The 55535-nt window shown below is 72.5% G+C and carries 54 protein-coding genes and 1 tRNA gene (2 of these 55 only partly in view); 32 read left to right on the top strand and 23 right to left on the bottom strand.

Annotation, left to right across the window (positions count from 1 at the left end):
* The 10 genes from pntB to J2X26_RS01225 all read left to right on the top strand — a co-directional run.
* Positions 1-224 carry the 3' portion of a Re/Si-specific NAD(P)(+) transhydrogenase subunit beta gene (gene pntB / locus J2X26_RS01270; RefSeq protein ID WP_307489137.1) on the top strand. Its footprint begins 1159 nt before the window's first position, so only the last 224 of its 1383 coding nucleotides appear in the window; the start codon falls outside the window, past its left edge; it ends in the stop codon at positions 222-224.
* A gap of 85 nt (positions 225-309) precedes the next feature.
* Positions 310-1590, top strand: a complete 1281-nt coding sequence (gene eno / locus J2X26_RS01265; RefSeq protein ID WP_307489135.1) for a phosphopyruvate hydratase — start codon at positions 310-312, stop codon at positions 1588-1590.
* Between the two features lie 124 nt (positions 1591-1714).
* Positions 1715-2449, top strand: a complete 735-nt coding sequence (locus J2X26_RS01260) for an FtsB family cell division protein (protein WP_307489134.1) — start codon at positions 1715-1717, stop codon at positions 2447-2449.
* Between the two features lie 28 nt (positions 2450-2477).
* Positions 2478-2978, top strand: a complete 501-nt coding sequence (locus J2X26_RS01255; RefSeq protein ID WP_307489131.1) for a DUF501 domain-containing protein — start codon at positions 2478-2480, stop codon at positions 2976-2978.
* A 274-nt stretch (positions 2979-3252) separates the two neighbouring features.
* Complete coding sequence (locus tag J2X26_RS01250; protein WP_307489129.1) at positions 3253-4206, top strand: Ppx/GppA phosphatase family protein; 954 nt, start codon at positions 3253-3255, stop codon at positions 4204-4206.
* 276 nt (positions 4207-4482) lie between these two features.
* Complete coding sequence (locus J2X26_RS01245) at positions 4483-4812, top strand: PadR family transcriptional regulator (protein ID WP_055917522.1); 330 nt, start codon at positions 4483-4485, stop codon at positions 4810-4812.
* Positions 4809-5924 carry an HAAS signaling domain-containing protein gene (locus J2X26_RS01240; protein ID WP_307489128.1) on the top strand — a complete coding sequence of 372 codons (1116 nt, stop codon included), beginning with the start codon at positions 4809-4811 and terminating at the stop codon, positions 5922-5924. The genes J2X26_RS01245 and J2X26_RS01240 overlap by 4 nt, the downstream gene beginning before the upstream one ends.
* A 96-nt stretch (positions 5925-6020) precedes the next feature.
* Positions 6021-7493, top strand: coding sequence for a GH1 family beta-glucosidase (locus J2X26_RS01235; RefSeq protein ID WP_307489126.1), 1473 nt, complete (start codon positions 6021-6023; stop codon positions 7491-7493).
* 70 nt (positions 7494-7563) lie between these two features.
* Positions 7564-9060 (top strand): NAD(P)/FAD-dependent oxidoreductase, encoded by a 1497-nt coding sequence (locus J2X26_RS01230; RefSeq protein WP_307489125.1) that lies wholly within the window; start codon positions 7564-7566, stop codon positions 9058-9060.
* A gap of 75 nt (positions 9061-9135) precedes the next feature.
* A tRNA-Leu gene (locus J2X26_RS01225) sits at positions 9136-9209 on the top strand.
* Between the two features lie 36 nt (positions 9210-9245).
* Here the strand turns inward: J2X26_RS01225 and J2X26_RS01220 are convergent.
* The 6 genes from J2X26_RS01220 to J2X26_RS01195 form a co-directional block, all read right to left on the bottom strand.
* Complete coding sequence (locus J2X26_RS01220) at positions 9246-10610, bottom strand: family 43 glycosylhydrolase (RefSeq protein WP_307489124.1); 1365 nt, start codon at positions 10608-10610, stop codon at positions 9246-9248.
* Positions 10611-10748: 138 nt separating this feature from the next.
* Positions 10749-11072, bottom strand: a complete 324-nt coding sequence (locus J2X26_RS01215; protein WP_307489122.1) for a hypothetical protein — start codon at positions 11070-11072, stop codon at positions 10749-10751.
* 107 nt (positions 11073-11179) lie between these two features.
* Positions 11180-11608, bottom strand: coding sequence for a VOC family protein (locus tag J2X26_RS01210; protein ID WP_307489120.1), 429 nt, complete (start codon positions 11606-11608; stop codon positions 11180-11182).
* A gap of 2 nt (positions 11609-11610) precedes the next feature.
* Positions 11611-12471, bottom strand: a complete 861-nt coding sequence (locus J2X26_RS01205) for a siderophore-interacting protein (RefSeq protein WP_307489118.1) — start codon at positions 12469-12471, stop codon at positions 11611-11613.
* A gap of 152 nt (positions 12472-12623) precedes the next feature.
* Entirely contained in the window at positions 12624-13496 is an 873-nt protein-coding gene (locus tag J2X26_RS01200; RefSeq protein ID WP_307489116.1) for an ABC transporter permease subunit, read from the bottom strand.
* Positions 13493-14470 carry an ABC transporter ATP-binding protein gene (locus tag J2X26_RS01195; protein ID WP_307489114.1) on the bottom strand — a complete coding sequence of 326 codons (978 nt, stop codon included), beginning with the start codon at positions 14468-14470 and terminating at the stop codon, positions 13493-13495. Before J2X26_RS01195 ends, J2X26_RS01200 begins: the two co-directional genes overlap by 4 nt.
* Positions 14471-14667: 197 nt before the next feature.
* On the opposite strand from J2X26_RS01195, the gene J2X26_RS01190 reads away from it, so the two are divergent.
* The 3 genes from J2X26_RS01190 (at position 14668) to J2X26_RS01180 (ending at position 18038) form a co-directional block, all read left to right on the top strand.
* Entirely contained in the window at positions 14668-15492 is an 825-nt protein-coding gene (locus J2X26_RS01190) for a Bax inhibitor-1/YccA family protein (protein WP_307489112.1), read from the top strand.
* A 105-nt stretch (positions 15493-15597) separates the two neighbouring features.
* Entirely contained in the window at positions 15598-16983 is a 1386-nt protein-coding gene (locus J2X26_RS01185) for a cystathionine beta-synthase (RefSeq protein WP_307489110.1), read from the top strand.
* 41 nt (positions 16984-17024) lie between these two features.
* Positions 17025-18038: an acetylxylan esterase gene (locus tag J2X26_RS01180; protein ID WP_307489108.1), complete on the top strand. Its 1014-nt coding sequence runs from the start codon at positions 17025-17027 to the stop codon at positions 18036-18038.
* Positions 18039-18045: 7 nt separating this feature from the next.
* Here the strand turns inward: J2X26_RS01180 and J2X26_RS01175 are convergent, their stop codons facing one another.
* Genes J2X26_RS01175 through J2X26_RS01165 form a run of 3 tightly spaced genes read right to left on the bottom strand, consistent with a single transcriptional unit; the run spans position 18046 to position 20147 of the window.
* Positions 18046-18651 carry a class I SAM-dependent methyltransferase gene (locus J2X26_RS01175; protein ID WP_307489106.1) on the bottom strand — a complete coding sequence of 202 codons (606 nt, stop codon included), beginning with the start codon at positions 18649-18651 and terminating at the stop codon, positions 18046-18048.
* A 52-nt stretch (positions 18652-18703) separates the two neighbouring features.
* Positions 18704-19291, bottom strand: coding sequence for a TetR/AcrR family transcriptional regulator (locus tag J2X26_RS01170; RefSeq protein WP_307489104.1), 588 nt, complete (start codon positions 19289-19291; stop codon positions 18704-18706).
* Positions 19284-20147 carry an alpha/beta fold hydrolase gene (locus J2X26_RS01165; protein WP_307489102.1) on the bottom strand — a complete coding sequence of 288 codons (864 nt, stop codon included), beginning with the start codon at positions 20145-20147 and terminating at the stop codon, positions 19284-19286. Before J2X26_RS01165 ends, J2X26_RS01170 begins: the two co-directional genes overlap by 8 nt.
* A 110-nt stretch (positions 20148-20257) precedes the next feature.
* Between J2X26_RS01165 and J2X26_RS01160 the strand changes: the two genes are divergently transcribed.
* Genes J2X26_RS01160 through J2X26_RS01150 form a run of 3 tightly spaced genes read left to right on the top strand, consistent with a single transcriptional unit; the run spans position 20258 to position 22496 of the window.
* Entirely contained in the window at positions 20258-20665 is a 408-nt protein-coding gene (locus J2X26_RS01160) for an FKBP-type peptidyl-prolyl cis-trans isomerase (RefSeq protein WP_307489101.1), read from the top strand.
* A 58-nt stretch (positions 20666-20723) separates the two neighbouring features.
* Positions 20724-21548 carry a MerR family transcriptional regulator gene (locus J2X26_RS01155; protein WP_307489099.1) on the top strand — a complete coding sequence of 275 codons (825 nt, stop codon included), beginning with the start codon at positions 20724-20726 and terminating at the stop codon, positions 21546-21548.
* Between the two features lie 33 nt (positions 21549-21581).
* Positions 21582-22496, top strand: coding sequence for a transglutaminase-like domain-containing protein (locus J2X26_RS01150; RefSeq protein ID WP_307489097.1), 915 nt, complete (start codon positions 21582-21584; stop codon positions 22494-22496).
* Here J2X26_RS01150 and J2X26_RS01145 read toward each other — a convergent pair.
* Together J2X26_RS01145 and J2X26_RS01140 are read right to left on the bottom strand one after the other, a co-directional pair.
* Positions 22493-23737: a D-arabinono-1,4-lactone oxidase gene (locus tag J2X26_RS01145; RefSeq protein ID WP_307489095.1), complete on the bottom strand. Its 1245-nt coding sequence runs from the start codon at positions 23735-23737 to the stop codon at positions 22493-22495. The two genes, J2X26_RS01150 and J2X26_RS01145, sit on opposite strands and share 4 nt — an antisense overlap.
* A 9-nt stretch (positions 23738-23746) precedes the next feature.
* Positions 23747-24598 (bottom strand): CPBP family intramembrane glutamic endopeptidase, encoded by an 852-nt coding sequence (locus J2X26_RS01140; RefSeq protein WP_307489094.1) that lies wholly within the window; start codon positions 24596-24598, stop codon positions 23747-23749.
* A 67-nt stretch (positions 24599-24665) separates the two neighbouring features.
* On the opposite strand from J2X26_RS01140, the gene J2X26_RS01135 reads away from it, so the two are divergent.
* Positions 24666-24953 carry a SelT/SelW/SelH family protein gene (locus tag J2X26_RS01135; RefSeq protein WP_307489093.1) on the top strand — a complete coding sequence of 96 codons (288 nt, stop codon included), beginning with the start codon at positions 24666-24668 and terminating at the stop codon, positions 24951-24953.
* Positions 24954-25250: 297 nt separating this feature from the next.
* Here J2X26_RS01135 and msrA read toward each other — a convergent pair whose 3' ends face one another.
* Positions 25251-25919 carry a peptide-methionine (S)-S-oxide reductase MsrA gene (gene msrA / locus J2X26_RS01130; protein WP_307489092.1) on the bottom strand — a complete coding sequence of 223 codons (669 nt, stop codon included), beginning with the start codon at positions 25917-25919 and terminating at the stop codon, positions 25251-25253.
* Positions 25920-26123: 204 nt separating this feature from the next.
* On the opposite strand from msrA, the gene J2X26_RS01125 reads away from it, so the two are divergent.
* The 3 genes from J2X26_RS01125 to ilvA are packed head-to-tail and all read left to right on the top strand — an operon-like array spanning position 26124 to position 29847.
* The gene (locus tag J2X26_RS01125; protein ID WP_307489091.1) at positions 26124-27356 is read left to right on the top strand and encodes a cystathionine gamma-synthase; all 1233 of its coding nucleotides are present in this window, start codon (positions 26124-26126) and stop codon (positions 27354-27356) included.
* Positions 27353-28657, top strand: a complete 1305-nt coding sequence (locus J2X26_RS01120) for an AI-2E family transporter (RefSeq protein ID WP_307489090.1) — start codon at positions 27353-27355, stop codon at positions 28655-28657. Before J2X26_RS01125 ends, J2X26_RS01120 begins: the two co-directional genes overlap by 4 nt.
* A complete protein-coding gene (ilvA, locus tag J2X26_RS01115; RefSeq protein WP_307489088.1) occupies positions 28654-29847 on the top strand; it encodes a threonine ammonia-lyase in 1194 nt (397 codons plus the stop codon). The genes J2X26_RS01120 and ilvA overlap by 4 nt, the downstream gene beginning before the upstream one ends.
* Before the next feature lie 61 nt (positions 29848-29908).
* Here the strand turns inward: ilvA and greA are convergent, their stop codons facing one another.
* Both greA and J2X26_RS01105 read right to left on the bottom strand, forming a co-directional pair.
* Positions 29909-30394: a transcription elongation factor GreA gene (greA, locus tag J2X26_RS01110; RefSeq protein WP_307489087.1), complete on the bottom strand. Its 486-nt coding sequence runs from the start codon at positions 30392-30394 to the stop codon at positions 29909-29911.
* Between the two features lie 276 nt (positions 30395-30670).
* Positions 30671-31084 carry a DUF4307 domain-containing protein gene (locus tag J2X26_RS01105; protein WP_307489086.1) on the bottom strand — a complete coding sequence of 138 codons (414 nt, stop codon included), beginning with the start codon at positions 31082-31084 and terminating at the stop codon, positions 30671-30673.
* Positions 31085-31218: 134 nt separating this feature from the next.
* Between J2X26_RS01105 and mca the strand changes: the two genes are divergently transcribed.
* From mca to J2X26_RS01090, 3 genes are read left to right on the top strand one after another with little or no spacing between them, the layout of a single operon-like run.
* Positions 31219-32103, top strand: a complete 885-nt coding sequence (gene mca, locus J2X26_RS01100) for a mycothiol conjugate amidase Mca (protein WP_307489085.1) — start codon at positions 31219-31221, stop codon at positions 32101-32103.
* A complete protein-coding gene (locus J2X26_RS01095; RefSeq protein ID WP_307489084.1) occupies positions 32100-32474 on the top strand; it encodes a hypothetical protein in 375 nt (124 codons plus the stop codon). Before mca ends, J2X26_RS01095 begins: the two co-directional genes overlap by 4 nt.
* The gene (locus J2X26_RS01090; protein WP_307489083.1) at positions 32471-33304 is read left to right on the top strand and encodes a carbon-nitrogen hydrolase family protein; all 834 of its coding nucleotides are present in this window, start codon (positions 32471-32473) and stop codon (positions 33302-33304) included. The genes J2X26_RS01095 and J2X26_RS01090 overlap by 4 nt, the downstream gene beginning before the upstream one ends.
* A 16-nt stretch (positions 33305-33320) precedes the next feature.
* Here the strand turns inward: J2X26_RS01090 and trhA are convergent, their stop codons facing one another.
* Positions 33321-34064 (bottom strand): PAQR family membrane homeostasis protein TrhA, encoded by a 744-nt coding sequence (trhA, locus tag J2X26_RS01085; RefSeq protein WP_307489081.1) that lies wholly within the window; start codon positions 34062-34064, stop codon positions 33321-33323.
* 262 nt (positions 34065-34326) lie between these two features.
* On the opposite strand from trhA, the gene J2X26_RS01080 reads away from it, so the two are divergent.
* On the top strand, positions 34327-35088 hold the full coding sequence (locus J2X26_RS01080) for an isoprenyl transferase (RefSeq protein WP_307489080.1): 762 nt from the start codon (positions 34327-34329) through the stop codon (positions 35086-35088).
* Positions 35089-35463: 375 nt separating this feature from the next.
* Positions 35464-36843 (top strand): PhoH family protein, encoded by a 1380-nt coding sequence (locus J2X26_RS01075; RefSeq protein ID WP_307489078.1) that lies wholly within the window; start codon positions 35464-35466, stop codon positions 36841-36843.
* A gap of 53 nt (positions 36844-36896) precedes the next feature.
* On the opposite strand, the gene J2X26_RS01070 is transcribed toward J2X26_RS01075, so the two are convergent.
* Complete coding sequence (locus J2X26_RS01070; RefSeq protein ID WP_307489076.1) at positions 36897-37367, bottom strand: MarR family winged helix-turn-helix transcriptional regulator; 471 nt, start codon at positions 37365-37367, stop codon at positions 36897-36899.
* Between the two features lie 59 nt (positions 37368-37426).
* Between J2X26_RS01070 and J2X26_RS01065 the strand changes: the two genes are divergently transcribed.
* Positions 37427-38053 carry a class I SAM-dependent methyltransferase gene (locus J2X26_RS01065; protein WP_307489074.1) on the top strand — a complete coding sequence of 209 codons (627 nt, stop codon included), beginning with the start codon at positions 37427-37429 and terminating at the stop codon, positions 38051-38053.
* A 6-nt stretch (positions 38054-38059) separates the two neighbouring features.
* Here J2X26_RS01065 and J2X26_RS01060 read toward each other — a convergent pair whose 3' ends face one another.
* Genes J2X26_RS01060 through J2X26_RS01045 form a run of 4 tightly spaced genes read right to left on the bottom strand, consistent with a single transcriptional unit; the run spans position 38060 to position 45957 of the window.
* Positions 38060-38782: an ABC transporter ATP-binding protein gene (locus tag J2X26_RS01060; RefSeq protein ID WP_307489072.1), complete on the bottom strand. Its 723-nt coding sequence runs from the start codon at positions 38780-38782 to the stop codon at positions 38060-38062.
* Positions 38779-39831, bottom strand: coding sequence for an ABC transporter ATP-binding protein (locus J2X26_RS01055; protein WP_439897817.1), 1053 nt, complete (start codon positions 39829-39831; stop codon positions 38779-38781). The genes J2X26_RS01060 and J2X26_RS01055 overlap by 4 nt, the downstream gene beginning before the upstream one ends.
* Positions 39832-39865: 34 nt before the next feature.
* A complete protein-coding gene (locus J2X26_RS01050; protein WP_307489069.1) occupies positions 39866-42664 on the bottom strand; it encodes an FtsX-like permease family protein in 2799 nt (932 codons plus the stop codon).
* A complete protein-coding gene (locus tag J2X26_RS01045; protein WP_307489068.1) occupies positions 42661-45957 on the bottom strand; it encodes an FtsX-like permease family protein in 3297 nt (1098 codons plus the stop codon). The genes J2X26_RS01050 and J2X26_RS01045 overlap by 4 nt, the downstream gene beginning before the upstream one ends.
* 186 nt (positions 45958-46143) lie before the next feature.
* Here J2X26_RS01045 and J2X26_RS01040 point away from each other — a divergent pair, with 186 nt between their 5' ends.
* Together J2X26_RS01040 and J2X26_RS01035 are read left to right on the top strand one after the other, a co-directional pair.
* Complete coding sequence (locus tag J2X26_RS01040) at positions 46144-46776, top strand: PadR family transcriptional regulator (protein WP_307489067.1); 633 nt, start codon at positions 46144-46146, stop codon at positions 46774-46776.
* Positions 46692-48398, top strand: a complete 1707-nt coding sequence (locus tag J2X26_RS01035; RefSeq protein ID WP_307490680.1) for a DHA2 family efflux MFS transporter permease subunit — start codon at positions 46692-46694, stop codon at positions 48396-48398. Before J2X26_RS01040 ends, J2X26_RS01035 begins: the two co-directional genes overlap by 85 nt.
* A 48-nt stretch (positions 48399-48446) precedes the next feature.
* Here J2X26_RS01035 and J2X26_RS01030 read toward each other — a convergent pair whose 3' ends face one another.
* Positions 48447-49844: a class II fumarate hydratase gene (locus tag J2X26_RS01030; RefSeq protein ID WP_307489065.1), complete on the bottom strand. Its 1398-nt coding sequence runs from the start codon at positions 49842-49844 to the stop codon at positions 48447-48449.
* 21 nt (positions 49845-49865) lie between these two features.
* Positions 49866-50501: a carbonic anhydrase gene (locus J2X26_RS01025; protein WP_307489064.1), complete on the bottom strand. Its 636-nt coding sequence runs from the start codon at positions 50499-50501 to the stop codon at positions 49866-49868.
* A 139-nt stretch (positions 50502-50640) separates the two neighbouring features.
* Between J2X26_RS01025 and J2X26_RS01020 the strand changes: the two genes are divergently transcribed.
* From J2X26_RS01020 to J2X26_RS01005, 4 genes are read left to right on the top strand one after another with little or no spacing between them, the layout of a single operon-like run.
* Positions 50641-51936, top strand: a complete 1296-nt coding sequence (locus J2X26_RS01020) for a sugar ABC transporter substrate-binding protein (RefSeq protein ID WP_307489063.1) — start codon at positions 50641-50643, stop codon at positions 51934-51936.
* Entirely contained in the window at positions 51933-52889 is a 957-nt protein-coding gene (locus J2X26_RS01015) for a carbohydrate ABC transporter permease (protein ID WP_307489061.1), read from the top strand. The genes J2X26_RS01020 and J2X26_RS01015 overlap by 4 nt, the downstream gene beginning before the upstream one ends.
* Entirely contained in the window at positions 52889-53737 is an 849-nt protein-coding gene (locus J2X26_RS01010) for a carbohydrate ABC transporter permease (RefSeq protein WP_307489060.1), read from the top strand. Before J2X26_RS01015 ends, J2X26_RS01010 begins: the two co-directional genes overlap by 1 nt.
* A 16-nt stretch (positions 53738-53753) precedes the next feature.
* Entirely contained in the window at positions 53754-55010 is a 1257-nt protein-coding gene (locus tag J2X26_RS01005) for an ABC transporter ATP-binding protein (protein ID WP_307489058.1), read from the top strand.
* A gap of 16 nt (positions 55011-55026) precedes the next feature.
* Here J2X26_RS01005 and J2X26_RS01000 read toward each other — a convergent pair whose 3' ends face one another.
* A protein-coding gene (locus J2X26_RS01000) for a carbohydrate kinase family protein (RefSeq protein WP_307489056.1) crosses the window boundary here: on the bottom strand, positions 55027-55535 show its 3' portion. It continues 424 nt past the right edge of the window; 509 of the gene's 933 nt are visible here — the last part of the coding sequence; its start codon lies beyond the right edge, outside the window — the gene reads right to left on this strand; it ends in the stop codon at positions 55027-55029.

The following is a 55535-nucleotide window of genomic DNA, read 5'->3' as shown; positions in this document are numbered from 1 at the left end:
GCGCCAACGACACCGTCAACCCGGCGGCGCTCGACGACCCGTCCTCCCCGATCGCCGGCATGCCCGTCCTCGAGGTGTGGAAGGCCGCCCGCGTCATCGTGTTCAAGCGGTCGATGGCCACCGGCTACGCAGGGGTGCAGAACCCGCTGTTCTTCCGGGAGAACACGTCGATGCTGTTCGGGGACGCGAAGGACCAGGTCGAGCACATCATGCTGGCGCTGTAGTCCACAGGTCGAAGGGCCCGGTACGGCCGGCTGGGGAAGTCACTAGGGTGAGGTCGTAAACCCACCCGCTTCCAAAGGAGCACCCATGGCCAGCATCGAGGCCGTCGGCGCCCGCGAGATCCTGGACTCGCGCGGCAACCCCACAGTCGAGGTCGAGGTCGCACTCGACGACGGCACCATCGCCCGCGCCGCAGTGCCCTCGGGCGCGTCGACCGGCGCGTTCGAGGCCGTCGAGCGCCGTGACGGCGACTCCGCCCGTTACCTGGGCAAGGGCGTCGAGGAGGCCGTCAGCGCGGTCATCGACGAGATCGCCCCCGAGCTCATCGGCTTCGAGGCCACCGAGCAGCGCCTGATCGACGGTGCGCTGATCGACCTCGACGGCACCCCCAACAAGGGCAAGCTCGGCGCCAACGCGATCCTCGGCGTCTCGCTCGCCGTCGCCAAGGCCGCCGCCGACTCCGCCGACCTGCCGCTGTTCCGCTACCTCGGCGGCCCGAACGCGCACGTGCTGCCGGTCCCGATGATGAACATCCTCAACGGTGGGTCGCACGCCGACTCCAACGTCGACATCCAGGAGTTCATGGTCGCCCCCATCGGTGCCGCCACGTACCGCGAGGCGCTGCGTACCGGCGTCGAGGTCTACCACTCGCTGAAGTCCGTGCTGAAGAGCAAGGGCCTGTCGACGGGTCTCGGCGACGAGGGCGGCTTCGCCCCGAGCCTGGGCAGCAACCGCGAGGCGCTCGACCTCATCCTCATCGCCATCGAGAAGGCCGGCTTCACGCCGGGCGTCGACCTGGGCCTCGCCCTCGACGTCGCCGCGACGGAGTTCTTCAAGGACGGCGCCTACCAGTTCGAGGGCAAGGCCCTGACGAACGAGGAGATGTCGGCCTACTACGAGCAGCTGGTGAAGGACTACCCGCTGGTCTCCATCGAGGACCCGCTGTCCGAGGACGAGTGGGAGGGCTGGTCCCACCTGGTCGCCACCATCGGCGACAAGGTCCAGATCGTCGGCGACGACCTGTTCGTCACCAACCCCGAGCGCCTGCGCAAGGGCATCGAGCTCAAGGCCGCCAACTCGCTGCTGGTCAAGCTCAACCAGATCGGCACGCTGACGGAGACGTTCGACGCCGTCGAGCTGGCCCAGCGCAGCGGCTTCACGACGATGACCTCGCACCGCTCCGGCGAGACCGAGGACACCACCATCGCCGACCTGTCGGTGGCCACGAACGCCGGCCAGATCAAGACCGGTGCCCCCGCCCGCGGCGAGCGCATCAACAAGTACAACCAGCTGCTCCGCATCGAGGAGGAGCTGGACGACGCCGCGCGCTACGCCGGTCGCTCCGCCTTCCCGCGGTTCACGGCCTGACGCACGACCTTCGGAGGCCGGTCACCCGCGGGTGGCCGGCCTCCGGCGTACCCAGAACTGCTCCGGCGCGCCACGGCGTGCGATATCCGGCCAGGTCGGGGCGGTCCGGGGCAGAATCGACGCCATGTCTGCCCCCCGACGCCCGGCGTCCCCGAGCGCCCCGGGTCGGCGTGCGGCGGCACCGCGGTCCGGGACGCCCACCCCCGCCGCCGGGGTGCCGCGCGGGAGTGCCGGCAGCCGTCCGTCGGCACCGCGCTCCGGGGCGACGCCACGCGTCGGTCCCACCCCCTCGTCGTCGCCCAAGCCGTCGTCGTCACGCCCGTCCGCCACCCGGCCCGCCACCCGCGGGACGCCGACCCCGCCCCGGGGGACGCCGCGCGCCGAGCGCGTGCAGCTGCGGGTGCCGCGGCTCTTCACCGTCCGCGCGATGGTGTTCTCCTGCGTGCTGTTGCTGGCGTTCGTCCTGGTGTACCCGACGCTGCACTCGTACCTGGCGCAGCGCGTCGAGGTGGACCAGCTCCGGGCGCAGGTCGAGGCGGCACGCGAGCGCAACGACGACCTCGAGGCGGACCTGCGGCGCTGGGACGACCCCGCGTACGTGACCGCGCAGGCGCGGGAGCGGCTCTCGTTCGTGCTGCCGGGCGAGAAGGCGTTCCGCGTCGTCGACCCCGAGACGATCCCCGACACCGCGCCCGCCGCCGACGGCCCCGCGACGGTCCTGGACTCCGGCTCGACGCTGCCCTGGTACGCGAACGTGTGGGAGTCGGTCGAGGTCGCCGGCGAGACGCCCGTACCCGGTGCGGAGGATGCGGCGACGCCGGGCGACAATGGGACGCCCGCGCCGCCCGCCGGCGGCTGACCGGACCCCTGCACGAACGGATCGACCTGTGGCTCCCTCCTTCGACGACGTGACCGACCACGACATCGCCGTGCTCACCGAGCAGCTCGGCCGGCCGCCGCGTGGCGTCGTCGGGATCGCGGCCCGGTGCGTCTGCGGTCGTCCGCTCGTGGTCCGCACCGCCCCGCGGCTGGACGACGGCACCCCTTTCCCGACGACCTACTACCTCACCTGCCCGCCGGCGGTCGCCGCCGTGAGCACGCTCGAGGCCGGCGGGCTGATGAAGGAGCTGACCGCCAGGCTCGCCGAGGACGAGGAGCTGGCCGCCGCGTACCGCCGCGCGCACGAGGCCTACCTGGTGGACCGCGAGGCGCTCGGGCACGTCGAGGAGATCGCGGGCATCTCGGCCGGTGGCATGCCGACCCGCGTCAAGTGCCTGCACGTCCTGGTCGGGCACGCCCTCGCGGCAGGCCCCGGCGTCAACCCGATCGGCGACGAGGCCCTGACTTTGATCCGCGACGAGTGGCGCCCGGACCGCTGCACCTGCTGACCGCCGCTCCGCAGCCCGCAACGCCCGACGTTGCGCCTCCTGATCCACGACGGCCGAGCTACTAGGCGCTGGAGCGCGTACCCGCTCGGACGTCCGCACGATCGAGCGCCCCGACGACCGATCCTGCGGACATCACCTGATCTCTGCGGCAACGTCCGCACGATCGCGCGTCCGGACGACTCCATCCGCGGACGTCCGAGCATCTGCGCGCTGGAGCAGCCATGTCCTCGGACGTTGCCGGTGGGGCGGGTGGTCCGATGCGAGGATGGGGCGCGTGACTCGTGTGGCTGCCATCGACTGCGGGACCAACTCGATCCGACTGCTCGTCGCCGACGTCGATCCGGACGCCGGGACGTTGGTGGACCTCGACCGGCGGATGGAGGTCGTGCGGCTGGGACAGGGGGTGGACCGGACCGGTCGGATCGCTCCCGAGGCGCTCGCGCGGACCCTGGACGCCGCCCGCCGGTACAACGACATCTGCTCGGAGCTCGGGGTCGAGGCGATCCGGTTCGTCGCCACGTCGGCATCGCGCGACGCGGAGAACCGGGCGGACTTCGTCGACGGCGTGCGTGCCGCGCTGGGCGTCGAGCCCGAGGTCGTCGCCGGGCAGGAGGAAGCCGAGCTCTCGTTCCGCGGAGCCACCGGCGTGCTCGGCGCGGCGCACCCGGGACCGTTCCTCGTGGTCGACCTCGGCGGCGGCTCGACGGAGCTGGTGCTGGGCACGACGACTCCCGAGGCGGCGTTCTCGATGGACGTCGGCTGCGTGCGGATGACCGAGCGGCACCTGCGCAGCGACCCACCGACCGCCGCCGAGATCGCCGCAGCGCACGCCGACGTCGCCGCGGCGCTGGACACGGCGTCGGCCGTCGTCCCGCTCGGCAAGACCGTCACGCTCGTCGGCCTCGCCGGGACCGTCACCACGGTGACCGCCCACGGGCTGGGGCTGCCCGCGTACGACGCCGATGTCATCGACGGGTCGGTCCTGCCGGTCGACGTCGTCCTCGCCGCATGCGACGACCTCCTGGGCCGGTCCCGCGAGGACCGGGCCGCGCTGGGCTTCATGCATCCCGGCCGTGTCGACGTCATCGGCGCCGGCGCGCTGGTCTGGGCGGACGTCGTCCGTCGGGTCCGCGACGAGGTCGCCGCGGCGGGCGGGCAGCTGACCGAGGTGGTCACGTCGGAGCACGACATCCTCGACGGCATCGCCTGGAGCATCGCCACCCGCTGACCAGCCCCGATCCACCGCAACGTCCGCACGTTCGAGCGTCCTGACGACCGAATCTGCGGACGTCCGAGGAAGTGAGCGCTCCGGCAGCCACGTGCTCGGACGTTGTGGGTGGTGCGTGGCGACACGCCCTGTCGCGGTCTGGACGGTAGTGCGCAATGTGTAATAGCGTCTCGCCTGCGGGAACCGGAGGGGGTTCCCGCACCAGCTCGCCGGCCCGGTGCCGTCGGTCGCCCCGCTGGGCGGTCGGCGCCGCCGGGCGCGAACCCCGGAGGACCCATGGACACCACACAGCTGCTCAAGGGCGTGCTCGACCTGGCGGTGCTCGCCGTCGTCTCCGACGAGGACGGGTACGGGTACGACGTCGTCCGCCGGCTGCGCGCCGCGGGCATCGAGGAGGTCGGGGACGCGTCGGTGTACGGGACGCTGCGGCGCCTGTACTCGTCGGGAGCCCTGACGTCGTACGTGGTGCCCAGCGACGAGGGGCCGCACCGCAAGTACTACGGGATCAACGCGCAGGGCCGGGCGATGCTCGAGGCGCAGCGCAAGGACTGGCAGGAGTTCGCAGGCACCATGGGCCGCCTGCTCAAGACGGAGGTCGTGCGATGAGCGTGCTGGACACCACCGACGCGCTGGACGTCGCCGGGTACGCCGCGGCGGTCCGTCGTGGCCTCGCTGACCTGGGGCCGGAGCAGGTCGACGACCTCACCGACGACCTCGAGGCCGACCTGGCGGAGGCGCTGGACGACGAGCGGCACGTGGCGCACGGTCGCGGGGTGCTGGAGCAGTTCGGGCCGCCCGAGGACTACGCCGCGGAGCTGCGGGCTGCGGCGGGGCTGGCGCCGGCGACGGCTCCCGGGCGACGGGTGCGGTTGAGCGACCCGGTGGACGACAGCCGCCGGTTCGGTCGCTGGGTCCTGCGGCGGCTGCGGGCGCTGACGTGGTGGGCCCCCGTCGAGGCCTTCCTGGTCGCCCTGCGGCCGGTCTGGTGGCTGCTGCGCGGGTGGGTCGCCTACCAGCTGGTCGCGATGATGGCCGGGGTGTCGGGGTGGCTCCCACGGAACCTCGCGGCGCTCCTGGTGCTGGTGGGCTGCGTGGTCCTGAGCGTGCAGTGGGGCCGCGGGGCGTGGTTCCAGTCGCGCCGGGTGGCGTGGGTCGCGCTGACCGCCAACGCCGTGGCCGTCGTCGCGGTGCTGCCGCTGCTGGGATCGGTGCAGGACCAGCTCGACGACCGCGACCGCATCTACGACGCCTATCAGGCGGGCAACCTCGGTGGCTTCGACACCCAGACGATCATCCAGGACAAGGCGGTCGACGGGGTCGTCGTGGACGGCATCCAGGTGAGCAACCTGTTCGTCTACGACGCGGACGGCAACCCGCTGACCGACGTGCAGGTCTACGACGACCGTGGCCGTCCGGTGCGCACGACGTTCGACAACGGCTTCGACCAGTACTGGTTCCCCGAGGCCACGGAGCCGTGGTCGTTCGTGAGCCGCGTGGACTCGGACAATCGCGCCCGCTGGAACGTCTACCCGCTGCAGGGTGCGCCGACGTCCGAGTTCACCTACGACGACGAGGGTCTGCAGGTGCTGCCGGCGGGATCCAGCGCGGCGACACCGCCGTGGCCGTTCGCGAAGGCGCCGGCGCTCGACGATCCCCCGGAGGCAGCCATCGGCGCGGACGGCCCGGCCCCGTCGCCGTCGCCGACCAGCACGCCGTGACCCGCGTCGGCGGCACCCCCGAAACGGGTGCCGCCGACGGGCTCGGGCTGCGAGAATGGGCGGTGGGAACGCTCCCACCACTCGACGAGGAGAGGCATGCCCGCTCAGCTGAACCGCCGCACGGTCCTGCAGCTGGGTGCCGGCGTCTCGGTCGCCGGAGTGCTCGCGGCCTGCACGTCCGACGGGACGGTGACCGCGACGCCGACGCCCACAGCGCACGGGTGGCAGCCGCCCGCCGACCCCATGCAGTTCCCCGCGGGGTTCGTGTGGGGCGCGGCGACGTCGGCGTTCCAGGTCGAGGGCTCGACGACGGCGGACGGGCGCGGGCCGTCGATCTGGGACACCTTCGCGGCGACGCCGGGGCGGATCCACGACGGGTCGACGGGCGACCCGGCGGCCGACCACTACCGACTGTGGGAGTCGGACCTCGACCTGATCGCGGACCTCGGGCTGGCCGCCTACCGGTTCTCGGTGGCGTGGCCGCGCATCCAGCCGACGGGCTCCGGCGACGTCAACCAGGCCGGGGTCGACTTCTACCGGCGGCTGGTTGACGGGCTGCTGGCGCGGGGGATCCACCCCGCGATCACGCTCTACCACTGGGACCTCCCGCAGCCGCTGCAGGACGCCGGCGGCTGGGCGGTGCGCGAGACGGCGGACCGGTTCGGGGAGTACGCGGCGATCATGTTCGAGGCGCTGCGGGACGTCGACGCCACGTGGCTGACGATCAACGAGCCCAAGACGACCGCCTACGTCGGGTACCGGTGGGGGGCGCACGCCCCCGGGATCAGCGACGTCGACCAGGCCGCCGCCGCGATCCATCACCAGCTGCTGGGGCACGGCCGGGCGGTCGAGGCGTTCCGGGCGAGCGGCGCCGCGGGGGAGATCGGCATCGCGCTGAACCTGCTGCCCGTCTACCCGACGAGCCGCGAGGCGGACCCGGCAGCGGTGCACACCGACGCGGTCGAGAACCGGATGTTCCTCGACCCGGTCCTGCTGGGGCGCTACCCGTCGGACGCGATCGGGTCCGAGCCGGGGCAGCTGCCGGCGGACGCCGATGCGTTCCAGGAGCTCGTCCTGGACGGTGACCTCGAGGTCATCAGCGCACCCCTGGACGTGCTGGCCGTGCAGTACTACGGCGTGACCGGGGTCGACGAGCTGGGCAACCAGGTCGAGGTGTACCCGACGTCGACCGCGGTGTGGCAGCAGGTGCATCCCGAGGGCCTGTACGACCTGCTGATGGACCTGCTCATCGACTACCCGGGCGCACCCCCGCTCGTCATCACGGAGAACGGCATCCCGGACCCGACGTCCGAGGGCACCACCGACGACCCGGAGCGGCTGGAGTTCCTGCGCGCCCACCTGCAGCAGGCCGCGCGGGCGATCGACGACGGGGTCCGGCTCGTCGGCTACTACGCGTGGTCGCTGCTGGACAACTTCGAGTGGGCCGAGGGGATGAGCCAGCGCTGGGGGCTGGTGCACGTGGACTTCGAGACCCAGGAGCGGACGCCCAAGGCGAGCGCGGAGTGGTACTCGTCGGTGGTCCGCGCGAACGCGGTGACGCGTTCCTGAGTTCCCACTGTGCGCATGATCACCGGCTTCCCGTGGGGCATTCACCCCCCTGCGCCGTTACCGTTGAGGCATGCCTACCCCTGTCTCCGATGTCGCCACCACGACCAGCACGGTTGCGGCGGCCCGTCCGGGCAAGCCGCGCAAGGTGCCACGTGTCGTGATCCTCGGCGGCGGCACGGTCGGCCTGTACACGGCGCGCCGGCTGCGCAAGCGGCTCGGCAAGCGGGAGGCGGCCATCGTCGTCGTCGACCCCCGCCCGTACATGACGTACGCGCCGTTCCTGCCCGAGGCCGCGGCCGGGTCCATCGACCCCCGCAACATCGTCGCCCCGCACCGCCGCGCCCTCAAGGGCGTGGACGTGCTGCAGGGCAAGGTCAGCGAGATCAACCACGCCGGCCGCACGGTCCAGATCACGCCCGAGGAGGGCGACCCATACTGGATCACCTACGACCACCTGGTCGTCGGCCTCGGCTCGGTCGCCCGCACGCTGCCCATCCCCGGGCTCGCGGAGCAGGGCATCGGCTTCAAGAACGTCGAAGAGGCCATCGCGGTCCGCAACCACGTGCTCAACCGGATCGACCTCGCGGCCAGCACCTGGGACCCGGAGCTGCGCAAGCGCATGCTCACGTTCGTCTTCGTGGGCGGCGGGTTCGCCGGCATCGAGGCGCTCGGCGAGGTCGAGGACATGGCCCGCGCCGCGGTGAAGTACTACAAGGCCATCGAGCAGGAGGAGCTGCGCTTCGTCCTGGTCGAGGGCTCGCCGCGCATCCTGCCCGAGGTCAGCGAGGAGCTCGGCGGGTACACCCTCGAGCAGCTGCGCAAGCGGCAGATCGAGATCCACCTGTCCACCTTCCTGAACAGCTGCGTCGACGGTCACGTGGTGCTCTCGAACAAGATGGAGTTCGACGCCGAGACCATCGTCTGGACCGCCGGCGTGAAGGCCAACCCGGTCCTGCAGGACTCGGACCTGCCGCTGGACAAGATGGGTCGGGTCACCTGCAACGCGGCCCTCCAGATCATCGACGCCGAGGGCACGGTCGTGGCCGACGCGTACGCCGCCGGTGACTGCGCGGCGGTCCCGGACCTGTACAACCCGGGGCAGTTCTGCCCCCCGAACGCCCAGCACGCGCTGCGCGAGGGGAACCACCTGGGCGACAACCTGGCGCGGGTCCTGCGGTCGGCCGAGGTGACCGAGTACAAGCACAAGAACATCGGCGCCGTCGCGTCGCTCGGGATGTACAAGGGCGTCGCGCAGATGTTCGGCCGCATCAAGGTGCGTGGCTTCCTCGCGTGGGTCCTGCACCGCACGTACCACGTGGCTGCCATGCCCACCTGGAACCGCAAGATCCGCATCGCGGCCGGCTGGACCGGTGCGCTGCTGCTGCGCCGTGAGGTCGTCGCGCTGGGCAGCCTGCACGACCCGCGCGCCGAGTTCCGTGCCGCGTCGGTGCCGGCCAAGCCGCGCGCCGTCGAGCCGGGCGAGGCCGATCCCGCGCTGCCCGCGTCGAAGGCGGAGCCGGGGTCGCCTGCCGCCAAGAAGGCAGCCAGGGGCGCGAAGACCGCCTGACCAGTCCCGACGCGAGCCCTCGACCCCACGCGGGTCGGGGGCTCGCGTGTTGGGTGGCTGGCAGGATGGCCCGCAGCCCCCGTAGCCCAACTGGCAGAGGCAGCCGGCTTAAACCCGGCACAGTCCGGGTTCGAACCCCGGCGGGGGCACGTTCTCGCCGGTCGGCGCCCCTGGGCCCCTGATGGTCAGCTGACGACCGGCCAGCCCGCCGAGTCCCAGCTCAGCCGGTTGATGCCGAGCCGCGCATCCCCTGCGTCGGTGTAGTAGTGGTAGAAGAGGATGGTCCCGTCCCCGTCGGCCAGGGTCGCGGAGTGCCCCGGCCCGTGGATGGATCCGTGCCCCGCGAGGATCTGCGTGCCGCCCCCGCTCGTCATCGCGGTGCCGTTGCGGTCCACGTACGGCCCGGTCACCGAGGTCGAGCGCCCGACCGCGATCCGGTACGTGCTTGCCGCGCCCTTGCAGCACGCGTCGAACGAGACGAACAGGTAGTAGTAGCCGCCGTGGAAGTAGACGTCCGGCGCCTCGATGCCCGCGCTGCGCGTCGCGACCGACGTCAACGAGCTCCCCGAGCGCAGCCCGGTCGTCGGGTCGATCGCGATGACCTTGATCCCCGACCAGAACGACCCGAAGCTCAGGTACCACCGGCCCTGCTCGTCGACGACGAGGTCGGGGTCGATCGCGTTGTAGTTGCTGGAGCTCGTGGTGCTCACCACCAGCCCACGGTTGGTCCACGTGCCGGCGTTCCCGCTCGGGCTGGTGGCCAGGAAGATCGCCGAGTTCATGCTGCCGAACGTCGAGGCCGAGTAGTACAGGTAGTACTGGCCGTTGCGGTACGACAGGTCCGGCGCCCACAGGTCACCGGTGGTGTAGCTCGCCGTCCACGGGGTGCCGTTCGGGAACGCGGCGCCGACGTCGCTCCACGCCGTGCGGTCCGACGACGTCTTGAGCGGGATGCCGCGGCCCGTCGTCGCGACGAGGTACGAGCCGTCGGGACGCTTCACGACGGTCGGGTCGTGGGCCCAGGTGGCGCCGGTGATGTTCCCGGGGCCGGGGTAGGACGACGGCACCGACCAGCGCTGGTTGTCGCGACCGTTGCAGGTCCAGAGCGCGACGGGGGTGCCGTTGGCGGTGCGCGAACTGGTCACGTCGACGCACAGCTTGGACTGCTGGTGGACCAGCGAGCCGTTCGCGCCCCAGGCGAATCGCTGGTTGGCGCCGCCGGTGCAGCTCCACGAGATGAGCTTGGTGCCGGCGGTCGTGCCCCAGTTGAGCGCGTCGAGGCAGCGGGTGCCGTCGAACGTGCGCAGCTCGCCGGACGACGTGAGCGTCCAGCCCTGCCCCGCGACGCCGTTGCAGTCCCAGATCTGGATGCCGGCGCCCGGCGTGGCGTCGTTCCCGTTGACGTCCAGACACCGCCCCGACTGCGCGGACACCAGCGGTGGTGCCGCAGCCTGCGCGGCTGGCGCGAGGGTCGTGAGGGTCACCCCGGCGACCAGGCTCGCAACCGCTGTGAGGGCGGCGAACCGTCTGCGGGTTCGTGCTCGGGTCATGGTGGTTCCTCCGTGACGTCGTCGTGACGGCTCGTCCCCCGGGAGCGCGGCGCACCCGCACGGACGCACGGCGCCGTCGAGAGGCCGTGTGAGCGCTAACATCGCGCCTCCCGAAAGCCACGGCAAGACGTGAAGCGGTTAGGCGCGGGCTTTCGGGGCAGCGCTTACCCGTGCTCCGGAGCCGCGCGCCCGGCGCAGCAGCGCGATCGTCACCAGCGCGAGCGGCACGTTGACCATGCCCGGGGCGCCGACCCAGAACGATCCGGTGACCACCGCGTACGCACCCCACAGAGCGGCGTTGACCAGGAGCAGCACCTGGGTCGAGATCGACACGCCACCGAGCTGACCGCCGTCGTGCCGGTGCCGCCACACGCGCGCGGCCTGCGGCCACCACAGGACGAGCGAGACGACGGACGCCACGAACCCGATGCCCTCGGTCAGGAGCACAGTGGAGGTCGGCATGACCCCCACCCCCTGCAGACGACCGGCTCGAGCAGCCACCGTCGCCTCCCGGCTCAGCCCGTCGCCTCGGGGGAGCCCCCCAGAGCGGTCGTCAGGGACCCCTGGGGTCAGACCACGCAGAACTCGTTGCCCTCGGGGTCCGCCAGCACGACGTGGTCGAGCCCGTCTCGCCCAGGGTGCTCGGCGAGCACGGCGGCGCCTGCGGCAGTCAGCCGGTCGACAGTGGCGCGGATCAGGGCCTCACGCTCGTCCTGCGGCACCGATCGCCCGCCGGACACCTTGAGGTCGAGGTGCAGCCGGTTCTTGACCACCTTGCCCTCGGGGACCTTGAGGAAGGAGAGCGACGGCAGCACCCCGGCGGGGTCCGCCAGGTAGGCGCCGTCGTCCAGCTCGTCGTCGGGCACCTCGTGGTGACGGGCCCAGGCCTCCCAGGTCGCGAACCCGTCGGGCGGGGGCGGAGTGACGTAGCCCAGTGCCGGACCCCAGAACCGGGCCATCACCGCCGGGCTCGCACAGTCGAACGTTACGCTCCACATCGTCAGTCGAGCCCTTCCGCCGTCTCGGACTCCTCGATCGTGGCGAGCCAGTCGCGCTTGGTGGCACGCCAGCCCTCGTCGTCGGCGCCCAGCCGCCAGTAGCCGGACACCGACAGCTGCTCCCGGGAGATGCCGCGGTCCACGCGGACGTGCCGGCGCAGCTCCCGCACCACACCGGCCTCGCCGTGCACGAACGCGCTGACGGGCGCGGCCAGGTCGGGGAGCGCGACGACGGTGTCGACGAGGGCCAGGCCGGCCACCGCGACGCCCTGGTGCACCCACAGGACCTGCACCCCGGCGGGGGAGGCGAGCGGGATCTCGTCCTCGGGACCGTGCACCTCGATCACCGCGTGCCCGACGGCGTCGGCGGGGAGCCGCTCGAGGGCGACCGCTATCGCGGGCAGCGCGCTGGCGTCGCCGGCGAACAGGTACGACGCCGCGTCGGGGTCGGGTGACCACGCGCCGCCGGGGCCCACCAGCAGGACCTCGGCACCGGGCTGCGCCGACGCCGACCACGGTCCCGCGATCCCCTCGTCGCCGTGCACGACGAAGTCGAGCGTGAGCTCGCGCGCGACCGGGTCCCAGGCGCGGACGGTGTAGGAGCGCTGGCGAGGCTGCTGCTCGGGCGGCAGGCTCGCGCGAACCGCGTCGAGGTCGAGGCGGCCGTCCGCGCGCAGCGGGCGGTCCGTGCCAGCCGGCAGGAAGACGACCTTGACGTAGGAGTCCGCGTGCGGCGACGGCTCGAACGCGGCCAGGCCGGGGCCGCCGACGACCACCCGGACCATCGTCTCCGCGAGCCGCTCGGTCCGGACCACCTGTCCGACGAGCGGTGCGGGGCGGGGACGGGCCGGTGCGTCGGTCATCGAGGTCCTTCGTCGAGGGAGCGGTCGGTGCGGCGGCCCACGCTAGTCGCCCGCGCGGTCGAGGGCGTGCCCGAGGAGGCCCTCGGCGAGGTCGTCTGGGATCGACGAAGGGGACGGTCCGGACCCGGCCGTCCCCTTCGCTGTGCCTCAGGTCAGGCGTCGCGCCGCTTCAGCAGCACGGCGGCCACGCCGAGGATGAGCACGATCCAGGCGATCAGCACGCCGTAGCCCGCCCACGCCGTCAGGTCGACGACGTCGGGGCCGCTGGACGCGGCGGCCGCCTCGAGCTGCTCGGTGGTCTGCGTGAACTGCTGGCCCGCCACGCCCGGGAGGAACGGGAACGCCTGCTGCAGCGGCTTCCACGGGATGGCGCTGAACAGGATCGGGGCCACCAGCAGGACGCCGAGGACCGTGGCGAGCGCTGCCGCCGAGTGACGCATGAGCGCGCCCAGGGAGTAGGAGAACAGCGCGATCGTCGCGAGGTACACAGCGGTGCCGAGGAGGGGCCGGATGATCTCCGGGTCCGTCGCGTCGACCGAGAAGCCCTGGCTGTCGAAGAACACCCACTGCAGCGTCATGGCCAGCGCGACCGCGACGACCGCGACGGCGAACACCGAGACGACCAGCACGATCGCCTTGGACCAGAGCATCGGCAGACGCTTGGGCACGGCGGTCAGGCTGGACCGGATCATGCCGGTGCTGTACTCGCTGGTGATGGTGAGCGCTCCCAGCACCGCGACGGCGAGCTGGGCGAGCGTCACCGCGATGCTCAACGGGTCCAGCGGGTTGCCGGCGGTGCCCTCGGGCGGGCCGCCCTCCTCCGGGCTGGGGACGTTGACGAAGGCCAGGCTGATCAGGACGACCAGGCCGACGGTGGCGATCAGGAAGATCGACAGGGTCCAGGTGGTCGAGCGGACCGACCAGAACTTGATCCACTCACCGCGCAGCAGGTGGCCGAAGCCCAGCTTCTGCTCCCTGAGCGGGGTGGCGTGGCGGTGGGGCTCGGTGGCGACGGCGGTGCTCATCGGGCGTCCTCTCCGGTGGTCGTGGCAGCGGCGTGGGCGCCGGCGTGCCGGGACTCCTCGCCGGGGAGCGCGGCCGAGTGGTACTCGACGGACTCGGACGTCAGGGTCATGTAGGCGTCCTCGAGGGAGCCCTGCAGCGGCGTGAGCTCGTGCAGCACGATGCCCGACGCGGCGGCGATCTCACCGACCTCGGCTGCCGTGGCGCCGTGCACCTCGAGCAGCCCGTCCTCGGCGGGCGTCACCGTCACGGCGGGACCGGCCAGGCGTGCCGCCAGGTCCGTGGCCTGCGGCGACCGCACGCGCACGGTGGCGCGGGTGGCCTCGGAGATCACGGTGTCGACGGGTCCGTCGGCGATGATCTTGCCGCGCCCGATGACGATGAGGTGGTCCGCGGTCACGGCCATCTCGCTCATCAGGTGCGAGGACAGGAAGACCGTGCGGCCCTCGGAGGCGGCCAGGTACTTGACCAGGTTGCGCACCCAGAGGACGCCCTCGGGGTCGAGGCCGTTGACCGGCTCGTCGAGGATCAGCGTCTGCGGGTCGCCCACCAGGGCGGCCGCGATGCCGAGGCGCTGCCCCATGCCGAGCGAGAAGCCGCCGACGCGCCGCTTGGCGACGGTGTCCAGGCCGGTCATCGAGATGACCTCGTTGACGCGCTTGTCCCCGATGCCGTGCGTCGCGGCGATGGCGCGCAGGTGGTTGCGCGCGCTACGGCCGGTGTGGACCGCCTTGGCCTCGAGCAGCGCGCCGACCTGCGTCAGCGGGGAGCGGTGCTCGGCGTAGGGGCGGCCGTTGACGGTGACGGTGCCGTGCGTCGGCCGGTCGAGGCCGACGATCATGCGCATCGTGGTGGACTTGCCGGCACCGTTGGGGCCCAGGAAGCCGGTGACCCGGCCGGGCTGCACGGTGAACGAGATCCCGTCCACCGCCGTCTTGCTGCCGTATCTCTTCGTGAGGTCGTGGGCCTCGATCATCACTGTTCCTCGTCAGTCGGGAAATGGAGCCGTGTCGACCCTAGGGGTGTCCGGCAAGGCCTTACATCGGACCAAGGGGGGATCCGCCCCCACCGAATGGCCGAGGCGCACCAGACGTGGGAACGAACGCGCCCCCGTCGGCGTTCGTTACGCTGACAGCCTCGTCTGACAGCGCCCGATCCGTCCAGGAGGACGCCATGGCCAATCCAGTCTTCAACAACAGTCCCGTCTTCCAGGACCCCGTGCAGCGCCGGGGCCAGAAGTCGCCGACGTCGACGGTCTCCTACGGGACCCCCGGCCCCCAGGTGGCGGATGCCGCCACGCTCGACCAGATGTACGACGCCCCCGCCGCGACCACCCGCGACACGGGACGGCTGACGTACGACGACGTCATCATGAAGACCGCCGGCCTGCTGGCCGTGCTGGTCGTCACCGGGGCGGCGACGTGGGTGCTCGCGCCCGGGCTGTGGATCTTCGGCGCGATCGTCGGCCTCGTGCTGGGCCTGGTCAACGCGTTCAAGAAGGAGCCGAGCCCGCCGCTCATCCTGCTGTACGCCGCTGCCCAGGGTGTGTTCCTCGGTGGCCTCAGCAGGTTCTACGAGGCGCAGTTCCAGGGCATCGTCGGCCAGGCGGTCCTCGCCACGCTCTCGGTGTTCGCGGTCTCGCTCGTCCTGTTCAAGTCCGGCAAGGTCCGCGTCACGCCGAAGTTCCAGCGGACCCTGCTCATCGCGATGGTCGGCTACCTGGTGTTCTCGCTGATCAACGTCGTGTTCATGCTCTTCGGGAACACCGGGGACGGGTACGGCCCGCTGCGGGCGGGGTGGATCGGTGTCGCCGTCGGTCTCATCGCGGTCGTGCTCGCGGCTGCGATGCTCATCGTCGACTTCGACTCCATCAAGCGCGGCGTCGAGGCCGGGGTCCCGGCCAAGCTCGCGTGGACGGCGGCGTTCGGTCTCGTCGTGACGCTGGTCTGGCTGTACCTGGAGCTGCTGCGGCTCTTCGCCATCCTGCGTGGCGACTGACGCCTGACCGCTGATCTGACTGACGTCGGCCCGGGTGCGATGATCGAATCGCACCCGGGCCGACGTGCGTCTGCCCGAACCCGCCACCCATGGGAGCAGTCAGTCGTGAAGTATGCGAAGCACATCTCGGAGCTCGTCGGCGGTACCCCGCTGGTCCAGCTCACGTCCGTGACGGCAGGCCTGACGGCGACGATCCTCGCCAAGGTCGAGTACATGAACCCCGGCGGCTCCGTGAAGGACCGCATCGCCCTGAAGATGATCGAGGCCGCGGAGGCGAGCGGCGAGCTCATGCCGGGCGGCACGATCGTGGAGCCGACCAGCGGGAACACCGGCGTCGGCCTCGCGCTCGTCGCCCAGCGCAAGGGCTACCGCTGCGTGTTCGTCTGCCCCGACAAGGTCAGCCAGGACAAGCGCGACGTGCTGCGCGCCTACGGTGCCGAGGTCGTCGTGACCCCGACCGCCGTCGCCCCGGACCACCCGAACTCGTACTACTCGGTGTCGGACCGCCTGGCCAAGGAGATCCCGGGCGGCTGGAAGCCGAACCAGTACGCCAACGTGAACGGCCCGGCCAGCCACTACGAGACGACCGGCCCCGAGATCTGGGACGACACCGAGGGCCGTGTCACGCACATGGTCGCGGGCGTCGGCACGGGCGGCACGATCACCGGCACCGGGCGGTACCTGCACGACGTGTCCGACGGGCGGGTGGTCGTGATCGGCGCCGACCCCGCCGGCTCGGTGTACTCCGGCGGCGACGGGCGGCCGTACCTGGTCGAGGGCGTCGGTGAGGACTTCTGGCCGACCGCCTACGACCCGACCGTGCCCGACGAGATCATCGCGGTCTCCGACGCGGACTCGTTCGCGATGACGCGGCGGCTCGCCCGCGAGGAGGGCCTGCTGGTCGGTGGCTCGTGCGGCATGGCGGTCGAGGCGACCCTGCGCTACGCGCGCCGGCTCCAGGAGGAGGACCCGGCCGCCGCGGAGCGCGCGGTGATCGTGGTGATCCTGCCCGACAGCGGGCGCGGCTACCTGTCCAAGATCTTCAACGACTCCTGGATGCGGTCCTACGGGTTCCTGGCCGCCGACGAGGGCGCCACCGTGGCGGACGTGCTGCGCACCAAGACCGGCGAGCTGCCCGACCTGGTGCACACGCACCCGAACGAGACCGTCCGCGACGCCATCTCGATCCTGCACGAGTACGGCGTCTCGCAGATGCCCGTGGTCGGCGCCGAGCCGCCCGTGAAGATCGGCGAGGTGGCCGGTGCGGTCAGCGAGCGCGAGCTGCTCGACGCGGTGTTCTCGGGCGACGCCGAGCTGTCCGACCGGGTGGACCGGCACATGTCCGCGCCGCTGCCGCTGATCGGCTCGGGGGAGAGCGTGCAGTCCGCTCGGGACGCCCTGCAGAAGGCGGATGCGCTCATGGTGGTCGACGACGGGTCGCCCGTGGGCGTGCTGACCCGGCACGACCTGCTCGGCTTCCTCGCACGGTAGGTTCTCGTCGTCGGTAAACGCTGTCCGTCCGAAGGAGCACGATGGCCCTGTTCGACCTTCCCCTGCCCGAGCTCGAGCGCTACCTGCCCGTGCTGGACGAGCCGGAGGACTTCGACGAGTTCTGGGCCACCACCCTGGCGGAGGCGCGCACCTTCGACCTCGCGCTGACCGTGACCCCGGTCGACTCCGGGCTGACGGTCATCGACGCGTTCGACGTGACCTTCGCGGGGTTCGGCGGGCACCCGATCAAGGCCTGGGTGACCCGCCCCGCGGGCGCGACCGGGGACCTGCCCGCGGTCGTCGAGCTCATCGGGTACGGCGGCGGGCGCGGGTTCGCGCACGAGCGGCTCGCCTGGGCGGCCGCGGGGTACGTGCACCTGGTGATGGACACGCGCGGGCAGGGCTCCACCTGGGGCAACGGCGGCCACACGCCCGACCCGGCGGGCTCCGGGCCGGCGTCGCCCGGGGTGATGACGCGCGGGATCCTCGACCCGCACGAGCACTACTACCGGCGGCTCATCACGGACGCGGTCCGCGCCGTCGACGCCGTGCGGGCGCTGCCGGACGTCGACCCCGCGCGGGTCACCGTCGCGGGGATCAGCCAGGGCGGCGGCCTCGCGCTCGCGGTCGCCGGGCTGGCCGACGGGCTCGCCGCGGTCATGCCGGACGTGCCGTTCCTGTGCCACTACCCGCGCGCGCTGGCCATCACCGACGCGTTCCCGTACGGCGAGCTCGTGCAGTACCTCGCCGTGCACCGAGACCAGGAGGCGACCGTCCTGCGCACGATGTCGTACCTGGACGGGGTGCACTTCGCGCGGCGGGCCTCGGCCCCCGCGCTGTTCTCCGTCGCGCTGCGGGACCAGACGTGCCCGCCGTCCACGGTGTTCGCGGCGTACAACCACTACGCGGGGCTGTCGGCGGCGAACCCGGAGACGGAGATCGAGGTCTACGCGTTCAACCAGCACGAGGGCGGGCAGGCCCACCAGCTCGACCGGCAGCTGCGCTGGCTGCGGTCGCTGCTGGCCGCGTCGGAGTCGCGGGTCGCGCGGGTCTGACGCGACGTCAGGCGGCCAGCCCGAGGCGGAACCACTGCGGTGCCGTCCTCGACATCGGCCACCCCAGCCCGGCGGTGCTCGCGGGCTCGGCCGAGAGCAGGTCCCAGCCTGCGAAGGCCGCCTGGATCTCCGCCCGGGTCACGCCGCCGACGAAGGAGCGCAGGCGGGTTGCCCCGAACTCGAGCATCAGCAGCGTCGCGCCCGGGTTCGCGAGCGCGGTGACCCCGCGGCCCATCGCCGTCCGCTCGGCAAGGTCCAGGTGCTGGAAGCAGCCGACGTCGAGGAAGAGGTCGAACGTGCCCAGGTCGGTGGGGAGCGCCGTCACGTCCCCCACGACGAAGCGCGCGCCGGACGGAGCGTCCCGGCCGGACTCCTCGATGGCATGCACCGCGGTGTCGATGCCGACGGCGTCCCAGCCCCTGCGGGCGAGCTCGTGGGTCTTCTGGCCGCGGCCGCAGCCGAGGTCGAGCGCCCGACCCGGCGGCTGTGGCCGGTCGGCCTCCTCACGGTCCAGCAGGGCCTCGACGGTCGACGCCTCGATCCGCCCGTAGTGCTCCCACGGCGTGAACCCCACGCGGTACGCGAGGCCGTATCCCGTGCGGACACCCTTCATCGCCCCCACCTCCGTGTCCCATCCCAGCACCGGACCGGCCGGGTGCACAGGGCTAGGGGACGCTCAGGCGTTCGAGCCCCCCGACCAGCCCGGCGACGAGGAAGTCGAAGCTGGCGTCGACGTCGTCGGGCATGCCGAAGCCGCCGTCGAGCTCGAGCACGACGAACCCGTGCACCGCGGCGCGGACGGCGCGGACGGCGTCGATCCGGCGATCGTCCGGGACACCGAGCGCGGCGACGGCGTCGGCGATCCCCTCCACCACCCGGATGCTCGCCTCGCGGACGGCGTGCGCGTCGGGGTCGTGCACCCACGCCGCTCCCTGGACCGCCTGGTAGCGGCCGGGGGAGCGTCGGGCGAGGTCCCGGATCGCCCGCGCCATGGCGGGGACCAGGTCGGTGCCCGAGTGGTCCGCGCGGACGGCCTGGAGGGCGTCGGCGTACTCCTCGATGCAGACCAGCGCGACCTCGCGGCGCAGCGCGGGCAGCCCGGCGACGTGCTTGTAGAGGCTGGGGACCGCGACGCCGGCCCGGGCCGCGACGGCGGCGAGGGTCAGGTTCGCGAAGCCCGTCGTGCCTCCGTCGTCGACGACCGCGAGGGCCAGGTCGACGACGGCGGCACGGTCGAGTCCCGCCCTAGGCACGCGCGCTCGCGCGGACCTGGAACCGGCCGGCCGCGTCGCGGGGGAGGTCCGCGAGGAACGCCAGCGTGCGGGGGACGACGACTTCGGGCGCCTGGTTCTGCGGGTAGTGCGCCACGTCCGGGATGAGGGTCACGTCGGCGTCGATCGCGCCGCGCAGCCACTCGGCCTCCGCGGCGGGGTCCGTGAAGTCGGGGTCGATCGCGCCGACGAAGGCGACGGCCGGAGCCGTGATCTCCGGGACGCGCGCCTCGACCGGCGCGTGGGTCAGCTGGACGGTGAGGTGCCGGAAGGAACGCAGGTGGGCGGGGTCCTTCATCGCGGCGCGCAGGTCCGCGACGTGCTCGTCGAGCCACGGCGCCTTGGTGCCGCGGTTGAGGTACCCGCGGTAGTACGACGCCCAGAGCGCCGCACCCCAGGGGCGGGAGAACAGCACTCGCTCGAGGCCGTGCATGACCGCGACGGCGATCGCCGGCATCGGGCGCTCGCGCAGGAACGGGCCGGTCAGGACGAGGCCCGCGACGAGGTCGGGTCGCTCGGCGGCCGCCCACGCGGCGGCGCCGGCGCCCATCGAGTTGCCGACGAGGACCGCGGGGCCGCCCAGGTGCTCGACGAGCGCGAGCGCGTCCTGGCCGGTCACGACGTCGCCGTGCGTGGCGAACGTGGTGTCGGAGTCGCCGTGGCCGCGCAGGTCCATGACGGCGACGCGGTGGCCGGCCTCGACGAGCGGGCCGGTGAGCTCGCGCCAGGTGCTGCGCAGGTCCCCCATGCCGGGGATGAGGACGACGAGCGGACCGGCAGCGGGGCCGTCGAGCGAGTAGGCGATGCGCCCCTCGGGGCGGCTGAGGTGCTGTGTCATGAGAGAAAAGCTAATGGCATTAGCCAACTCCGTCAACCCCCCGGTTCGGCGCCGGTCGGTCGGGGTTGGCAAGATGGTGCGCGCACTGTCATCCACCGAAGGAGTACGTCATGTCCGCAGCGCTGCCCGAGGTCTCGGGTTCTTTCGGCCAGAAGCCGACGCTGACCTTCCCCGACGCCAGTGCGTCCGGTGAGCTCGAGGTCCTGGTCCTGTCCCGCGGCGACGGCGCCCTCGTCGAGGCCGGCGACGAGCTCGAGGTGCACTACCTGGGCCAGTCGTGGCAGGGCGGCATCTTCGACAACTCCTACGACCGCGGCGCCACGACCAGCTTCCCGATCGGCGTCGGCGCCGTCATCGCCGGGTGGGACGAGTCGCTCGTCGGCCAGCAGGTCGGGTCGCGCGTGCTCGTCTCGATCCCGTCGCACCTGGGCTACGGCGACCGCGGCGTGCCGCAGGCCGGCATCAAGGGTGGCGACACGCTGGTCTTCGTGGTCGACATCGTCGGCACCAGCAACTGATCTCTCCTGCGACGGGCCCCTCTGCTCCGGTGGAGGGGCCCGTCGCTATCCTCGGCCCGTGGCGGGCAACGAGGTGACCATCGGCGAGTTCGCGCGCCGGTCCGGCCTGTCGCTCAAGGCGCTCCGCCTCTACGACGCCCGCGGGCTCCTGGAGCCGGTGCGGGTCGATCCCGCCAGCGGGTACCGGTACTACGACCCGGAGCAGCTGTCCCGGGCACGCACGATCTCGCTGCTGCGGCGCCTGGAGATGCCGCTCGGCACGATCGCCGACGTGCTGGCCGAGCCCCCTGGTCAGGCGGCCGCGATCCGGTCCTGGTGGCAGGAGCGCCGGCGCGACCTGGCGGACCGCGGCCCCGAGGTGGACCTGGTGCTGGGCTCCCTGGGCACACCGGGAAGCGTGGGGCACCCCGGGCACTTCGGGGTCGACGACGTCGTCGTCCAGCCGGTCGAGGCGCGGACCGTCGCGACGGTCCGCCGCCACGTCACCCAGGAGGACCTCGTCGCGACGTTCGCGTCGGACGCGCTGGAGATCCGCACGTTCCTCGACACGGGCGGTGCGTCGTACGGGACCGAGTTCTGGGTGCTGTTCCACGGCGCGGTGGGCCACGACGGGGACGGCCCGATCGAGACCTGCATCCCGTACGAGGGCGCGGTCGCCCCGGCCGGCTCGGTCGTCCTGCGGCAGGAGCCGGCGCACACGCTCGCCTACGTGCCGGTCACCGCGGCCGACTGCCGGTACCCGCAGATCATCGGTGCGTACGTCGCCCTGGAGACCTGGTTCAGCGCCGGTGGTCGCCGGCCCGCCGGTCCGCCGCGGGAGATCTACCCGGTCCCGTGGTCCGACGAGGGCGTCGTCGCGCACGTCGCGCAGCCGGTCGCTTGACCCTGCCCCAGGGGCAGACGCCACGCTGAGGTCATGCCCGATCTCGACGCGTACGCCAGCCACAGCCCGTTCACCGACCCCGGCCGGCACGCCGCGCTGCTGGCGGCCGTCGACCCGGACCCCGCGGCTCTGCACCAGGCCGCGTGCAGCACGGTCGTCCACTACCGGGCCGGCGCCGAGCAGCTCGCGCCGGGCCAGGACGCCGACATCGACCTGCGCTGGCTGTCCGACATCCTCGGCGAGGCCCAGGAGCGCGCGGCCGGGCCGCTCGACTCCGCCCGACCGCCCGCCCAGCAGATCGCCGGCTGCTGCCGCGACCACACGCTGGTCGCGATCGGGGTCCTGCGTGAGCACGGCATCCCGGCGCGCAGCCGCGTGGGCTTCGCGGGCTACTTCCGGCCGGGCTTCCACCACGACCACGTGGTCGCCGAGCGCTGGGACGGGTCGCGCTGGGTGCGGTTCGACGCCGAGCTGAACATGGCCGAGAACTGGTTCGGCTTCGACTCGCACGACATGGCCACCGGGCTCGGCGCGCCCTTCGAGACGGCGGCGGAGGTGTGGCTGGCCCACCGTCGCGATGGTCTCGACGTGTCGACGTACGGAGTCGACCCGTCGATGCCCGAGCTCTGCGGGCCGGAGTTCGTCCGGGGCTATGTCGTCACCGAGCTTGCGCACCGCCAGCGCGACGAGCTGCTCCTGTGGGACGTCTGGGGCGACACGCTCCCCGGGACGCCGACGCCGGGCGACGAGCTGGACCGGCTGGCCGACGAGGTCGCGGAGCTGCTCGTCGCCGCGGACTCCGGCTCGTCCGATGCCGAGGCGTCGCTGGAGGAGCGGTACGCGAGCGACCCGCGGCTGCACCCCGGCGGGGGAGTCGTGACGCTGTCGCCGACCGGACGCGTCGGCGACGCGGACCTCGTCGCGAAGGTCAACCGCTGGCGGTCCTAGAGGACGTGCCGCTCCAGGAAGTCGTTGCGGAAGACGCCGTCCGGGTCGGTCCGCGCGACCAGGGCGCGGAAGTCGTCCCAGTGCGGGTAGAGGCGGGCGAGGTCGCGGTCGGAGTCGGCGAAGAGCTTGCCCCAGTGCGGTCGCGCGTCGAACGGGGCCAGCGCGGCCTCGATCGTCGGCAGCACGGCCTCGACCTCGGGCTGCCGCGGGAGCCACGTGAAGTGCAGGCCGACGCGGGGACCGCCCTGCGCGCCGGACAGCCAGAGGTCGTCGCCGGCCATCGTGCGGACCTCGGTGACCTGCAGCAACGGGGAGACCAGGCCGCTCAGTGACCGGACCGCCTCGAGCGCGGCGACCGCGTGGGCGCGCGGCACCAGGAACTCCGACTGCAGCTCGTCGCCGTTGCTCGGCGTGAAGTCCATCCGGAAGTGCGGCAGGCGGTCGTGCCACGGGCCGGGCTCGCCCAGCTGCGCGGTGCAGTTCACGGGGTCGATGCCGGGCAGCGGGTGGCGGGGGCCGTCGGCGGGGGTCGTGCCGAACAGGTCGGTGCGCAGCGCGTAGCCCGGCGTGACGCGGGTCTTGCGCCAGACCTGCGCGATGGTGTCGCCCGTCCAGTCGGTGAAGAGGCTCACGGAGTCGGCGCTGCTGGTGATCTCGTCCAGGTGCGCCAGCGCCTCCGTCCACGGCAGGTCGACGTGAACCTCCTGCGCGACGTCGTACGTGGGCTCGATGTCGAGGGTCACGCGGGTGACCACACCGAGCGCACCGAGCGCGACGACGGACCCGGCGAAGTCCTCGTCGCCGCGGCGGACCGTCCGCAGCGTGCCGTCGGGACCGACGATCTCCAGGGCCGCGACGGCGGACGCCAGGTTCTTGCTCGCATCGCCCGAGCCGTGCGTGGCGGTGGCGACCGCGCCGGCCACCGAGATGTGCGGCAGGGATGCCAGGTTGTGGACCGCCCAGCCGGCGGGGTGCAGGTGCTGCGCGAGCGTCCCGTAGCGGGTGCCGCCCGTGACGGTGACGGTCCGCGCGTCCTCGTCGATCTCCGGGACCGCCTCCAGGGCGTCCAGGGCCACCAGCGCGGCGGGATCGTCGGCCAGGTCGTTGAAGCAGTGCCGGGTGCCCAGCGCACGGATCCTCGGGGAGCCCGCGACAAGCTCCTGCAGCTCCTCGACGGAGCTCGGGTGGTGCACGACCCCCGCGCGGTAGACGTAGTTGCCGGCCCAGTTCGTCAGCGTCACCGGACCAACCTACGGCCCGGGTGCGGTGAGGAAGATGTCGAACATGCTCGGGTCGTGCGCGTGCACCAGCACCATGAACACGAACAGGTCGAACAGCAGGTGCACCGCCACGACGTAGGTGAGCGACGTGGTCTTGCGGAAGATCCATCCCTGGATCAGCGCGAACGGGATGGTCAGCAGCGGTCCCCACTCGCGGTAGCCGAGCTCCCACAGGAACGACACGAACACCGTCGCCTGCAGCAGGTTGGCCAGCCAGAACGGGAAGTGCGGCCGCAGCAGCGCCAGCACCACGCAGATGAAGAACAGCTCGTCCCAGATGCCGACGGCGTTGACCCCGACGAACAGCCGCGCGACGTCGCCCGTGCCGTCGAGGTCCGGCCAGTTCTGCCACACCCCCGACCCGAGGAAGTACGCCGGCAGGATCAGGTACGCCGCGAACGCCACCGCGACCAGGTACAGCGCCTGCCACCGGTCCCAGCGCCGGCCCGTGCGCACCGGGAAGTGGATCTTGTCGTCGTGGAAGACCCGGCTCGAGATCAGCGTCGGCACGATCACCGCCAGACCCAGCGCGACCGTGAACCGGAGCATGCCCACGTTGGACAGGTCCGCCTTCAGGGAGATGGTGCTGATGATCACCTGGCCCAGGGCGATGAGGGCGAGGTCCCTGCCGAGGCGCTTGTCGACGACGAGCCCGAGGGCGACGCCGATGACCAGCGGCACATAACCGAGCGGGCGGACGTGGACCGCGAACAGCAGGACCGCAGCCCCGCACACCAACGCCGCGGCGAGGATGCGGAGGGCGTCGTGCCCTCGTGCCCGGTCGGCGACCGGGGCGGTGCTCGTGCTGAGCGCGTCTGTCACGGGTGGGCCTCCGGGGTGTCGAACCAGCAGTCTGACTGCTCGTCGGCCGCTGGGCGAGACTTGCCCCATGGACCTCCCGCGCGTCGCGATCACCTACTGCACGCAGTGCCGCTGGCTCCTGCGGGCCGCCTGGTACCAGCAGGAGCTGCTGACCACCTTCCACCGCGAGCTCGGAGAGGTCGCGCTACGGCCCGCGACCGGCGGGGTGTTCCGGGTACAGGTCGACGACGTCCTGGTGTGGGACCGGTCGGAACGGGGCGGGTTCCCCGACCTGCCCGAGCTGAAGCGGATCGTGCGGGACCTCGTGGCGCCGGACAAGCCGCTGGGGCACACCGACCGGGTGGCGGAGGAATGACCTCGGCGTCTGCGTGAGATGGACGTTCGTGCAGGTGGACCGGGGTCCAGCGCCAGGTGGACGACCGTGGACGCTGTCCGTCCGGCGTCGATAAGTTCGCGGCGGACCGGCAGGGAGAGCGACCCGGTCGGTCCACCAGAGACGACACCGAGGGTGGCTGGCCGGGAAACACGGGGGACTCCGGCCGGCCCCATGACGGGCGGGTGACCGACAGCGGGGGCTCCTCGGTCACCCGCCCGTACATCTGTGGGGGACGTCCCGCCCGCTACCGAGCGGCGGCGGGCGGGACGTGACGGGTCAGGCGCCGGTCGGGCGGGGGCAGGAGACGCCCGTTCCGCCCAGGCCGCAGTAGCCGGCCGGGTTCTTGTCGAGGTACTGCTGGTGGTAGCCCTCGGCGTAGTAGAACGTCCCGGCGTCGTCGGCGGACCGGATCTCGGTGGTGATCTCCCCGAAGCCGGACTGCGTCAGGCGTGGCTGGAACTCGTCACGGGTGGTGCGTGCGGCGAGCTCCTGCTCGGGAGTGGTGGTGTAGATCGCCGAGCGGTACGTGGTGCCGACGTCGTTGCCCTGCCGGTACCCCTGCGTCGGGTCGTGCGACTCCCAGAAGGTGCGCAGCAGGTCGCCGGCGGAGACGACGGTGGGGTCGTACGCGATCATCACGATCTCCGTGTGCCCGGTCATGCCGGTGCACGTCTCCTCGTAGCTCGGGAAGGGCGTGAACCCACCCTGGTAGCCGACGGCGGTCGTGACGACGCCGGGGATCTTCCAGAAGGTGCGCTCCGCACCCCAGAAACAGCCCATCCCCACGTAGAGGACCTCGGTGCCCTCGGGCCAGGGGCCCTGCAGCGGCGTGCCGAGGACGGTGTGGGTGGTCGGGACGGTGTACGCGTACCGATCGCGGCCGGCGAGGGCGCGCTCCGGGGCCACCATCGTGGTCTTCAGGGCGGATCCGAACAGCCAGTTCATGGTCTTGATCCTCTCCGGGAGCCCGGTTGGTCACCTGGGTCCTCCCGGGATCTGCAACGGTACGCACCCTGTCTGTGTTCCCGCCGAGATGAGGAAGTCTTGACCGAACCGATACCAGACCAATAGCGCACCCCGCCATGACCAAGAGCGCACCCGGCGTTGCCCACCGCGGCGCTTCCTCGCCGAGCGCCTAGCCTGGGACGCGTGACGAACCACGCGCACCCCCACGACGACGACTGGGCCTCCGCAGGCTTCTCGACCCGCGCCATCCATGCGGGTCAGGACCCGGACCCCACGACCGGGGCGGTCGTCCCGCCCATCTACGCGACCTCGACCTACAAGCAGGACGGCGTCGGAGGGCTGCGCGGCGGGTACGAGTACTCGCGCTCGGCCAACCCGACGCGGACCGCGCTGGAGTCGGCGCTCGCCGCCGCGGAAGGCGGGGCCGCGGGCTTCGCGTTCGCGTCGGGCCTCGCCGCGGAGGACACCCTGCTGCGGGCGACCCTGCGGCCGGGCGACCACGTCGTCGTCCCGAACGACGCGTACGGCGGCACGTACCGCCTGATCGCGCGCGTGTTCGGCCCGTGGGGCATCGAGCACACGCCGGTCGACCTGTCCGACGCCGACGCGGTGGTCGCCGCGATCCAGCCGGGGCGCACGAAGGTGGTCTGGGTCGAGACCCCGACCAACCCGCTGCTCGGCATCGCGGACATCGCGGTCCTCGCCGCGCACGCCCGGGCGGCCGGTGCGCTGCTCGTCGTCGACAACACGTTCGCGACGCCCTACCTGCAGCAGCCGCTCGCGCTGGGTGCGGACGTCGTCGTGCACTCGACGACGAAGTACATCGGCGGGCACTCGGACGTCGTCGGCGGCGCGCTCGTCGTCGCGGACGGTGCCCAGTTGCCCGTCGGCCTGGAGGCGCCGACGGGGACGACGAACCTCGCCGACGCGGTGCGGTTCCACCAGAACGCGTCGGGTGCGGTCGCGGGTCCCTTCGACGCGTGGCTGACCCTGCGCGGGCTCAAGACCCTCGCGGTGCGGATGGACCGGCACCAGAGCAACGCCCGCGCCGTCGCCGACTTCCTCGTGGCGCACGACGCGGTGACGTCGGTGATCTACCCGGGCCTGGACAGCCACCCCGGGCACGAGGTGGCCGCACGCCAGATGACCGGGTTCGGCGGGATGATCTCGTTCCGGACCGGCAGCGAGGCGTCCGCGCTCGCGGTCTGCGCGGCGACGCACGTGTTCACGCTGGCAGAGTCGCTCGGTGGCGTCGAGTCGTTGATCGAGCACCCCCACCAGATGACCCACGGGTCCGTGGCGGGCACCGAGCTGGAGGTCCCGGACGACCTCGTGCGGCTCTCCGTGGGCATCGAGGACGTCGCGGACCTGATCGCCGACCTCGACGGCGCGCTGGCCGCTGGACGCGACGCGTGAGCGCCGCCGAGCCACGCACCCCGAACGCTGACGGCACCTCGGTCCCCCCGTCGGTACGCAACGCCGCCGCGTGGTCGTGGCGGCTGCTGCTCATCGGTGCCGCCCTCGCGGTGCTCCTCTGGCTCCTCAGCGAGCTCAAGGTCGTCGTCGTGCCGATCGCGGTGGCGCTCCTGATCACCGTGCTGCTCGCACCGCCCGTCGGCTGGCTGGTCCGGCGCGGGCTGCCCCGCGTGGCGGCCGTGGGGATCGCGCTCGCCGGGCTCGTCCTCCTCGTCGCCGGGCTGCTCACGCTGGCGGGGCGCTCGATCGTCAAGGGCTTCGGCGAGCTGTGGGACCAGGCCGCGCAGGGCATCGACAAGCTGACCACGTGGCTCGCGGAAGGTCCCCTGCAGCTCACGACCACCGACATCTCCGGCTGGATGGAGCGGATCCAGGGCTCGCTCAGCGGCGGCAGCTCCGAGCTCGTCACCGGGGCGCTGCACGCCACGACGACCGTCGCGCACGTCGCCGCGGGATCGCTGATCGCGCTGTTCTGCACGTTCTTCTTCCTGCTCGACGGCCGGACCATCTGGGCGTGGATCGTCGGGTTGCTGCCCCGCGGGTCCCGCGAGCACGTGCACCAGGCCGGTCGGCGCGGGCTGGTCACCCTCGGCGCGTACACGCGCACGCAGATCCTCGTCGCGGGCGTCGACGCGGTCGGCATCGGCCTCGGCGCGGCGATCCTCCAGGTTCCCCTCGCGCTGCCTCTGGCGGTGCTGGTCTTCCTCGGCTCGTTCATCCCGATCGTGGGCGCGGTCGTCACCGGGTCGATCGCGATCCTGGTCGCGCTCGTGTCCAACGGGCCGGCGACGGCCCTCTGGATGCTCGTCGTCGTGATCGTCGTGCAGCAGCTCGAGGGACACGTGCTCCAGCCATTCCTCATGGGCCACGCGGTGTCGCTGCACCCCGTCGCGGTGCTGCTGTCGGTCGCGGCGGGCTCGTTCGTGGCGGGGATCGTCGGTGCGCTGTTCGCGGTGCCGATCGCCGCCACCCTCAACACCGTCCTGCTCTACCTGCACGGGCACGACAAGTTCCCGCAGCTGGGCACCGACGACCACATCCCCGTGCGCGGGCGCGGGCATCCCGTGCTCGACCGCGCCATCGCGCAGGTGGCGGAGGCGACGTCCGAGCGGGTGGCGACGGAGGCGGAGACCGCGGAGCGTCTCGACGCGGACGAGCCGCCCGCCACCGTCGACACGGTGGCGGAGGACGCCGGCGAGCCGGGTGGCCCGGACGACGCGTCCCCGACGAGCCCGCGATGACCGGCCTCGCCGACATCCGTGCGGCGGCGGCGATGCTCGAGGGAGTCGCCGACCGTACCCCGGTGCAGCTCAGCCGGGCACTGTCGCAGGTGTGCGGGGCCGAGGTGTGGCTCAAGTGCGAGAACCTGCAGCGCGCCGGCTCGTTCAAGCTGCGCGGCGCCTACGTGCGCATGGCCCGTCTCTCGGCCGAGGAGCAGGCGCGGGGTGTCGTCGCGGCGAGCGCCGGCAACCACGCGCAGGGGGTCGCGCTCGCGGCCCGGATCCTCGGCCTGACCGCGGTCGTGTTCATGCCCGCCGACGCCGCCCTGCCGAAGATCGCCGCCACCCGGGACTACGGCGCCCGGGTGGAGCTGGTCGGCGCCAGCGTCGACGAGGCCCTCGTCCACGCCCGCGAGTACGCGGACCGCACCGGCGCCGTGCTCATCCACCCGTTCGACCACGAGGACGTCGTCGCCGGCCAGGGCACCATCGCGCTCGAGATCGTCGAGCAGGTCCCCGACGTCGCGACGGTCGTGGTGCCGATCGGCGGCGGCGGCCTGGCCGCGGGGGTCGTCGCGGCGCTCGCCGAGCTGCGGCCCGACGTGCGCGTGATCGGCGTGCAGGCCGCCCGCGCGGCGTCCTACCCCGCGTCGCTCGCGGCCGGTCACCCGATCCCGGCTCCCGAGCTGCGGACCATGGCCGACGGCATCGCGGTCGGGCTGCCCGGCACGGTGCCGTTCGGGATCCTGGCCGGTCGGCACATCGAGGTGGTGACCGTCTCCGAGGAGGACCTGTCCCGCGCGCTGCTGCTGGTCGCGGAGCGCGCCAAGATGCTGGTCGAACCGTCCGGGGCGGCCGCCGTGGCCGCGGTCATGGCGGGTCTCGGGCCGCTCGAGGGGCCGGTCGTGGTGATCCTGTCCGGCGGCAACATCGACCCGCTCGTGCTCATGCGGGTGGTCCGGCACGGGCTCGCGTCGGCCGGGCGGTTCCTGCAGCTGCAGGTCCGGATCGACGACACCCCCGGCGCGCTCGCCGACCTGCTGCGCGCCCTGGCGGACACCGGCGGGAACGTCATGCACGTCTCGCACGCGCGCACCGTCGGCGACCTGCAGCTCGACGAGGTCGCGATCGTGGTGCAGGTCGAGACCAAGGGGCCGGACCACTGCGAGTACGTCGTGGAACAGCTGCGGGCGGCGGGCTACCGGCTCTGAGCCGGAAACGGCGACGAGGCGCCACCCCCGGAAGGGGTGGCGCCTCGTCGTGCGGCTGGTGTCAGCCCGCGAAGGGCTTCGCGTCGGTGATCTCGACCTGGATCTCACGCCCGTTCGGCGCGGTGTACGAGGTCGAGTCGCCGATCTTGGTGCCGTTGATGGCGGCACCCAGCGGCGACGTCGGCGAGAAGACCTCGATGTCGGAGGTCCCGGCGATCTCGCGCGAGCCGAGCAGGAAGACCATCTCGTCGCCGGCCACGAGGGCCGTCACGACCATGCCGGGCTCGACGATCCCGTTGTCCGGGGGCGTCCCGATCTGGACGTTGCGCAGCTTCTCCTTCAGCTCGCGGATGCGGGCGGCCTGCTTGGCCTGCTCCTCGCGAGCGGCGTGGTAGCCGCCGTTCTCCTTGAGGTCGCCTTCGTCGCGCGCAGCGGCGATGCGTTCGATGACCTCCGCGCTGCCCTCACCTTCGAGGTGTGCGAGCTCGGCCGTGAGGCGGTCGTAGGCCTCCTGGGTCAACCATGTGGCCGCAGTCGTATCGGTCACGATCGCTCCTTTCCTGACGTGTGTGCCGGACGGGCCGACGTCCGCGCGGGCCGGGGGGCCAGCGCTCGGCAGTCCGATCGGCCGGACGCATCCTGCGGACGCGTCCGGATAGCGGGTACTGAGGGGTGCTCCGCCGTTCCCTCTCGGTCGAATGGACCCGTGGTGGCGCCGGACCGGGGCGGCGTTGAAACGAACAGGATAGCAAGGCGGGGCCGACGGAACCCCGAGATCACCCGCTCAGCGGCCTGCAGAACGGCCGTGCACGTCCCAGACCGGTCAGGACCCCTCGACCAGCTCGCAGGAGTCCACGATCCCGGTCACCGCGAGCTCGGTGGTCTGCACGGGGACGGTGACGCGCCGGGTAGCCGCTTCCGCCGGGCCCACCTCGACCGTGCGGACCCCGACCTCGGCGTAGGACTCCGAGAGCGCCGTGACCGTACAGGTCACCGTCGACTCCTTGGGCTTGGTCACCTCGAAGGTCACGTCGACCGAGCGGGACCCGTCGACGTGGAAGCCGACGTCCTTGTACGACACCGGCTCGCCCGCCATGGAGAGGCCGATCCAGACGACGACGGCGAGCCCGACGACGGCGGCCACCACGATCCCGACGCGCCCGCGCCGGGCGGACCGTGCGGTCGGCTCGGGACCGTACCGACCAGCAGGCGGTCGGGTGGCGGGCGACTCGGTCACGAAGCTCCTCGTGCTCGTGGGATGGCGCGACGTGGCTGCCGCGTGAGCGATCATTGTCTCTCGTCCAACCACCCGCCCGTGCCGAGCGGACCGCGACTCCGCGGTCCCGGCGGGCGACCGACGGGAGGCCCGAGGTGACCGGAGAGCGGCTGCGCCTGATGGCGGTGCACGCCCACCCCGACGACGAGTCGAGCAAGGGCGCCGCGACCACGGCGAAGTACGCCGCCGAGGGCGTCGAGGTCCTCGTCGTGTCGTGCACGGGCGGTGAGCGCGGCGACGTGCTCAACCCGCAGCACCCCGCGGTCGAGGGCGGTCTGGACGGCATGCGGGAGTACCGCAAGCACGAGATGGCTGCCGCGGCCGCCGCGCTCGGGGTCCAGCACCGCTGGCTGGGCTTCGTCGACTCCGGGCTGCCCGAGGGCGACCCGCTGCCGCCGTTGCCGGAGGGGTGCTTCGCGCTCGTCCCGCTCGAGGAGGCGTCGGCCCCCCTGGTGGAGCTGGTCCGCGAGTTCCGGCCCCACGTGATCACCACGTACGACCCGTCGGGCGGCTACCCGCACCCGGACCACATCATGTGCCACCGCGTGTCGGCGGAGGCGTTCGAGGCAGCCGGCGACCCGGCGCGCTACCCCGGGCTCGCCGAGCCGTGGACGCCGTCGAAGCTCTACTACAACCACGGGTTCTCGCTGGCCCGGATGCGGGCGGTGCACGACGCGATCGTCGCCTCCGGCCGCGAGTCCCCGTTCGGCGACTGGCTCGACTCCCGCCAGGCCCGCGAGGTCCCGGAGCGGGAGGTGACCACGCACATCGAGTGCTCCGCGTTCTTCCCGCAGCGCGACGACGCCCTGCGTGCCCACGCCACCCAGATCGACCCGGACGGGTTCTTCTTCGCGGTGCCGCGCGAGCTCGAGGTCGCCCAGTGGCCCACCGAGGAGTACGAGCTCGCGACCTCGCGCGTCCCCGTCACGCTGCCGGAGGACGACCTCTTCGCAGGGCTGCGTGGGGGCGAGACCGCATGATCTCCCTGCTCCTCGCCGTGCCGGCGCCCAGCCCGTCGCCGTCGGACGTCACGATCGACGGCACGCCGCTGGGCTCGCCGGGGTTCCTCGGGTTCGTGTTCACGTTCGCGCTCGCGATCGCCGTGGTCTTCCTGTTCCTCTCGCTGACCAAGCAGCTGCGCATCGTCGACCGCCGCGCCAAGGCGCTCGGGCTCGACGACGACGCTTCTGACGACGAGGTCGACGACCGCACGGCCCGCCCGCACGCGGACCTGGGGTTCGTCGACGCCGGCCCGGGAGGCCCGGACCTCGAGGTCGACGCGGACGTCGAGGTCGCACCCCGGGACGTGCTTCCCGACGACGAGCCCCAGGACCCGGGCGCGTCCCGATGAGCGCCACCCCGGCGCCGCCGCAGCGGCCCTCCGTGCGCGTGACCGTCGCGCAGCTGCAGGTCAGCGACGACCACACCGCCAACCGCGAGGTGGTCGAGGACGCGTTCCAGACGGCGTCCCGTGCCAGCGCCGACCTGCTGGTGCTGCCGGAGTACGCGTCGGGGTTCGACCCCCGCGGCGTCGGCGCGGAGCACGCGGAGCCGCTCGACGGCCCCTTCGTGACCATGCTGCGCACGCGCGCGAAGGCCACCGGGGTGGCGGTGCTTGCCGGGACGACGCTGCCCGCGGACGGTGACGACTCCCGCGCGGTGAACGCGGTCGTGGCCGTCGACGGGACCGGCGAGCTGGTCGGCGTGTACCGCAAGGTGCACCTGTACGACGCGTTCGGCCACCGGGAGTCGGACCGGCTGGTGCCGGGTCCGACCGATGCGCCGCCGCTCGTCGTCGAGGTCGGCGGCCTGACCTTCGGGGTGCTGACCTGCTACGACCTGCGGTTCCCGGAGTCGGCGCGCCGGCTGGTCGACGCGGGCGCCCAGGTGCTCGTCGTCCCCGCCGCCTGGGCGGCCGGGGAGCTCAAGGCGATGCACTGGCGGACGCTCGCGATCGCGCGGGCGATCGAGAACACTGCCGCGGTGGTCGCCGTCGGGCAGGCCGGCAGGGGTGTCACCGGGCGCTCGCTGGTGGTGGCGCCCGACGGCATCGTCGGTCTGGAGATGGACGAGCAGCCGCAGGTGCGGACCGTCGACGTGGACGGTGCGGCGCTGCTGCGCGTGCGGGAGCAGAACCCGTCGCTGGGCAACCGGCGGTACACGGTGGTCCCGGTCGCCTGAGCGGGCTGTCGGGCCGTCAGGCCGACCCGTACGACGCCATCGACACGGCGATGTAGTGGCAGCCGTACCCGACCACCGTCAGCACGTGGAAGATCTCGTGGAACCCGAACCAGCGCGGGCTCGGGTTGGGCCACTTGGTGCCGTACACCACGGCGCCGAGCGTGTACGCGAGGCCGCCTCCGGCGATGAGCAGCACGATCGCCAGGCCGCCCGACCGGTAGAACTCCGGGAAGAACCAGACGGCCACCCAGCCGAGCGCCACGTACACGGGGACGTAGAACCAGCGGGGCGCGCCGAGCCAGAACACGCGCGCGAGCAGCCCGACCAGGGCCCCGGACCAGACGACGATCAGCAGCGTGCGCGCGGTGTCGGCGGGGAGCAGCAGCACCGACAGCGGCGTGTAGGTGCCGGCGATGATGAGGAAGATGTTGGTGTGGTCGAGCCGGCGCAGCACCGCGGCGACCTTGGGCGACCAGTGGCCCCGGTGGTAGACCGCGCTGGTGCCGAAGAGCATCACGGCGGTGACGCCGAAGACGGCGGTGGACCACTTGGCGAGCGGCGTCGGTGAGAGGACGACCAGGACGATCGACGCGACGAGGACGAACGGGGTGACGCCCGCGTGGATCCAGCCCCGCAGGTGCGGCTTGACGGACTCGGCGACCCGGTCGACCAGCCCGTCGTGCTCCTGCTCGACCGCCTCCGAGGAGGCTGCGGCCTGTGCGCCCGGCTGTTCTGGGGCGGGCGCGGGGGAGGAGCTCATGGACCGGACTCGATTCGTCAGCGGAAACCTACGACACCGTAGGTTACGACACCGTAGGTAGGGTGTCGACCGTGTCGCGGGCGATGTGACGCGGTCGACGGACGCCCTCGGTGACACCTCCGAAACTACCTCGCGACCGGGTCTCGGCGAGACCTGTGAAGGTCCCGTGTGCTGACGTCCCGCGGTCGGGGAGACCGGGTCCGCCGGGTGCCCCCGGCGAGTACGGTGAGCGGGTTCCCGTCGCCTGGACCAAGGAGTGCGCGTGCGCCTGCCCCACCCGCTCTACGGGCTGTACGAACGCCGGCTGGCGGCGTCGCTCCCGAAGGACGGACTGCCGCGCCACGTCGGTGTCATCCTCGACGGCAACCGCCGGTGGGCGCGCAGCGTGGGGGAGTCCACCCGGCACGGGCACCAGGCGGGCGCGGACAAGATCGCCGACCTGCTCGAGTGGAGCGAGGACATCGGGGTCGAGGTCGTCACCCTGTGGATGCTGTCCACGGACAACCTCGGCCGCGGCGCCGACGAGCTCGAGCTGCTGCTGCAGATCATCGAGGACGCCGTCGCCGCGCTCGCGGCCACGGGCCGCTGGCGGATCCAGGCCGTCGGGGCGCTCGAGCTGCTCCCCGACCAGACCGCGAAGGCGCTCGTCGCCGCGCAGGACGCCACGGCCGGCGTCGTCGGCCTGCACGTGAACGTCGCGGTCGGCTACGGCGGGCGCAAGGAGATCGCCGATGCCGTGAAGTCGTTCCTGCGCGAGCACGCCGACGCCGGGTCGAGCCTGGACGAGCTCGCGGAGGCGTTCGACGTCGAGCACATCGCCGAGCACCTGTACACGAAGGGTCAGCCGGACCCCGAGCTCGTGATCCGCACCTCGGGGGAGCAGCGGCTCGGCGGGTTCCTGCTCTGGCAGAGCGCGCACTCCGAGTTCTACTTCTGCGAGGCGTACTGGCCCGACTTCCGGCGGGTCGACTTCCTGCGCGCGGTCCGCGCCTACGCGGCGCGGGAGCGACGCGGCGGACGGTGAGTCGTTCGGGTTAATTCTGCGGACGGCCGTCCAGGTCGTTCCGGGGTCCTCAGCTGCTCCGACCTGCGGCTCTGCCCCACGAGGGCGCCTGGAGCCCGAAATGCCCACGTGAACACCGTGTAAACACCTTCGCGTGCCTCCCCGGAGGGGCCCTGTGCCGGGCTTATGTTCCGCCGTAGAGGACAGCGACCGCCGTCCCCGGGAGGCCAGCCCATGGAGCATCCGCTCCGGGAGGAGGGCCGGATCCGGCCCTCTGTTCCTGGAGGGGCCGACCGCCCCCGTCCCGTCGCCGTACGTCGGTGCGTGGTCCTGCTCTGGCAGGACGCCGGTGTCCGGTGCCCGTCTCGGCGCACGTAGCGCCGGAGGGAGCCTGCCGTGGTCAGCAAGGCGCAGCACGACCCCCAGTCCACGACGACCGATGGGCTCGACCAGTCACGCAAGACCCACGTGCTCGACACCTCCGTGCTCCTCTCAGACCCGCGGGCGATCCTGCGGTTCGCGGAGCACGACGTGGTCCTCCCCGTGGTCGTCATCACGGAGCTCGAGGCCAAGCGGCACCACGCCGAGCTCGGCTACTTCGCCCGGTCCGCGCTGCGGATGCTGGACGACCTGCGCATCGAGCACGGCCGCCTCGACATCCCCATCCCCCTGGGGAGCGACGGCGGCACCCTCCGGGTGGAGCTGAACCACACCGATCCCAGCGCGCTGCCGGACGGCTTCCGGCTCGGCGACAACGACACCCGGATCCTCGCCGTGGCAGCCAACCTCGCGGCCGAGGGGCGTGACGTGGTCGTCGTCTCCAAGGACCTGCCCATGCGCGTCAAGGCGTCGGCCGTGGGGCTGACCGCCGAGGAATACCGCGCCGAGCTGGCCGTCGACTCGGGCTGGACCGGGATGGATGCCCTGGACCTGTCCGAGCAGCAGATGTCGACCCTGTGGGAGCACGAGACGATCCCGCTCGCCGACGTGCCCGCCGGCTTCGGCACGGGTACCCCGAACCCGAACGACCTCATCTGCCACACCGGCGTGGTGCTGCACAGCCCGCGCGGCTCGGCGCTGGGCCGGGTGACCGCGGACAAGCACGTGCAGCTGGTCCGCGGCGACCAGGACGTGTTCGGCCTGCACGGACGCAGCGCCGAGCAGCGGATCGCGATCGACCTGCTGCTCGACGAGGAGATCGGCATCGTCTCGCTCGGCGGGCGTGCCGGGACCGGCAAGTCGGCGCTCGCGCTGTGCGCCGGGCTGGAGGCCGTGCTGGAGCGTCGTCAGCACCGCAAGGTCATGGTGTTCCGACCCCTGTACGCGGTCGGCGGCCAGGACCTCGGCTACCTGCCCGGCAGCGCCGACGAGAAGATGAACCCCTGGGCGCAAGCCGTCTTCGACACCCTCGGGGCGCTGGTGTCCAAGGAGGTCGTCGAGGAGATCATGGACCGCGACATCCTCGAGGTCCTGCCGCTCACCCACATCCGCGGACGCTCGCTGCACGACGCGTTCGTCATCGTCGACGAGGCCCAGTCCCTCGAGCGCAACGTCCTGCTGACCGTGCTGTCGCGCATCGGGCAGAGCTCGCGTGTGGTCCTCACGCACGACGTGGCCCAGCGCGACAACCTGCGGGTCGGCCGGCACGACGGGGTCGCCGCCGTGATCGAGGCGCTCAAGGGCCACCCGCTGTTCGCGCACATCACGCTCACGCGCTCGGAGCGCTCGCCCGTCGCCGCGCTGGTGACCGAGCTGCTGGAGAGCATCGAGGTCTGATCGACGGCCGGACGCCCGGGCACCTCGCGTGAGGGCCCGGGCGTCCTGCTGCCTCAGTGGTGCCCGTGCTCCTGGTGGGTGGCGTCGAGCTCCCGGACGAGTGCGCCGAGCCCGACGCCGAGCGCGTGCCGCTCCTCGTGGCTCAGCCGGGCCAGCAGCCGGCTGTGGTGCTCGCTGAGCTCGGCGCCCACGCGCTCGGCGACGTCGCGCCCGACGGCGGTGAGCTGCAGCCGGTAGAGGCGCCGGTCGTCGGCGTCACGCTCGCGGCTGAGCCACCCCCGCTCCTCCATGCCCGCGGCGAGCCGGCTCACGGTGCTCTTCTCGAGGCCGAGCCGGGCGGCCAGCTCCTGCTGCGAGAGGGCGCCCGCCTCCGCCAGCTCGCCGAGCGCGAACGTCTCCGAGACCGACAGCCGGACCCCGGCGTGCTCGTGCGACCGCTGGACGGACTCGAGGAACCCGCTCGAACGGGCGATCTGCTGGATGAACCGGCGCAGGTCGTCCTCGGGGAAGGTTGTGCTCTGCAACTGTTTCGCCTACTGTTCGTCGGAAGAGTTGTAAAGCACAACTGTAGGGGAGAAGCTCCATGACCGACACCGACCACCACCACGGTCACCAGCACTCGCGCGGGCGCCTGCACCGCCGGCTGACCCCGCACGGCCACGGGATGGGGCCGATGAACGACCCGGGGCGGTACGAGCGGCTCTCGGGTCGCCTGGCCGCGCGGCTCTACCGGCGGGTGGCCCGCGACGTCACGACTCTGCGGCTCCCCGACGGAGCACGGGTGCTCGACGTCGGCACCGGCCCCGGGACGATGCCGCGCCTCATCGTCGGGTCCGCTCCCGGGCTGGCGGTCGACGGGATCGACGTCGCGCCCGAGATGATCGCGTGGGCGCAGCAGACCGCGACCCCGGGCGTGACCTACACGGTCGCCGACGTCGCGGCGCTGCCCTGGCCCGACGCCACCTTCGACGTCGTCGTGTCCACGCTCAGCCAGCACCACTGGGCCGACGTGGACGCCGGCCTGCGCGAGGTCCGACGGGTGCTGCGACCCGGCGGGCAGGCGTGGGTCTACGACGTCCGGTGGGCGCTCCCGCAGGAGGAGTCGGTTGCCGCGGCGCTCGGCGCCGGTACGTCCGTCGTCCGCGAACGGCGGCTCGCCCGGACGTCGTGGTTCAACCCGATCGGCCGCCTGGTGCTGCGCCCCGTCTGACGCGGGTCAGCCGTCGACGAGCTTCCCGTCGGCGATGTGGATCACGCGGTCGGCCAGCGACACCATCAGCGGGTCGTGCGTGGACACGATGGCCGTCATCCCCTCGGCCTCGACGACCGCGCGGATCAGGGCCATCACGGCCGTGCCGGTCTCGGTGTCCAGCTGCCCCGTCGGCTCGTCGGCCACCAGGAGGCGGGGGGAGTTGGCCAGGGAGCGCGCGATGGCGACGCGCTGCTGCTGGCCGCCGGAGAGCTCACCCGGGCGCTGCAGGGCGTGCGGGCCGAGGCCGACGAGGTCGAGCAGCAGCTGCACCCGCGCCTCGCGGTCCTTGGTGGGCAGCTTCCGCAGGCGAAGCGGCACGCCGACGTTCTCCGCGGCGGAGAGGACCGGCACCAGGCCGAACGTCTGGAACACGAACGAGACGACGTCCCGGCGCAGCTCGACCAGGCCGCGCTCGTCGAGGGACGAGACCTCGCGACCGTCGACGACCACGCGACCGCCGTCCGGCCGGTCGAGGCCACCGATGACGTTGAGCAGCGTCGTCTTGCCCGACCCCGAGCGACCGACGAGAGCGACCAGCTCGCCCGGCGCGATGGTGAAGGAGATGTCCTGGAGCGCGTGCACCGCGGCCGCGCCGGTGCCGTAGGTGCGGCTGACGTGCTCGACGCGGACGACGGGCTCGGTGCTCGCCGAGGCAGCAGGTGCGGGGGTGGTCGTGGTGGTGGTCACCGGTCGGCCTCCTGGTCGGGTCGGGCGGCTGCCGGCGGCGGTACCACGGGGACCGCCCCCGTGGGCGTCGCGGAGTGCCGGCCGGTAGGTCGGTCGGGGTCTCTCGTCGGCACCGGCCGGTCCGGCCACAGCGAGACGTGCGACTCCTCCAGCGCGAGGCGCACCCGGCCCACCAGGTTCAGGGCCTCCCGGTACTCGCGCGGCAGCTGCACCCGGCCCGCCCGGTCGAGCACCGCCAGCTCCTCGGCGACCACGTGCTCGGTGCCGTCGTCGCGGGTGTGCGTGCGCCGGACGACCTCCGAGCTGGTCCGCCCGTCGCGGATGGCGACGGTCCGCTGCACGTGCTCGCTCACGCCGGGGTCGTGCGTCACGACGACGACGGTGGTGCCCAGCTCGCGGTTGACGGTCCGCAGTCCCTCGAGGACGTCGTGCGACGTGGCCGAGTCGAGCTCACCCGTGGGCTCGTCGGCGAAGAGGACCTGGGGGGAGTTGGCGAGGGCGACCGCGATGGCGACGCGCTGCTGCTCGCCGCCGGACATCTGCCCGGGGCGGCGGTCGGCGCAGTAGCCGACGCCCAGCACCTCGAGCAGCTCGGCGGCCCGGCGGTCGCGCTCCTTGCGGCGCACCCCGGCCAGGGCCAGCGGGAAGGCCACGTTCTCCGTGGCGTTCAGGTACGGCACGACGTTGCGCGCGGTCTGCTGCCAGACGAACCCGACCATCGAGCGCCGGTACGCCACCCGCTGCGCGCTCGACATCGCCATGAGGTCCCACGGCCCGACCCGCACCTTGCCGGCGGTGGGCACGTCGAGACCGGAGAGCACCGAGAGCAGCGTCGACTTGCCCGAGCCGGAGGCGCCGACGATCGCGACGAGCTCACCGTCCTCGACCAGCAGGTCCAGGCCCTGCAGCGCCTGCACCTCGACGCCCTCGGACTGGTAGATGCGCACCAGGGAGTCGCACACGATGAGCGCGTGCTCACCGAACGCGCCGGTGCGCTGCCGGGCGCGCGCCTCGAGCGTGTCGAGCGTGGGCTCGTCGACGGTCTGCATCGCGTTCACGTGGAACTCCTTCGTGTCGTCGTGCTCATCGCTCGCCCACCCGCAGCACCTCGCCGAGTCTGTCGCGCCGGCGGACCGCCGACTCGACGCCCACCGCGACCGCGAGAGCACCGAGCACGACGACCGTCGCCCCGACGATCGGGACCCACGTGACCTGCAGCGACGTCGCCGCGGGGTCGCCGGTGAGCAGGTCGAGACCCAGCGCGCCGGTGAGCACCCACGGCACCGCGATGCCGATCGCCGTCCCCGCCAGCACCGCGGCGAGGGCCAGCGGCGCGAGCTCGCCGAACGTCATCGCGCGCGCGGTCCGCGCGTCCAGGCCGAGCGTCCGCAGCGCCGACAGCGTGCGCCCCCGCTCGCGACTGGTGGCCACGACGGTGAGCACCAGCCCGAGCACGGCGTAGCCCGCGAGGATCAGGCCCGTGGCGACGAGCAGCGCCAGCAGGCCCGCGTTCAGGGGCGACGCCTGCCAGGTGCTCAGCCACTCGTCGCGCTCGGTGACGGTGATGCCGGCGGTGTCGGCGAGTCCCGCGTCGCGGACGGCCGCCGCGGCCCCTGGTCCGTCGACCCAGGTCGTGGTCGCGAGCACCTCGTCGCCCGAGCCTGCCGCGAACGCCTCGCGGTCGACGACCACGACACCCTCGGCGTCCGACAGGGTCGAGGAGGTCATCGGCAGGACCGGTGGATGGTCGGCGCTGCCGACGACGCGGAGGTCGACGAACGCCTGGGCGCCCATGAGCGCGGGTGCGATGAGCGCCGCCGTGCTCTGCAGCGACGGCGAGATCAGCGCGGGGACCCCGTCTCCGGCCGCCGACCCGAGCCCGGCCAGGCCGGCGTCCACCGGGCGGCCGTGGGCGGCGAGGATCTGCGCGAGGTCGGCGGAGTCCACGAGGAGGACCTGCGCCTTGACCCCGCTGGACCGGCCGAACGTCCGCTCGCTGAGTGAGGTGGCGCCGGCCACGCCGGTCACGCCGGGCGCGTCGCGCAGGGCGGCGACGACGGCGGGGTCGAGGGTCCCGTCGACGCGGACCTCGGCTCCGACGACGATGTCCGCGGCGGTGCTCTGCCCGGCGGTGACGGTGACGGCCGTGGTGCCGCAGAAGACGACGAGCGCGATGGAGATCGTCAGGGTCAGCAGGGGGACGCGCGTACCGGACGTGCGGCCCGCCCGCGCGGTCGCGACCACGGGCACCAGGCCGCGTCGGCGGGAGGCGATCCCGGACAGGGCGCGCAGCGTGGGCGGGAGCGCGCGGGCGACCAGGACGGTCGCGGCGCAGGCCAGCAGCACCGGCGTCGCCGCGAGCAGGAGGTCGACGCCGCCCGTCGCGGTCTGCACGAGCCCGCGTCCCCGCGCCGACACCAGGGCGGCCACGGCGATCGCGACGAGCGCGAGCTCCGCGGTGAGGCGGCGAACGCGGCGCCGGCCGAGCACCCGCTCGCGGTCTGCGCGGTTGGCGGGCAGCCGACGACCGGTCCATGCCCCGGCCACCACGACCGCGGCGGCGATCGCCGGGGCTGTCGCGGCGACGAGGACGATCGCGGCGGCCACCACCCAGGTGCCCCGAGCGTCCGGCACCAGGAGCCACGCGCCCGCGGCGCCCACGACGGTGGCGAGGGCGACGAGCGGCACGCTCTCCGCCAGCGCACGCAGCGCGACCGACGCGATCGACGCCCCGCGCGCACGCTCGGCGAGCAGGAACGTCTCGCGCCGGACCACCAGCAGCCGCGCGGCGAGGACCAGCGTCAGGGCCCCCGCCGCAGCCAGGCCGACGAGGAGGACCGACGTCTGAGCCGTCGCCGCGAGGAGGCGGGCGTCGGCGGCGCGCAGCACGGTGTCCAGCTCGCTGACGACCGACGGGGTGGTCCCGTCGGAGCCCGTGAGCGGGCCGGGCAGCGCGATGATCTGCGAGACGGCGCGCGCGACCTCCCGGGTGTCGGTGGCGCGCACCTCGTCTGGGGCCGCCGGGAACCGGAAGGCCGTGGTGGTCGACCGCGCCGACTGCATCGCGAGGATCGCGTCGGGCAGGGAGGCGTCGGAGGTGAGGAGTCCTGCGCGGCCCACGACCTCCGACGTGGCCGGCGGTGGCTGCAGGTCGAGGAGGTCCGCGTAGGTCGACCACACCGGCGACGTGCCGTCGACGGGCTCGTACAGGCCGGTCACGACGGCCACGACGTCGCCACGGGTCGGCCCGGTGAGCGGCAGGCGCTGCCCGACGCTGAGGCCGAGCTCGTCCGCGGCGGACGCCGACACCCCGACCTCGACGAGGCGTGGGTCCGACGACCCGACTGCGTGCTCGGGCGACATGCGCGGCTCGAGCCCCGACACCCATCGCACCACCGGATCGGTCGTCGTCGGCGCGCCGAGGTGCACGAGCCGGGTGGACACGAGGTCGTCCGCCAGTCGCGCCGTGAGCGGCGAGCTCTGGACCGCGCTCACGACCGGTCCGGTCACGGCCTGCACCGACTCCGGCAGCGACGACCGCATGGTCGTCGCCGCGTTCGCGACCAGCGTCGCGGCGTTGTCGACGCGCTCGGGCTGCCCGGTCGCGGTGACAGCCCCGAAGCCCGGTGCGCTGCCCAGCACGATCAGGACGTCCGCCGCCGGACCGGCGTCCCGGACGGCACCCTGGACGCCCTCGTCGGCGGTCCGCAGCACGATCCGGGGGACGGCCAGCGCGATGAGCACGGTGACCGCCAGCACGACGGCCGCCAGCGCCAGCAGCCCGGCGTCCTGCAGGCTCCGCCGGCGTGCGACCAGGACCGCGTCGCCGGTGGTCGCGCGCCAGCCCGTCACGGCCCGGGTGCGCAGGGTCGTCGTGGTCATCGTTCGTCTCCCAGCCGCAGGAGCTCGCCCGACGCGCGGCGCAGCAACGAGCTGGTGGTCAGGGCGACGGCGCCGCCGACCAGCACCACGAGCACGACGACCAGGGCCGCCTGCGTGGGCCACGGCCACTGCACGATCACGGCGGGGACGGGCCGGCCGCCCTCGGCGGACACCGTGACCAGCGGTGCGACCACCTGTCCCAGCACCGCGCCGAGGGTCAGACCCGCCACCAGGCCCAGCACACCGAGGATCCCGTGCTCGACCAGGACGGAGCGGACCAGGCCGGAGCGGGGGGCACCCAGCGCCTGCAGCCGGGCCAGCTCGAGCCGACGGGTGCGCACGGCGACGGTCGCGCTCATGGCGAACCCGGCGACGGCGAGCGCCACGGCGGCCACCGTCACGATCCACAGCGCGGCCTGCACGCCGATGCGCAGCGGGCCGTCGGTGGCCACCTCGCGTGCGGTCACGCGGTCGACCGCCACGCCGAGGTCGTCGTGCCGCACCTGCTCCACCAGTGCGGGCGCGCCCGCGTCGGGGACCTGGAGCCACCACTCGTCGAGCAGCGGGCTCGTCGACGAGCCGAGCAGCGCCGCGCGCGTCAGCAGGTCGCGGTCGGCCAGGACGGCGGCACCTGTCGGCAACCCGGGAAGGTAGGCCACCACCCGGTCGACGACGACGGGCACGCGGGTGCTACCGAGGTCGAGGTCGAGCTCGTCGCCGACGGCGACGGTGAAGGCTGCTGCGAGCGTGTCGGTCACCACGACCGGGACGGGGCCGGGCGACGGGAACGTGGCGGCGGCGAACCCGGAGCGACCGAACAGGACCTCGAACGGGTCGATCCCGCCGGTGACGCGCAGCGCCCCGTCCTCGGTCCTGACCCCCAGCAGGGGGCGGCTGCCGTTGTCCTGCACCATGCCCTGCACGCTCCAGACGGTGGAGGTGACGTCGACGGGCGTGATCGTGTCAGCCGTGGCTCCTGCGGGTCGTTCGACGGCGCGCAGGTCCCGCAGGCTGACGTCCAGGCGCGCGTCGGCCAGGCCGAGGGACAGCCCCTCGTTCGGGTCGAGCTCGTCGGCGAGGATCTGCGCGGAGACGCCGACCAGCTGCAGCCCGGCCGCGGCGACCGGCAGCTCGGCGGTGACGTCGTCCGTCGTGCCGACGAGCGGGATCGGCCCCAGCTCCAGGGGTGTCCGGGTGCCGAGCGGGTCCTCGACGACCAGGCTGACCAGCAGGACCCCGTCGACCGGCAGGGACAGGTAGCTGTCGACGTCCACGAGGAGGCGGGTGGGTGCTCCGGGCAGCGCGATCCCGGTTGCGGGCTCGGCGGGCTGCAGCGGTGCCGCGATGGTGCTCCACGACGGGGAGATCCGGCCGCGCATCAGGGCGCCCGCCTGCGTGGTGTCCAGGGCGAGCAGGTCGACCGACCGGCCGCGGCTCTCGCCGGAGGTGTCGGAGGGGTGTCCCAGGCTGACGGACTGGAACGTGACCGGGCTGGCGGCCTGGACGCCCGCCAGTCCGGCGACGGTGCTCGCCTGCGCGATGCCGGAGCCGTCCACGCGGTCGAGGCGGACGTCGGTCCCCACGGCGAGGTCCACCTGGTCGCCCTGGGACGTGCGCCAGGTGCTGAGGAACGACTGCGAGAAGGATCCGACGGCCAGGGCGAGGGTGAGCAGGAGCACCGCGCCGGCTGCCCGGCCCGGGCGTCGACCGACCTCCCACGCGGCGAGCGGGGAGATCAGCGACCGGCTCCGTGCTGCCAGCCGCTCCCCGGCGCGCGCGACGAGGGGCAGCAGCCGCAGGGCCAGCACGGCGCCGGCGAGCAGCAGGAGCGCGGGGGCCACCACCAGCACCGGGTCGAGCCGTCCCGAACCGGCGTCGACGACGGGCGACCGGTAGGCGCGGAGCTGCCACACCGCGAGCCCTGCGAGCACCAGGAGCGCGAGGTCGGCCCCGGAGCGCGCAAGGCCGCCCCGGCGGTCCTGCCGCACCAGCTGCTGCTCGGCGTCGACGACGCTGCCCCGCCGTCGCAGGAGCGGTCCGAGGAGCACGCCGGCGAGCACGAACGACGCGGCGGCGCAGGTGATCCACAGGGTCGGCGGACGGCCCGGGTCGTGGTGCAGACCCGCCTCCGCGAGGGGGCCGAGGGACGTGATCGCCTGGAACAGCAGGCCGGCCAGCCACGGCGACACGAGGGTGGCGACGAGGGCGACCCCGGCCGCCTCCAGCGCCGCGAGGAGCAGCAGCTGGCGCCCCGACGCACCGCGCGACGACATCAGGGTCTGCTCGGGCGCGCGGCGGTCGGCCAGCAGGCGAGCGGCCAGCAGCAGGACGGTGACCGTGAGCACGACGAGCATGAGGCCGATGATGACGAGGCTGACCCGGGTCACGGCCAGGTTGCTCTGCGCCACGTCGATCGTCGTGGCGATCCGGGACTGGAACTGGGCGGTGAGCACGTCGCCCTCGGTGGTCGAGACGAGCGTGGCCTGCGCGTCGTCGAGCCTCGCGCGCACGCCGTCGACGGCGCCGGGCGGGCTGGCGGCGAGCTGCGGTGACGCGACGAGCGCGGCGGTGGCGACGGAGCCCGGGGTGCTCAGCGCGTCCGGTGCCACGAGGAACGGGCCCCAGGCGTGGGCGGTGACGAACCCGAAGGTGCCCGGTACGGGGTAGGAGGGGTCGTGCTGCGCGCCCTTGAGCAGGTCGCGGGTCCACAGGCTGCGCGGCTTCGACAGCTCGTGGATCCCGACGACGACGACGGCGCTGGGCCGGTACGTGTCCAGGTTCTGCACGGACAGCTCGGTGCCGACGGTCCAGCCGTACTCGTCCGCAGCGACCTTCGGCACGACCACCTGCACGCGACCCTGGCCGTCGGTGCCCGTCGTGGGCCACGCGCCCGCGACCAGCGTTGCGTTCTGCGGGATCTCGGGGTTGACGGCGAGGTAGGCCAGGGGAGCGTTGACCGTCTGACCCTGGCTCAGCAGCCGGTACATCGGTGACGTCAGCCACAGCGTCCGCGTCGACGGGACCTCGCCCAGCAGATCGTCGAGGAACGCCTGACCGGAGGCGACGGCGACCTCGGGGTCGTCGTTGTCGAGGGTGAGGAGCGCGTCGACGTCCGTGGCCGTGATCGGGGCGCGGTTGAGCGCGGTGTCCAGCGCGCGGTTCTCGCTGGTGAACAGCAGCAGGGCGAAGGTGCCCAGGAGGGACGCGCCGATGAGGGCGACGGCGACGACGGTCGCCAGGAGAGTGCGTTGGGCGGCGGCGCGGTGGCGCAGCACGCGCAGGCTCCAGCCCATCCGACCTCCTCGTCCCGGGGGCGCAGCGAAAGAGGGACGTCACCACGCGGTCCGGCGATCGTAAAGGAGCAGGCCCAAGGTGTGGGAGCGATCCCGCAGTTGTGATCGAACCGATACGAACCGAGATGACTCCGGGTCTTCCCGAGGGTATATTCCAGTCGGAATAGTCTATCCGGAGGTGATCTGATGGCCGAGCTCTCGGCGGTCGCGGTGCTCGTGCTCGGGCTCCTGCACGAGCAGCCGATGCACCCGTACCAGCTCCACCAGACCCTGGTGGAGCGCGGCGACACCCGGATCGTCCGCGTCAACCCCGGCGCGGTCTACCACGGCGTCGAACGGCTCGAGCGGGACGGCCTGGTCGAGGTGGTCGGCACCGACCGCACCGGCAAGCGTCCCGAGCGCACCACCTACCGGATCACCGCCGCCGGCCGGACCGAGTTCGCCGCCCGGCTCACCAGCCTGCTCGGCGACGAGCACCCCGCGTACCCGCTCTTCTCGGTCGGTCTGGCCGAGGCCAACGAGCTGCCCGCCGACGAGGTCGTCGCGCAGCTGGTCCGCCGGCGGGACCGCAAGGTCGCGCACCGGGACCGGCTCGCCACGTCCTACGACTCGCTCAGCCGGCTGGGCCTGCCCCGGCGGTACCTCCTCGACGTCGAGCACGACCTGGCCACCCTGCGCGCCGAGATCGACTGGCTCGACCACACCCTCACCGAGCTGCAGTCCGGCGCCCTCGACTGGACCAGCCCGATCCCCGACTCGTTCCACGAGGCCAAGCGCTCGTTGCGCGCCCTCGATCCACCCCCGAAGGACATCTCATGAGCTCTGAGCAGCCTCGCGCGCTCGTCTACCTCCACGGACGCAGTCCGTGGAGCATCCTGCCCGCCCTCTGCCTGGGCTTCTTCATGATCATGGTGGACACCACGATCGTGAACATCGCCATCCCGTCGCTGGTCACGGCGTTCGACGCCGACCTGACAGCGGTCGGCTGGGTGAACAGCGCCTACCTGCTGACGTTCGCCACGCTGCTGCTGGTGACCGGCCGGCTGGGCGACCGGTTCGGGCCGCGGCCCGTCTTCGTCGTCGGGCTCGTCATCTTCACTGTCACGTCGCTGCTCTGCGGCCTGTCGGGGTCGATCGAGATGCTCATCGTCGCTCGCGCGCTCCAGGGCGTCGGCGCCGCGCTGATGACCCCGCAGACGATGTCGATGATCACGCGTGTCTTCCCGCCGCAGAAGCGCGGCGCCGCGATGGGCCTGTGGGGTGCCGTCGCCGGCGTCGCGACCATCACCGGCCCGGTGCTCGGCGGCCTGCTGGTCCAGACGGTGGGCTGGGAGTGGATCTTCTACGTCAACATCCCCGTCGGCGTCGTCGCCCTCGTGCTCGCGCTGCGGACCCTCCCCACGCTCCCCACGGCGAACCGGTCGTTCGACGGCCTCGGCGTCCTGCTGTCCGTCGTCGGCATGTTCCTCGTCGTGTTCGGTCTCCAGGAGGGCGCGACGTACGACTGGGGCACCATCACCGGACCGATCACGGTGTGGGGCGTCATCGGCGCCGGCGTGATCGTGCTCGTCGGCTTCGTGCTCTGGCAGCGCCACCGCGGGAGCGACGCGCTGCTGCCGCTGACCCTGTTCCACAGCCGCAACTTCTCTCTGTCCAACGTGGCCGGCGGTGCCGTGACCTTCGCGATGATCGGCATCTTCTTCCCGTTCACGCTGTTCCTGCAGGAGGTCCTCGGCCTGAGCCCGCTGAACGCCGCGCTCGTCGGCCTGCCGGGCTCGCTCCTGTCCGGCGTCGTCGCGCCGTTCGCCGGCCGGCTCTCGGACAAGGTCGCGGGCAAGTGGGTCGTGGCCAGCGGGTTCGCCATCCTCTCGGTCGCCATCACGTGGCTCGCGCTCGCGGTCCAGCCCGACGCACCGGTCTGGCACCTGGTCCTGCCGATGACCCTGTTCGGCATCGGCACCGGCGCGCTGTTCTCGCCGCTGGCCAACCTGGCCACCTCGGGTCTCGACGGCCGCACCGCGGGCGCCGGCGCCGGCGCGTTCAACACGACCCGCCAGATCGGCGGCGTCATCGGCTCCGCCGCGATCGTCGCCATGCTGACCTCGCGGCTCGCGGTCACCATCCCGGCGGCCGCCGAGGCTGCCGCGGACCAGGTGCCGGAGCAGTTCCGACAGTCGTTCGTCGACGGGTTCGCGTCGGGGAACTTCGCCAGCGGCGCGGCCCCGCAGCTGCCGTCGTCGGTGCCGGCGGACGTCGCCGCGCAGATCGGTCAGGTCGCGCAGCAGGCGGTGCACTCCGGCTTCGCGACGGCGGTGACGCAGACGATGCTGCTGACGGTCGCGGTGCTGGTGCTGGGGCTCGTCTCCAGCCTGGCGATGAAGGGTGGCCGCCCGGTGCACCACGCGCCGGCGGCAGTCGCCAAGGTCACCGCAGAGGTCTGACCGTACGACGAAGGCCCCGGGGAGAACCCCGGGGCCTTCGTCGTCGGCTCAGGCCTGCGGCGGCCTCGTCATGCTCAGCACGTCCAGCGCGCTGTCCAGCTGCTCCTCGGTGACCTCGCCGCGCTCCACGAAGCCGAGGTCGATCACGGCGGCCCGGACGGTGATCCCGTGCTTGACGGCGTGCTTGGCGATCTTCGCCGCGGCCTCGTACCCGATCACGCGGTTGAGCGGCGTGACGATCGACGGCGACGACTCGGCCAGGGCGCGGGCACGCTCGACGTTGGCGACCAGCCCGACCACGGTCTTGTCCGCGAGCAGCCGCGAGGCGTTGGCCAGCAGGCGCACCGACTCCAGCACCCCCGCGGCGATCACGGGGATCTGCACGTTGAGCTCGAACGACCCGCTCGCACCGGCCCACGCGACGGTGGCGTCGTTGCCGACGACGCGCGCGGCGACCATCAGCACGGCCTCGGGGATGACCGGGTTGACCTTGCCGGGCATGATCGACGAGCCGGGCTGCAGGTCGGGGATCGCGATCTCGCCGAGGCCGGTGTTCGGTCCGGAGCCCATCCAGCGCAGGTCGTTGCAGATCTTGGTGAGGCTGACCGCGATCGTGCGCAGCGCTCCCGAGAGCTCGACCAGCCCGTCGCGCGAGCTCTGCGCCTCGAAGTGGTCGCGTGCCTCGGTCAGCGGCAGGCCGGTGTCCTCGCGGAGCAGCGCGATCACCCGCTGGGGGAAGCCCGCCGGGGTGTTGATGCCCGTCCCGACGGCCGTTCCGCCCAGCGGGACCTCCGCAGCGCGGGGGAGAGCCGACTCGAGCCGCTCGATGCCGTACCGGACGGCGGCCGCGTAGCCGCCGAACTCCTGCCCGAGCGTCACCGGCGTCGCGTCCATGAGGTGGGTGCGACCGGACTTGACCACCTGCGCCCACTCGACGGACTTGGCCTCGAGCGACTCGGCCAGGTGCGCCAGCGCGGGGATCAGGTCGCGGACGACGCCGGCCGTCGCGGCCACGTGCACCGACGTCGGGAACACGTCGTTCGACGACTGCGACGCGTTGACGTGGTCGTTCGGGTGCACGTCGCGCCCGAGGAGCCGCGTCGCCAGCGTCGCGAGCACCTCGTTGGTGTTCATGTTCGAGCTGGTGCCCGAGCCGGTCTGGTAGACGTCGATCGGGAAGTCGCCGTCGTGCGCGCCGGTCGCGACGTCGTCGGCGGCGGCGACGATGGCGTCCGCGACGTCCTGCTCCAGCACGCCCAGCTCGGCGTTCGCGCGGGCCGCCGCCTTCTTGATGCGGGCGAGCGCCTCGATGTGGCTGCGCTCGAGGCGGCTGCCGGAGATCGGGAAGTTCTCGACCGCCCGCTGGGTCTGTGCGCGGTAGAGGGCGTCGACGGGGACGCGCACCTCACCCATCGTGTCGTGCTCGATGCGGAACTCAGAAGTCATGCGAGCCATCCTGCCGCACGCTCAGGGCTCGACGTCCCCCAGGGACTCCGTCAGGTGCACGGTCCCGTCGGCCAGCGTGTACTCGAGCCCGATGATCGCCACCCGCCCCTCGGCGACGGCCTCGGCGAGCGATCGGGAGTACCCCTGGATCATCTGCACGGTGTGCCGCACGTGCTCGTGGCCGAGGACCGCGGGGTCGAGCGTGTCCAGCGCACCCAGGCCACCGCCGCCCAGGTTGACGATGCTCGGGATGACCCGGTCGACGATCGCGCGCACGAAGCCCGTGGGCAGCTCGCCCGTCGTCAGCGCCGTCGTCGCCGCAGCGACCGCGCCGCAGCTGTCGTGACCGAGGACGACGACCAGTGACGCCCCGAGGACGTCGACGCCGTACTCGATCGACCCGACGACCGTGGTGTCGAGCACGTGGCCGGCGGTGCGGACCACGAACACGTCACCGAGCCCCTGGTCGAAGATGATCTCGGCGGCCACCCGGGAGTCCGAGCAGCCGAAGATCACCGCGAACGGGTACTGGGCGACACTGAGCTCGGAGCGGTGGTCGACCCCCTGTGAGGGGTGGAGCATCTCGCCGCGGACGAACCGCTCGTTCCCCTCGCGCAGGGCGGACCAGGCTTCGGCAGGTGTGGTGGGGCGTGGCACGGCGTCATCGTCGCAGGTCGGGACGCGGTTGGGGAGACCGGCTCAACGTGCGAGAAATGCTGCCAGCGGTGGCGCGCATGGGCCGAACGGGTGTAGCCCTTGGGTGTGAGGCGTCGACGCCTCGGTTCGGAGGTGCTCCGTGCGACGACGCACACGGGCGCTCGCCCTCGTGCTGGGGGTGGGGCTCGTCGCTCCGTTGGCAGCCTGTGCAGGATCCGGGTCCGGGACACCCGTCCTCACCTGGTACATCAACCCGGACGACGGTGGCCAGGCCGAGATCGCCAAGCAGTGCACGGAGGCCGCGGACGGTCAGTACGTCATCGAGACGTCCGTCCTGCCGCGCGACGCCAGCGCGCAGCGCGAGCAGCTGGCCCGACGACTGGCCGCCAAGGACTCGTCGATCGACATCATGAGCCTCGACCCGCCGTTCATCCCGGAGATGGCCGAGCCCGGGTTCCTGGCCCCCGTGCCCGACGACGTCGCGCAGCGGGTGACCCAGAACGTCGTGGCCGGCGCGCTGGCCGGGGCAACGTGGGGCGACAAGCTCGTGACCGTCCCGTTCTGGGCGAACACGCAGCTGCTCTGGTACCGCAAGTCCGTGGCGAAGGCGGCAGGGCTGGATCCGGCCGCGGCGCCGGTGACGTGGGACCAGATCATGACCGCGTCCCAGGACCAGGACAAGTACCTCGCCGTCCAGGGCACCAAGGCCGAGTCGCTGACCGTGTGGATCAACGCGCTCATCGCGTCGGCGGGCGGGACGATCATCGAGAATCCCGAGGCTCCGGCCGACGAGGTCACTCTCGGCCTGGACAGCCCGGCGGGTGAGGCCGCCGCGACGATCATCGGCACGATCGGCAAGGAGAACCTCGGCGGTCCCGCGCTGCCGACGGAGGACGAGGGAGCGTCGCTGGCCATCTTCCAGGGCGACAAGGGCTCCTTCATGGTCAACTGGCCGTTCGTCTGGTCCGCCACGAAGGCCGGCGTCGAGGACGGCACGTTCGACCAGGCGCTGCTCGACGACATCGGCTGGGCGCTGTACCCGCAGGTGACCGCCGACCAGCCGACCGCTCCGCCCTACGGCGGGATCAACCTCGGCATCGGGGCCTTCAGCAACTACGTCGACCTCTCCTACGCGGCCGCCGAGTGCATCGTGACCCCCGAGCACCAGGCGCAGTACTTCGCGACGAACGGCAACCCGCCGTCCAACACCGAGGCCTTCGACGACCCGGCCGTGATCGAGGCGTTCCCGATGGCGGACGTCATCCGGGAGTCGCTCGAGCTCGCCGTGCCCCGGCCGCAGACGCCGTACTACAACGAGGTGTCCACCGGCCTGCAGCAGACGTGGCACCCGCCGAGCGCGGTGACGCCAGAGGTCACCCCGGCCGAGTCGAGCGACCTGATCACCGCCGTGCTTCGAGGGGAGCAGCTGCTATGACCGCCGTCGCCGACAAGCCGGACCTGCGCGACGCGGCGGCCAAGGCCGGGCGCAGCGACCGCGCGAAGTCCGAGGCCCGCCTCGGCTGGCTGCTCGCCGGGCCGGCGTTCGTCGTCATGCTCGCCGTCACGCTCTACCCGATCCTGCAGGCCTTCTACGACTCGCTCTTCCACTTCCGGCTCACCGCGCCGGACGACAAGAGCTGGGCAGGTCTGAGCAACTACTCCGTCGTGCTGACCGACCCGCTCTTCTGGCAGGCGCTCGGCGTGACCGTCTTCATCACGGTCACCACGGTGGTGATCGAGCTGCTCCTCGGGTTCGCGCTCGCGCTCGTCATGCACCGCGCGATCACCCAGCTCCGCGGTCTGCTCCGCACGGCGATCCTGGTGCCGTACGGGATCATCACCGTGGTCTCGGCCTTCGCGTGGTTCTACGCCTTCGACATCAACTCGGGGTACATCAACCACTGGTTCGACTGGGTGCCCGGGATCAGCACGGACCTCAACTGGTTCGCCCAGCAGGGCACCAGCCTGTTCGTCATCATCATGTCGGAGATCTGGAAGACCACGCCGTTCATCTCGCTCCTCCTGCTCGCGGGCCTCTCGCAGGTGCCGACCGAGCTCGAGGAGGCGGCCGAGGTCGACGGCGCGACGTGGTGGCAGCGGCTGACGCGAGTGGTCCTGCCGAACATGAAGGCCGCGATCATGGTGGCGGTCCTGTTCCGGGCCCTCGACGCGTTCCGCATCTTCGACAACGTGTTCATCATGACGAACGGGGCCAACGGCACCGAGGTGCTGTCGCTCCTGGCCTACCGGACGTCGATCGGACGGCTCGAGATCGGGCTCGGCTCCGCGATCTCCGTGCTCCTCTTCCTGTGCGTGATCGGCATCTGCTGGGTCGCGGTCAAGCTCTTCAAGGTCGATCTGGCCGGCGGCGCGAGGGGGGCTGGCTGATGAAGCAGCTGTCGACGAGGGCCAAGTGGGCCTGGGCCCTCATCACGATCTTCGTCATCTCCTACGCCCTGTTCCCGATCGTCTCGATCTTCGCGACGTCGTTCAAGCTGCCGAGCCAGCTCAACCTCGGGCTGTTCTGGCCGAAGACCTGGACGTGGGTGAACTACGAGGAGATCCTCGCGCCGGGCGGGTCCGCGCAGACGCTGTTCCTGTCCTCGCTGCGCAACTCGATCGGCATCTGCCTGATCGCCACCGCCATCGCGGTCGTCCTGGCCACGCTCGCGGCCTATGCGATCGCCCGGCTCGACTTCCCGGGCAAGCGGCTGGTCCTGCTCACCGCGCTCGGCGTCTCGATCTTCCCCGTCATCTCGATCGTCACGCCGCTGTTCAACCTCTGGCGGAACATCGGCCTCTACGACACCTGGCTCGGGCTGATCATCCCGTACCTCTCGCTGACGCTGCCGATCTCCATCTGGACCCTCGCGGCGTTCTTCCGCCAGATCCCGTGGGAGCTCGAGCAGGCCGCCCAGGTGGACGGGGCGACCACGTGGCAGGCCTTCCGCAAGGCGATCGTGCCGCTGGCAGCACCTGGCGTGTTCACCACCGCGCTGATCGCGTTCTTCATCGCCTGGAACGACTTCGTGTACGGCATCTCGCTCACGTCGACCGACCGCGCCCGGCCGGTGCCCGCTGCGCTGGCGTTCTTCACCGGCGCCTCGCAGTTCGAGGAGCCGACGGGGTCGATCTCCGCCGCCGCCATCATCGTGACCATCCCCGTGGTCATCCTCGTCCTGCTCTTCCAACGCCAGATCGTGTCCGGCCTGACCCAGGGCGCCGTCAAGGGCTGACCACGAAGGAGATCCGATGGCCGCCATCACTCTCAAGGACATCGTCAAGCAGTACGGCGACGGCTTCCTCGCCGTGAAAGGGGTCAGCCTCGACATCGCCGACGGCGAGTTCGTCATCCTCGTCGGCCCGTCCGGCTGCGGGAAGTCGACCCTGCTGCGCATGATCGTCGGCCTCGAGGACATCACGGCCGGTGAGCTGACGATCGGTGGGACGCGGGTCAACGACAAGGCACCTCGCGACCGCAAGCTCGCCATGGTGTTCCAGAACTACGCGCTCTACCCCCACCTGACGGTCTTCGAGAACATCGCCTTCCCGCTGCGCCTGCAGAAGGGCAAGTTCACCGAGGCGCAGATCACGGAGAAGGTCGAGTTCGCCGCCAAGACCCTCGAGCTGCAGGACCACCTGCAGCGCAAGCCCGCGAACCTGTCCGGCGGGCAGCGGCAGCGCGTCGCGATGGGCCGCGCCATCGTCCGGGAGGCTGAGGCCTTCCTCTTCGACGAGCCCCTGTCCAACCTCGACGCCAAGCTGCGCGGCCAGATGCGCACCGAGATCGCCCGCATGCAGCGCCGTCTCGGCACCACCACGGTCTACGTCACGCACGACCAGACCGAGGCGATGACCCTGGGCGACCGCGTCGCGGTGCTTCGGAAGGGTGAGCTCCAGCAGGTCGCCAGCCCGCGTGGCCTCTACGAGCAGCCCGTGAACCTCTTCGTCGCCGGCTTCATCGGCTCGCCGCCCATGAACTTCCTGCCCGGCGAGGTCAACGGAGCGACCATGAAGCTGCCGTTCGCCGACGTCCCCATCTCCGCCGACCTCGCCTCGAAGCTCGGCGACAAGAAGCTCGTCATCGTCGGCATCCGCCCCGAGCACTTCGAGGACGTCAACCTGCTGGAGGAGTCCAAGGTGGCGTCCGGCGTCACGTTCGACGCGCCCGTGGACGTCAGCGAGTGGCTCGGCTCGGAGCTCTACGCGTACATCCCGTTCGATACCAACCCCGACGTCGCGACGACCCTCGAGGAGCTCGACCGGGACCTCGACGGCGAGGGCCTGCGCACCCAGCTCATCGTCACGCTCGGGTCCGAGACGAAGGTCCGCGACGGCGACGACGCGAACCTCTGGTTCGACCCCGCGCGCATGATGGTGTTCGACCCCGAGACCGGCGAGAACCTCACCTGGGACGCCGAGGCCGCGAAGTCGATCGACCAGGAGAACGAGGCCGACCGCAAGGCGTCGCTGGAGCGCGCACAGGCCCGCGAGAAGTCCCGCGCCTGACGTCCCCCAGGTCGCCTCAGTCGAGCTCGGTCGAGCGCGGCGGGTTCGCGCCTGCGCGCGAGACCGTGATCGCGGCGATGCGCGCGCACCGCTCCAGCACGCCCTCGACCGTCGCGGCGTCGACGTCCGCCAGCGCCTGCCGACGGTCCGCCCCGAGCAGCCCGGCCGACCAGAGCCCGTCGATCAGCCCGCCCATGAACGAGTCCCCGGCACCCACGGTGTCCGCGACCTGCACCTTCGGCGCCGCGACCGAGATCCGCGCGCCGGCCGACGTGCTCGCGAACGCCCCTTCGCCGCCGTGCGTGACGACGACGAGCGACGGCCCGGACCGGCTCCACTCCTCGGCGATCTCCGCCGGTGCTACACCGGGGTGCAGCCACGCGAGGTCCTCGTCGCTGACCTTCACGACGTCGGCCAGGCGGACCAGCGCCTCGACGACGGGCAGGGCGTGCGCCGGTGAGCCCATGAGCACGGGTCGCAGGTTGGGGTCGTAGGTGATGGTCGACGTCGCGCGGCTGCGGGCCA

It is taken from the genome of Cellulomonas humilata, from assembly GCF_030814415.1.
In the GTDB taxonomy this organism is placed as follows: Bacteria; Actinomycetota; Actinomycetes; order Actinomycetales; family Cellulomonadaceae; genus Cellulomonas; species Cellulomonas humilata_A.
Note: the sequence above shows the minus strand (reverse complement) of the source record. Positions and strands in the feature narration are given on the sequence as shown.

What these genes read in the sequence shown, in the direction of transcription:
- J2X26_RS01200 (WP_307489116.1), bottom strand. Translation starts at nt 13,496, where the DNA reads ATGAGCACCGCCGTCGCCACCGAGCCCCACCGCCACGCCACCCCGCTC.
- J2X26_RS01065 (WP_307489074.1), top strand. Translation starts at nt 37,427, where the DNA reads ATGACCGACACCGACCACCACCACGGTCACCAGCACTCGCGCGGGCGC.
- J2X26_RS01260 (WP_307489134.1), top strand. Translation starts at nt 1,715, where the DNA reads ATGTCTGCCCCCCGACGCCCGGCGTCCCCGAGCGCCCCGGGTCGGCGT.
- J2X26_RS01010 (WP_307489060.1), top strand. Translation starts at nt 52,889, where the DNA reads ATGAAGCAGCTGTCGACGAGGGCCAAGTGGGCCTGGGCCCTCATCACG.
- J2X26_RS01045 (WP_307489068.1), bottom strand. Translation starts at nt 45,957, where the DNA reads ATGGGCTGGAGCCTGCGCGTGCTGCGCCACCGCGCCGCCGCCCAACGC.
- J2X26_RS01015 (WP_307489061.1), top strand. Translation starts at nt 51,933, where the DNA reads ATGACCGCCGTCGCCGACAAGCCGGACCTGCGCGACGCGGCGGCCAAG.
- J2X26_RS01135 (WP_307489093.1), top strand. Translation starts at nt 24,666, where the DNA reads ATGGACCTCCCGCGCGTCGCGATCACCTACTGCACGCAGTGCCGCTGG.
- eno (WP_307489135.1), top strand. Translation starts at nt 310, where the DNA reads ATGGCCAGCATCGAGGCCGTCGGCGCCCGCGAGATCCTGGACTCGCGC.
- J2X26_RS01245 (WP_055917522.1), top strand. Translation starts at nt 4,483, where the DNA reads ATGGACACCACACAGCTGCTCAAGGGCGTGCTCGACCTGGCGGTGCTC.
- J2X26_RS01040 (WP_307489067.1), top strand. Translation starts at nt 46,144, where the DNA reads ATGGCCGAGCTCTCGGCGGTCGCGGTGCTCGTGCTCGGGCTCCTGCAC.
- ilvA (WP_307489088.1), top strand. Translation starts at nt 28,654, where the DNA reads ATGACCGGCCTCGCCGACATCCGTGCGGCGGCGGCGATGCTCGAGGGA.
- J2X26_RS01215 (WP_307489122.1), bottom strand. Translation starts at nt 11,072, where the DNA reads ATGCCGACCTCCACTGTGCTCCTGACCGAGGGCATCGGGTTCGTGGCG.
- J2X26_RS01095 (WP_307489084.1), top strand. Translation starts at nt 32,100, where the DNA reads ATGATCTCCCTGCTCCTCGCCGTGCCGGCGCCCAGCCCGTCGCCGTCG.
- J2X26_RS01160 (WP_307489101.1), top strand. Translation starts at nt 20,258, where the DNA reads ATGTCCGCAGCGCTGCCCGAGGTCTCGGGTTCTTTCGGCCAGAAGCCG.
- J2X26_RS01175 (WP_307489106.1), bottom strand. Translation starts at nt 18,651, where the DNA reads ATGAAGGGTGTCCGCACGGGATACGGCCTCGCGTACCGCGTGGGGTTC.
- J2X26_RS01005 (WP_307489058.1), top strand. Translation starts at nt 53,754, where the DNA reads ATGGCCGCCATCACTCTCAAGGACATCGTCAAGCAGTACGGCGACGGC.
- J2X26_RS01190 (WP_307489112.1), top strand. Translation starts at nt 14,668, where the DNA reads ATGGCCAATCCAGTCTTCAACAACAGTCCCGTCTTCCAGGACCCCGTG.
- msrA (WP_307489092.1), bottom strand. Translation starts at nt 25,919, where the DNA reads ATGAACTGGCTGTTCGGATCCGCCCTGAAGACCACGATGGTGGCCCCG.
- J2X26_RS01090 (WP_307489083.1), top strand. Translation starts at nt 32,471, where the DNA reads ATGAGCGCCACCCCGGCGCCGCCGCAGCGGCCCTCCGTGCGCGTGACC.
- J2X26_RS01030 (WP_307489065.1), bottom strand. Translation starts at nt 49,844, where the DNA reads ATGACTTCTGAGTTCCGCATCGAGCACGACACGATGGGTGAGGTGCGC.
- J2X26_RS01220 (WP_307489124.1), bottom strand. Translation starts at nt 10,610, where the DNA reads ATGACCCGAGCACGAACCCGCAGACGGTTCGCCGCCCTCACAGCGGTT.
- J2X26_RS01195 (WP_307489114.1), bottom strand. Translation starts at nt 14,470, where the DNA reads ATGATCGAGGCCCACGACCTCACGAAGAGATACGGCAGCAAGACGGCG.
- J2X26_RS01055 (WP_439897817.1), bottom strand. Translation starts at nt 39,831, where the DNA reads ATGCAGACCGTCGACGAGCCCACGCTCGACACGCTCGAGGCGCGCGCC.
- J2X26_RS01050 (WP_307489069.1), bottom strand. Translation starts at nt 42,664, where the DNA reads ATGACCACGACGACCCTGCGCACCCGGGCCGTGACGGGCTGGCGCGCG.
- J2X26_RS01240 (WP_307489128.1), top strand. Translation starts at nt 4,809, where the DNA reads ATGAGCGTGCTGGACACCACCGACGCGCTGGACGTCGCCGGGTACGCC.
- J2X26_RS01210 (WP_307489120.1), bottom strand. Translation starts at nt 11,608, where the DNA reads ATGTGGAGCGTAACGTTCGACTGTGCGAGCCCGGCGGTGATGGCCCGG.
- trhA (WP_307489081.1), bottom strand. Translation starts at nt 34,064, where the DNA reads ATGAGCTCCTCCCCCGCGCCCGCCCCAGAACAGCCGGGCGCACAGGCC.
- J2X26_RS01205 (WP_307489118.1), bottom strand. Translation starts at nt 12,471, where the DNA reads ATGACCGACGCACCGGCCCGTCCCCGCCCCGCACCGCTCGTCGGACAG.
- J2X26_RS01235 (WP_307489126.1), top strand. Translation starts at nt 6,021, where the DNA reads ATGCCCGCTCAGCTGAACCGCCGCACGGTCCTGCAGCTGGGTGCCGGC.
- J2X26_RS01165 (WP_307489102.1), bottom strand. Translation starts at nt 20,147, where the DNA reads ATGACACAGCACCTCAGCCGCCCCGAGGGGCGCATCGCCTACTCGCTC.
- J2X26_RS01150 (WP_307489097.1), top strand. Translation starts at nt 21,582, where the DNA reads ATGCCCGATCTCGACGCGTACGCCAGCCACAGCCCGTTCACCGACCCC.
- J2X26_RS01230 (WP_307489125.1), top strand. Translation starts at nt 7,564, where the DNA reads ATGCCTACCCCTGTCTCCGATGTCGCCACCACGACCAGCACGGTTGCG.
- J2X26_RS01180 (WP_307489108.1), top strand. Translation starts at nt 17,025, where the DNA reads ATGGCCCTGTTCGACCTTCCCCTGCCCGAGCTCGAGCGCTACCTGCCC.